Annotated in this window: 37 protein-coding genes, 1 tRNA gene and 1 pseudogene; 11 read left to right on the top strand and 28 right to left on the bottom strand. The window is 65.3% G+C overall.

All coding sequences use genetic code 11. The features are described 5' to 3' along the window. Nucleotides 1–95: 95 nt before the first annotated feature. Nucleotides 96–3,356, bottom strand: a complete 3,261-nt coding sequence (locus BMZ48_RS11530; protein WP_159431168.1) for a penicillin acylase family protein — start codon at nt 3,354–3,356, stop codon at nt 96–98. A gap of 73 nt (nt 3,357–3,429) precedes the next feature. On the opposite strand from BMZ48_RS11530, the gene BMZ48_RS11535 reads away from it, so the two are divergent. The 3 genes from BMZ48_RS11535 to BMZ48_RS11545 all read left to right on the top strand — a co-directional run bounded on the left by BMZ48_RS11535 (nt 3,430) and on the right by BMZ48_RS11545 (nt 6,456). Next, nucleotides 3,430–3,954, top strand: coding sequence for a hypothetical protein (locus BMZ48_RS11535; RefSeq protein WP_091535387.1), 525 nt, complete (start codon nt 3,430–3,432; stop codon nt 3,952–3,954). A gap of 50 nt (nt 3,955–4,004) precedes the next feature. After that, nucleotides 4,005–4,274, top strand: coding sequence for a hypothetical protein (locus BMZ48_RS11540; protein ID WP_234981629.1), 270 nt, complete (start codon nt 4,005–4,007; stop codon nt 4,272–4,274). Nucleotides 4,275–4,341: 67 nt separating this feature from the next. Then, on the top strand, nt 4,342–6,456 hold the full coding sequence (locus BMZ48_RS11545) for a TonB-dependent receptor (RefSeq protein WP_091535402.1): 2,115 nt from the start codon (nt 4,342–4,344) through the stop codon (nt 6,454–6,456). Between the two features lie 56 nt (nt 6,457–6,512). Here the strand turns inward: BMZ48_RS11545 and gpmA are convergent, their stop codons facing one another. The 5 genes from gpmA to BMZ48_RS11570 form a co-directional block, all read right to left on the bottom strand. Then, on the bottom strand, nt 6,513–7,262 hold the full coding sequence (gene gpmA, locus BMZ48_RS11550; protein ID WP_091535503.1) for a 2,3-diphosphoglycerate-dependent phosphoglycerate mutase: 750 nt from the start codon (nt 7,260–7,262) through the stop codon (nt 6,513–6,515). 58 nt (nt 7,263–7,320) lie between these two features. After that, nucleotides 7,321–9,267: an acetoacetate--CoA ligase gene (locus BMZ48_RS11555; RefSeq protein ID WP_091535416.1), complete on the bottom strand. Its 1,947-nt coding sequence runs from the start codon at nt 9,265–9,267 to the stop codon at nt 7,321–7,323. Nucleotides 9,268–9,358: 91 nt separating this feature from the next. Further along, nucleotides 9,359–10,276, bottom strand: a complete 918-nt coding sequence (locus tag BMZ48_RS11560; protein ID WP_200769615.1) for a hydroxymethylglutaryl-CoA lyase — start codon at nt 10,274–10,276, stop codon at nt 9,359–9,361. Then, a complete protein-coding gene (locus tag BMZ48_RS11565; RefSeq protein ID WP_091535418.1) occupies nt 10,273–10,821 on the bottom strand; it encodes a gamma carbonic anhydrase family protein in 549 nt (182 codons plus the stop codon). Before BMZ48_RS11565 ends, BMZ48_RS11560 begins: the two co-directional genes overlap by 4 nt. After that, the gene (locus tag BMZ48_RS11570; protein WP_091535422.1) at nt 10,818–11,828 is read right to left on the bottom strand and encodes an alpha/beta hydrolase; all 1,011 of its coding nucleotides are present in this window, start codon (nt 11,826–11,828) and stop codon (nt 10,818–10,820) included. Before BMZ48_RS11570 ends, BMZ48_RS11565 begins: the two co-directional genes overlap by 4 nt. A gap of 104 nt (nt 11,829–11,932) precedes the next feature. On the opposite strand from BMZ48_RS11570, the gene BMZ48_RS11575 reads away from it, so the two are divergent. From BMZ48_RS11575 to BMZ48_RS11585, 3 genes are all read left to right on the top strand, one after another. Continuing rightward, on the top strand, nt 11,933–12,505 hold the full coding sequence (locus tag BMZ48_RS11575; protein WP_091535426.1) for a LemA family protein: 573 nt from the start codon (nt 11,933–11,935) through the stop codon (nt 12,503–12,505). 6 nt (nt 12,506–12,511) lie between these two features. After that, nucleotides 12,512–13,462, top strand: a complete 951-nt coding sequence (locus BMZ48_RS11580; protein ID WP_091535427.1) for a GIDE domain-containing protein — start codon at nt 12,512–12,514, stop codon at nt 13,460–13,462. Between the two features lie 114 nt (nt 13,463–13,576). Beyond that, nucleotides 13,577–15,673, top strand: coding sequence for a M3 family metallopeptidase (locus tag BMZ48_RS11585; RefSeq protein ID WP_091535429.1), 2,097 nt, complete (start codon nt 13,577–13,579; stop codon nt 15,671–15,673). Between the two features lie 49 nt (nt 15,674–15,722). Here the strand turns inward: BMZ48_RS11585 and BMZ48_RS11590 are convergent, their stop codons facing one another. The 3 genes from BMZ48_RS11590 to BMZ48_RS11600 all read right to left on the bottom strand — a co-directional run bounded on the left by BMZ48_RS11590 (nt 15,723) and on the right by BMZ48_RS11600 (nt 20,565). Continuing rightward, on the bottom strand, nt 15,723–17,261 hold the full coding sequence (locus tag BMZ48_RS11590) for a SpoVR family protein (protein ID WP_091535506.1): 1,539 nt from the start codon (nt 17,259–17,261) through the stop codon (nt 15,723–15,725). A 50-nt stretch (nt 17,262–17,311) separates the two neighbouring features. After that, complete coding sequence (locus BMZ48_RS11595) at nt 17,312–18,541, bottom strand: YeaH/YhbH family protein (RefSeq protein WP_091535433.1); 1,230 nt, start codon at nt 18,539–18,541, stop codon at nt 17,312–17,314. A 101-nt stretch (nt 18,542–18,642) separates the two neighbouring features. After that, on the bottom strand, nt 18,643–20,565 hold the full coding sequence (locus tag BMZ48_RS11600) for a PrkA family serine protein kinase (protein WP_091535435.1): 1,923 nt from the start codon (nt 20,563–20,565) through the stop codon (nt 18,643–18,645). 269 nt (nt 20,566–20,834) lie between these two features. Between BMZ48_RS11600 and xth the strand changes: the two genes are divergently transcribed. Then, on the top strand, nt 20,835–21,614 hold the full coding sequence (xth, locus tag BMZ48_RS11605; protein ID WP_091535507.1) for an exodeoxyribonuclease III: 780 nt from the start codon (nt 20,835–20,837) through the stop codon (nt 21,612–21,614). A gap of 72 nt (nt 21,615–21,686) precedes the next feature. After that, nucleotides 21,687–22,727: a hypothetical protein gene (locus tag BMZ48_RS11610; protein ID WP_091535438.1), complete on the top strand. Its 1,041-nt coding sequence runs from the start codon at nt 21,687–21,689 to the stop codon at nt 22,725–22,727. 33 nt (nt 22,728–22,760) lie between these two features. Here the strand turns inward: BMZ48_RS11610 and BMZ48_RS11615 are convergent, their stop codons facing one another. From BMZ48_RS11615 to BMZ48_RS11675, 13 genes are all read right to left on the bottom strand, one after another. Next, nucleotides 22,761–23,282: an energy transducer TonB family protein gene (locus BMZ48_RS11615; protein WP_091535442.1), complete on the bottom strand. Its 522-nt coding sequence runs from the start codon at nt 23,280–23,282 to the stop codon at nt 22,761–22,763. Beyond that, complete coding sequence (locus BMZ48_RS11620) at nt 23,282–23,665, bottom strand: biopolymer transporter ExbD (RefSeq protein ID WP_091535443.1); 384 nt, start codon at nt 23,663–23,665, stop codon at nt 23,282–23,284. The genes BMZ48_RS11615 and BMZ48_RS11620 overlap by 1 nt, the downstream gene beginning before the upstream one ends. Next, nucleotides 23,662–24,018, bottom strand: coding sequence for an ExbD/TolR family protein (locus BMZ48_RS11625; protein ID WP_091535444.1), 357 nt, complete (start codon nt 24,016–24,018; stop codon nt 23,662–23,664). Before BMZ48_RS11625 ends, BMZ48_RS11620 begins: the two co-directional genes overlap by 4 nt. Further along, nucleotides 24,008–24,631 (bottom strand): MotA/TolQ/ExbB proton channel family protein, encoded by a 624-nt coding sequence (locus BMZ48_RS11630; protein WP_091535460.1) that lies wholly within the window; start codon nt 24,629–24,631, stop codon nt 24,008–24,010. The genes BMZ48_RS11625 and BMZ48_RS11630 overlap by 11 nt, the downstream gene beginning before the upstream one ends. 3 nt (nt 24,632–24,634) lie before the next feature. Then, nucleotides 24,635–26,353 (bottom strand): gamma-glutamyltransferase, encoded by a 1,719-nt coding sequence (gene ggt / locus BMZ48_RS11635; RefSeq protein WP_234981631.1) that lies wholly within the window; start codon nt 26,351–26,353, stop codon nt 24,635–24,637. Nucleotides 26,354–26,394: 41 nt separating this feature from the next. Further along, entirely contained in the window at nt 26,395–26,652 is a 258-nt protein-coding gene (locus BMZ48_RS11640) for a YfhL family 4Fe-4S dicluster ferredoxin (RefSeq protein ID WP_091535466.1), read from the bottom strand. Between the two features lie 42 nt (nt 26,653–26,694). After that, nucleotides 26,695–27,174, bottom strand: a complete 480-nt coding sequence (coaD, locus tag BMZ48_RS11645; protein WP_091535467.1) for a pantetheine-phosphate adenylyltransferase — start codon at nt 27,172–27,174, stop codon at nt 26,695–26,697. 62 nt (nt 27,175–27,236) lie between these two features. Beyond that, a complete protein-coding gene (gene rsmD, locus BMZ48_RS11650) occupies nt 27,237–27,812 on the bottom strand; it encodes a 16S rRNA (guanine(966)-N(2))-methyltransferase RsmD (protein ID WP_091535468.1) in 576 nt (191 codons plus the stop codon). Nucleotides 27,813–27,928: 116 nt separating this feature from the next. Next, on the bottom strand, nt 27,929–29,368 hold the full coding sequence (gene tldD, locus BMZ48_RS11655) for a metalloprotease TldD (RefSeq protein ID WP_091535480.1): 1,440 nt from the start codon (nt 29,366–29,368) through the stop codon (nt 27,929–27,931). 68 nt (nt 29,369–29,436) lie between these two features. Further along, entirely contained in the window at nt 29,437–30,297 is an 861-nt protein-coding gene (locus BMZ48_RS11660; RefSeq protein ID WP_091535482.1) for a carbon-nitrogen hydrolase family protein, read from the bottom strand. Further along, nucleotides 30,294–34,100 carry a YhdP family protein gene (locus BMZ48_RS11665; RefSeq protein WP_091535484.1) on the bottom strand — a complete coding sequence of 1,269 codons (3,807 nt, stop codon included), beginning with the start codon at nt 34,098–34,100 and terminating at the stop codon, nt 30,294–30,296. The genes BMZ48_RS11660 and BMZ48_RS11665 overlap by 4 nt, the downstream gene beginning before the upstream one ends. Before the next feature lie 95 nt (nt 34,101–34,195). After that, nucleotides 34,196–35,653 carry a ribonuclease G gene (gene rng, locus BMZ48_RS11670; RefSeq protein ID WP_091535486.1) on the bottom strand — a complete coding sequence of 486 codons (1,458 nt, stop codon included), beginning with the start codon at nt 35,651–35,653 and terminating at the stop codon, nt 34,196–34,198. After that, complete coding sequence (locus BMZ48_RS11675; protein ID WP_200769613.1) at nt 35,650–36,252, bottom strand: Maf family protein; 603 nt, start codon at nt 36,250–36,252, stop codon at nt 35,650–35,652. Before BMZ48_RS11675 ends, rng begins: the two co-directional genes overlap by 4 nt. Nucleotides 36,253–36,357: 105 nt before the next feature. On the opposite strand from BMZ48_RS11675, the gene BMZ48_RS11680 reads away from it, so the two are divergent. Next, the gene (locus BMZ48_RS11680) at nt 36,358–37,134 is read left to right on the top strand and encodes a class II aldolase/adducin family protein (protein ID WP_091535492.1); all 777 of its coding nucleotides are present in this window, start codon (nt 36,358–36,360) and stop codon (nt 37,132–37,134) included. Nucleotides 37,135–37,142: 8 nt separating this feature from the next. On the opposite strand, the gene BMZ48_RS11685 is transcribed toward BMZ48_RS11680, so the two are convergent. Beyond that, on the bottom strand, nt 37,143–39,218 hold the full coding sequence (locus BMZ48_RS11685) for a site-specific recombinase (protein ID WP_091535494.1): 2,076 nt from the start codon (nt 39,216–39,218) through the stop codon (nt 37,143–37,145). Between the two features lie 480 nt (nt 39,219–39,698). Here BMZ48_RS11685 and BMZ48_RS11690 point away from each other — a divergent pair, with 480 nt between their 5' ends. Together BMZ48_RS11690 and BMZ48_RS11695 are read left to right on the top strand one after the other, a co-directional pair. Next, nucleotides 39,699–42,659, top strand: a complete 2,961-nt coding sequence (locus BMZ48_RS11690; RefSeq protein WP_091535495.1) for a ribonucleoside-diphosphate reductase subunit alpha — start codon at nt 39,699–39,701, stop codon at nt 42,657–42,659. A gap of 356 nt (nt 42,660–43,015) precedes the next feature. Further along, nucleotides 43,016–44,191, top strand: a pseudogene (locus BMZ48_RS11695) (ribonucleotide-diphosphate reductase subunit beta); the annotation flags it as partial. 133 nt (nt 44,192–44,324) lie between these two features. On the opposite strand, the gene BMZ48_RS11700 reads toward BMZ48_RS11695, so the two are convergent. From BMZ48_RS11700 to rlmJ, 5 genes are all read right to left on the bottom strand, one after another. After that, a tRNA-Gln gene (locus tag BMZ48_RS11700) sits at nt 44,325–44,398 on the bottom strand. A gap of 51 nt (nt 44,399–44,449) precedes the next feature. Next, complete coding sequence (gene rpsI / locus BMZ48_RS11705; RefSeq protein ID WP_091535497.1) at nt 44,450–44,848, bottom strand: 30S ribosomal protein S9; 399 nt, start codon at nt 44,846–44,848, stop codon at nt 44,450–44,452. Nucleotides 44,849–44,865: 17 nt separating this feature from the next. Next, the gene (gene rplM / locus BMZ48_RS11710) at nt 44,866–45,294 is read right to left on the bottom strand and encodes a 50S ribosomal protein L13 (RefSeq protein WP_091535500.1); all 429 of its coding nucleotides are present in this window, start codon (nt 45,292–45,294) and stop codon (nt 44,866–44,868) included. 197 nt (nt 45,295–45,491) lie between these two features. Further along, a complete protein-coding gene (locus BMZ48_RS11715) occupies nt 45,492–46,031 on the bottom strand; it encodes an NUDIX hydrolase (protein WP_091535501.1) in 540 nt (179 codons plus the stop codon). Continuing rightward, nucleotides 46,028–46,675 (bottom strand): 23S rRNA (adenine(2030)-N(6))-methyltransferase RlmJ, encoded by a 648-nt coding sequence (rlmJ, locus tag BMZ48_RS11720; RefSeq protein WP_091535502.1) that lies wholly within the window; start codon nt 46,673–46,675, stop codon nt 46,028–46,030. The genes BMZ48_RS11715 and rlmJ overlap by 4 nt, the downstream gene beginning before the upstream one ends. Between the last annotated feature and the right edge of the window lie 66 nt (nt 46,676–46,741).

Below are 46,741 nucleotides of genomic sequence, written 5' to 3' on the forward strand. Positions count from 1 at the left end.
CTGCGCCATCCGTGGCGCAGCGCTCGTCGGCGTCGATTGCCACCGGCAATCGACGAAAAATCCGACTCGCCCTCCCAGATCAATGCCGATGCGCATCACTCGTTCCGCGATTGTTTGACCTGCACGACCTGCTGGAACGTCGGCCGATTGGTCCAGTGGATCGGTGCAACCTTGTAGAAGCTGATCGCCGTGTGCTCGACGGCGTCGTAGTCTTCGACGACTGCGCCGTCCTTGCCCGCTTGGTTGGGTAACTGCGAACCATCCCAGTTCGCCTGGTTGGACAGACCCCCCAGTTTTTGGAGCGCGGCGTCGAGCGCCGCGAGCACGGCCGCGCGGCAGGCCTGCGGATCATCACTGCCCGCACATTTGAGCGCGCGGTACGGTGTATGCCCCGGTCGGCCGAGCGCCATCTGCAACACGCGCTTGTGCATCTGAAACCAACCGAACTGGAAGGCCGAGCCCTGCTGGCGCGGTGCGTCGTACTCGCCCTGTAAAACGGGAATGCCGGCATCGGCGAGCTGCCGCACCTGGGGCAGAATCGTCCGGTGCAGCTCCGGATACCAGGCGTCCATCAGCACGACGGCGGCGCGGTGGTCATAAACACCGTCGTGGTCGCGGTCGCGGCGGTAGCCGCCGAGCCTGACGCCGCCGGGCCCCTCGGCCCCGATCCAGCCGTGGGAGCCGTCGGCGAGCCAGGCCTCCAGCAGATCGGCAACGGCCTGCTGATCGGCGTTGAGCTCACCGAATCGCATGATGGCCAGCAGCTCGGGCACGACTTCCTGGGCGCGCAGATCGGCAAAGGCCGCATCGGCGGCGATTTCGGTCATCGTCGCGATGTCATGCTTGCGGCCGGTTGCGGCAAACGCCTGCAGACGCTTGACCAATAGATCGGCGCGGTGAATCGGGCCGAAAGAACCGTTGCTGTCGGCCGCCCACCAGTCCCGCGCCGGGGAGTTGTTCCAGCTCTGGATCATGCCGCTTGGTGGATTGATCACCTGCGGGTGTGCGGACAGCGGCAGATAATCCCGCCATTCGAAATAGCCCTTCATCGGGTCGCCCTGCGCGATCGGCGTCGCCAGATTCGGATACGGCATATTGCCGCCAAAACTTGCGAAGAAGCCCGGCGGCAGGTTCTGCATCGAACGCCATTCGAAGCGGCCATCGCCCCACACCGGCAGCTCGGGATGCGCCTGCGGATGGCGGATCGGATACAGGCCGCTGTGGATGTAGCCGACATCGCGCTTGTCGACATACAGCCAGTTGAACGTGCCGGTGACGCTGTTGAAGAGCTGCTGAAAGCTCCGGGCATCCTTGACCGTGGGAGTCGTCGCCAACGCGAACGGCGGTGCGGTTTCCAGCTCGCCGAAGAAGGTCGAGCGCTGGATCGACAGGGCCACCGGCGCCCCCGCCACGGTCGCGGTCGCGAACACCGGGCCGTAGTGGGTACGCAGGATGAAGCGCTCGACCTGTTCCGGCAGCGGGCTGCCGCCGGAAGCGCCGCTGGCAACCGTGGGGTACGCGGTCCAGGTATCCGTGCGCCGGTAGAACCGGCGGCACTGCGGCCCGTTCCCGTCGCCAGCGTCGAAGAGGTAGCCGTCGGCGTCGGGGAAACCATCGCCGTCCCCATCCTCGCGCGAGGCCGGTGAACCATCGAGGTTGCACATCCGCGAGACGCGAATGTCGATCAGATCCGAACCCCCGGACGTGGCGGAGAACGCGTAGTCGATCCCGCGGCCGATGTTGATATAGGGCAGATCGCCGAAGACCACGCCGCGGCCGGCAAAATCGAGATCGGTGCCACCATTGGACTTGACCGCAACCTCCCACAGCAGCTGCGGCAGAAAATACGCCGCCTGGGGGCCCATCACCGCGATCGGATGGCCGTCCTGCGTGTGCTCGGCCGTCACTGCGATGAAATTGGACATGCGCCGCGGCAACGGCAGGCCGGCGCGCGCCAAGGCCAGACGTGCGCCCTCGAAGGGATCGAGCGAAGCACGCAGCACGCGCGGCGCCGCAGCGCGCAGCGCAACCCGCGACCCCGCCGTCGGGGCAGCCAGACCGCGCCGTGGAGCAAGCCCCCAGCCGACAATCTGCGGCAGCCCGGTGCGGGCGAGCGCGGGCAAGCCCGGCAAGCCCTGGGGCAGGCCGCCGGGATTACCGGCGCCAGGTAAACCACTGCCGTTGACGCGGAACACCACGCGCGTCTGCAGGCTGCCGGCATCCCAGATCGCAGTACCGGGCGGCAAGGCCTGCGGGCAGTCCTCGCTGACGCGCGCCGGCGACTGGGTCGCAAACGACTGCTCGATCGTGCGCGGCGTATCCGGGTCATCGGCGTGGCGCAGATCGCGCCACAGCCGGCAGGCGGCTTCCGGCAGGCTCGTCGTGCCCGGTCCGATGCTCGGATCCAGATGTTGCAGCAGGCGCAGGTTCTCGTGCTCTCCGCCGCCGCCGACGGCGAAGATCGACTGGATCAGAATCGCCGAGGCGACGATGTCATTGCGTGTCCACGGTGCCGGCGGAAAACGCGGCCCATCGACCGGCGGCACCTGCAGCGCCAGGCTGGAATACTCCGGCGGCACCGCCGAGGTGTTGGCGACATCCTCGATGTAGGCATTGATGCCGGCGACCATCATGTCGAGATCGCGGAGAATGCGCTCGCCGAGCGGACCGAACTTGGCCCGCGCGCTCTCGACCATCGCGGTCAGCTCCTCCTCCGAATAACCGGCGACGACGGCGAGATCGGCATCGAACGCATAGGTATCGGCAAAGCCGCCCAGATACTCCGAGAAGCGGCCGCGGCCAATGTGGCGCAGCAAGTCGTGCAACCAGAGGCGGTCCTGCGCCGAGGCATAGCCGAGACCGAACTGCGCCGCATCCCGATCCTCGCCTTCGACAAACGGCACGCCCCAGCCATCGCGCCGGATCGTCACCCTCTTGCCTTCCGGCGTGGTCAACTCCAGCGTCGAGACCACGACATCTGGCTCAAGACCCTCGTGCTTGTAGTAATTGCAGACGAGATCCGACTGTTCGATGTGTTCGTCGAGGTTGTTGGGCGGCGTGCACGGCGCCGCCTTGAGCGGGGATCGGGCGTAGGCAAGATTGCCGTAAAGCTCGAGTTGGTCGTTGAAGTTTGGCGGCGGGACAGTCGGCTCCTGCTGCGGCGCACCGACGCCGCCCGCGGAATTGCCATTGCTGCCCGGCGGAATGGCATTCAGGAAAATGCTTTCGCCACCGCTGCTGCCGCCCCCGCTGCCGCCAGCGGTGGTCCCGATCGGCCGTTCGCTGCTCCCGCAGGCGTGCAGGAACACCACAAGACCTAACACAGCGATACGCGCTTGCCACCTAAAATGATCCATCGTCTCCCCCGACAAAACGAGGCTGCAGGTCCGGCGGCCCACACCTATTCCGCAGCTCGACATTTCACCGCAGATGGATACCGCTGGCCAAGCCCTGGACGATGCGTCCAACGTCGTGCCGGTCTGCGCCCTGCCCAACGGCGCACTGGAGGCTTTGCTCGCCGGCTATGGCCTGCGCATCGCCCACGTCGCCGAGGGTACACCCATCCCCGGCAGCTACTGGGGTGGACGCGAAGCCGGCCTCATCGGCGATGTCCTTTATCTGCGCGCGGACACGCCGGTGCACTCGGCCCTGCACGAAGCCGGCCACTGGATCTGCGCCGACTCTACCCGCCGCGCCAGACTGCACACCGACGCGCATAGCGACGAGCTCGAAGAACGTGGTGTCTGCTACCTGCAGGCCCTGCTCGCCGAGCGGTTGCCCGGCTATTCACGCGCGCGCCTGTTCGCCGACATGGACGCCTGGGGATACCATTTCGCGCTCGGCCGTGCGGATGCCTGGTTCGCGCACGATGCCGAGGATGCGCGCACATGGCTGCGGCGGCACGGCCTGATCGACGCCGCAGACCGGCCCACCGGCAGGCCGCGCATCGCCTAGCGAATCGAGCACATTCCTTGGCTACAATGCCGTCGATGCGTGGATCGGCCTTGCGACAATCGCTGTTCATCCTGGCGCTGGTCTTGAGCCAGTGGCTGGCGATTGCGCATGCCGCCGCCCATCCGGCTCTCGCCCTCGATCTCGACTGCGCGATCTGCCTGCACGCGCAGGGTCACCACGGCGCACTCCCCGGCGCGGCGCCAACACTGCCGCCGACACCTGCCCTCGGCGCCGTACCCGAGGCCGCGCCACCCGCTCGCACGTGCACCGCAGCGCCGGTGCACCAACCCATCCGGGGTCCTCCAGACCGGTCTGTCTGAACTTTCCGAACCACGACCGACCTGCGCATCGCCCGGGGGCGATGCGCGCATTTGACGAGGATTTCCGATGCATCTGATCATTCGGGGCGCCCACCTGCGGCGCCCGAGCCTGTTTGCCTTTTCCCTGCCCGCGCTGTGCGCGGCACTGACCCTGCCTGCAGCCGCACAGAGTGACGGCGCCACGCCTGCCGGGCCACCGACCCAGCTCGAGACGATCATCGTCACCGCAAACCCGCTGGGACGCACCGCCGATGACCTGGTGCAGCCGGTGAGCGTGCTCACCGGCGACGAACTCGACGCCAAGCGCCGCGCCACGCTGGGCGAAACGCTTGAGCTCGAACCGGGCGTATCCAGCACCGATCTCGGCACCGGCGCCGGTCGGCCGGTGATCCGCGGCCTTGCCGGACCCCGTGTCGAGATCCTCGACAACGGCTTGTCCACGATGGATGTGTCCGACTTGAGCCCCGACCACGCCGTCGCGCTCGACACGGCCCATGCGCGCCAGATCGAGGTGCTCAAGGGTCCTTCGACGCTGCTCTACGGCAATGCGGCTTCCGGCGGCGCGATCAACGTCAAGGACGACCGCCTGCCCGATATGGTGACGCCGGGCTTCCATGCCACGCTCGAAGCCGACTACGGCAGCAACGGCGATGCCCGCCGCACGCACAGCGAGTTCGATTACGGGGTCGGCGAGCACCAGCTCCATGCCGACTTCGGCTGGCGCGAGGCAAGCGACTACGACATCCCCGGCGCCCAGCACGCCGACGGCGATGGCCCCACCGGAACCTTGCCCAACAGCTTCGCGCGCGCACGCTCCGGCGCCCTTTCCTACAGCTTCGTCGGGAACGACGGAGACATCCTGGGGCTGTCGTACAGCCGCTTCGAAACCCGCTACGGTCTGCCGTTCGGTCATCATGCCGAAACCCCGCAGGGATTCATCGAGCTCACCCAGAACCGCTACGACGTACGCGGCGTGCTCGACCAGCCGCTGGCCAGTCTGGAATCGTTGAGCCTGCGTCTGGGCTACGCCGACTACACACACACCGAGTTCGAAGCGCCTGGCGTGATCGGTACCGTGTTCGACAACGAGCAGGTACAAGGGCGCCTGGAAGCGGTCCATACGCCGCTCGCCGGCCTGCGCGGTGTCGTCGGCGTGCAGTTCAAGGACCGCGATTTCCAGGCGCTCGGCGAAGAGGCCTATGTCCCGCCGGTACGCAGCCGTTCGACGGGGCTGTTTGTGGTGGAGGAGCTACCGGTCCGCTTCGGCCGAATCGAGTTCGGAGGGCGCATCGAACGTAACCAGAACGATCCGCAGGACGCACCGGCGCGTGACTTCACGCCGCTTTCACTCGCTGCCGGTGCCGTCATCGATGTCGGCGCGCAGGGTCATGTCAAGCTCTATCTGACGCAATCGGAACGTTCACCGGTGCAGGAGGAGCTGTATGCCTTTGGCCCGCATGCGGCGACGGCGACCTACGAGCGCGGCAACATCGATCTTGGAAAAGAACGCTTCGATAACATCGAACTGGGATTCGACTACCACGACGGTCGCTGGACGCTCGATGCCAGCTTCTTCTACAACCGCGCCCGCGACTACATCTATCTCGCCGAGGTCGACGCCGGCCTCAACGCCGATGGCAGCGGCACCGGGAATGCGGATGGCATGGCCGACTTCGTCGACGAGGAGGGGCTGTTCGATCCCCAAGGCGAGTTCCTGCTCGTCGATTATCGGCAGGCCGACGCGAGGCTGTGGGGCTACGAGCTGGAAGTGGGCTATGCCCTGCTGCGCGACGGCCCGCTCATGCTCACCGTCAATGCCTTCACCGATGCCGTGCGCGGCACGTTCGAAAGCGGCGGCAACCTGCCGCGGATCACGCCGCGCCGTCACGGCCTTGCCCTCGAAGGCCAGAGCGGGCGCATCCGCGCCGGACTGCGCTACGTGCGCGTGGACAAACAGGATCGTGTCGCCGCACTGGAAACGCCCACGGCAGGCTACGATCTGGTCAACGCCGATCTGTCCGTGCGCATCTTCGGCGCTGCCGACCACGGCGACCGCGCCGAGCTCTACCTGCGTGGCACGAATCTGACCGATGCGGAGATTCGCCGGCACACCTCGTTCACGAAAGACGACGTTCCGGCACCAGGCCGTTCGCTGTACGCCGGATTGCGCTACGTCTTCTGAAAACGCCTGCCGTCGAGGCAGCGATGCACCCAATTCTGTATGCAAGCCGGTTCGCGTCAGGTGCGCGCCTTGGCCTGGTTGGCCACCGCCTCGGCGGCCTTGCGCGCGGCCTCGGCATCGCCGAGATAACGGTGGGACTTCACGCTCAAATCCTCGCGCAGCTCGAACAGCAACGGAATGCCGGTCGGGATGTTGAGATCGATGATGTCCTTGTCGGATACGTTATTGAGATATTTGTAGAGCGCGCGCAGCGAATTGCCGTGCGCGGTGATCAGCACGGTCTGGCCCGCCTTGAGCTGCGGCGCGATCACGTCGTGCCAGTACGGCAGGACGCGGTCGAGTGTGGTCTTGAGCGATTCGGTCGCCGGCAGAACGTTCAGATCGAGCTTGGCGTAGCGGCGGTCGTACTTCGGATGGCCGCCGTCGTTGTCGCCCAGTGGCGGCGGCGGGATGTCGTAAGAGCGGCGCCAGATCTTCACCTGCGCCTCGCCGTGCTTGGCCGTGGTCTCGGCCTTGTCCAGCCCCTGCAAGGCACCATAGTGCCGCTCGTTGAGCCGCCAGGTCTTGTGCACCGGCAGCCACATCTGGTCCATCACGTCGAGTGCGGTGTAGAGGGTTCGGATCGCCCGGCGCAGGACGGAAGTGTGGGCGACGTCGAACAGCAAGCCTTCCTCGCGCATCAGCTCGCCGGCCTTGATGGCCTCCTGACGCCCCTGTTCGGTGAGATCCACGTCGACCCAGCCGGTGAAGCGGTTTTCGAGATTCCACTGGCTCTGGCCGTGGCGGAGTAATACGAGCTTGCGCATGGCATCGCTCCCTGTGCGTGTGATGGTCATCGTCTGTCGAGCATCGCGGGACTACCGTCTAGCGTCGCCAATCGGCAGCCAGCGAGCGGAAATAATCGAGCGCCTGCGGATTGGCCAAGGCCTCGGTATTTTTCACCGGTTCGCCATGCAGCAGGCTGCGCACCGCAAGCTCGGTGATTTTACCGCTGATCGTGCGCGGAACCTCGGGGCACGCGAGGATCCGGGCCGGCACGTGGCGGGGAGTCAGGGCGCTGCGGATCGCCTCCTTGATGCGGCGCACGAGCGCATCGTCGAGCACGCACCCCTCGCGCAGCCGCACAAACAGGATCACGTCTTCGTCACCATCGTGGCGGTAACCGACGACCACCGATTCCAACACTTCCGGTTGTGCATCGACGATGCGGTAAATCTCGGCGGTGCCGATGCGCACGCCGCCGGGATTGAGCGTCGCATCCGAGCGCCCGCTGATGATGAAACCGCCATGCGCCGTGATTTCGGCAAAGTCACCGTGATGCCAGACGCCTGGGAAGCGGGCGAAATAGGCGGCGCGGTAGCGACTGCCGTCGGGATCGTTCCAAAAGCCGATCGGCATCGATGGAAACGGCCGTGTGCATACCAGCTCGCCCGGAGCGCCGCGCCGCGGCCGGCCGGCATCGTCGAAGACCTCCACCGCCATGCCCAGGCCAGGCCCCTGGAGCTCGCCGCGGTAAACCGGCGTCCATGGGTTGCCGAGTGCAAAGCAGGAGATGATGTCGGTGCCCCCGGAGATCGACGCGAGCTGCACATCGGCCTTGACCGCGCGGTACGCGTAATCGAACTGCTCGGGCATCAGCGGCGAGCCGGTGGAGAACACTGTGCGCAAGGAACCGAGATCGTGCATCCGCATCGGCTCATAGCCGGATTTCTCGAGCGCGGAGAGGTATTTCGGGCTGGTGCCGAACTGGTTCAGGCGCTCGCGTTCGGCGAGCCGCCACAAAGCCTCGGGACCGGGGTGAAACGGCGAGCCATCGTAGAGCACCACGGTCGCACCGGCAGCGAGCCCGGACACCAGCCAGTTCCACATCATCCAGCCGCAGGTCGTGAAAAAGAACAGGCGGTCGCCCGGCGCGACGTCGGACTGCAAGACCAGTTCCTTGAGGTGCTGCAGCAGCGTGCCGCCGACACCGTGGACGATGCATTTGGGTTTGCCGGTCGTGCCCGAGGAGTAAAGAATGTACAGCGGCGCATCGAAAGGCACTGGCGCAAAACGCAGCGATGCACCGCGCACGCGGTAATCCGGCATCGACACCGCAGCGGGCAGCATCGATGAATCCGGCACCTCGTCGAGAAACGGCACGAGCACCAGGCGCTTGAGGCCCGGTAATCCAGCGGCGATCCGGGCCACGCGCGTGCGCGTATCGACCGGTTTGCCAGCGTAGGTATAGCCGTCGCAGGCGAACAAAACCTTGGGTTCGATCTGGCCAAAGCGTTCGAGTACGCCGGATTCGCCGAAGTCCGGAGAACAGGACGACCACACGGCGCCCAGGCTCGTCGTCGCCAGCATCGCGATGACGGCCTCGAGCGTATTCGGCAAAAAACCGGCGACACGATCGCCGACGCCGACACCGTCCGATGCCAGCGCCGCGGCGACTTCGGCCACACGCCCGCGCAGATCATCGCGGCTGAGTTCGCGACGGCGGCCGCGTTCATCGATGGCGATCACCGCCGGCGCCGACCCGGCGTGTCGCAGCAGATGCTCGGCAAAATTCAGGGTCGATCCGGGAAACCAGCGGGCGCCGGGCATGCACTGGGCGTCTTCGAGAATCGCCCGCGGCGGACTTGCCGCACGCAGCGCGCAGAATTCCCAAACCGCACGCCAGAAGCGCTCGGGCTGGTCGATCGACCAGCGCCACAGGGCTTCGTAGTCCGGCGGCGAGAATCCGAGCGGGCGCGCAAACCGCGTCAGCGCGGACGATGCGATACGCTCGGCCGGGGGCGTCCAAAGAGGTCGGGAATCCGTTTTCATCGAGGCACCGGTTTTGCTTCAGCACACAGTGCACGCAAGAATCGGCCTGCCCGAGCGGCAGTGGCAAGAGGCTTTGGCGCACCGGGCGGGCTTACACACAGGTCACGCGCCGCTCGATCCGGCCGAGCCGGCTCGCCGGCGCACGGCCGAGCACGGCACTGATCCAGCGTCCGGTCTCGACGAGACGGTCGAGATCGACACCGGTATCGATCCCCAGTCCATGCAGCATGTAAACGAGATCTTCGGTCGCGAGATTCCCCGATGCCCCCTGGGCATAGGGACAACCGCCGAGACCGGCGACACTGGCATCGACCACGCGCGCGCCTTCTTCCAGACAGGCGTAAACGTTGGCGAGCGCCTGTCCATAGGTGTCGTGAAAATGCAGTGCCAGACGGGCTGTCCCGACCGCATCGGCGCAGGCGCGGAACAGCGCGCGTGCACGGCCTGGCGTGCCGACGCCGATGGTGTCGCCCAGTGAAATTTCATAACAACCGAGATCGGCCAGCGCGCGCACCAGGCGCACGACCTCGGCGGGCGCAACCGCGCCCTGGTAGGGACAACCCAGCACGGTTGAGACATAGGCGCGGACCTTGAGCCCGGCACGGATTGCCTCGGCGACGACCGGAGTGAGCCGCTGTAGCGCTTCGTCGGTCGTTGCATTGATGTTCCGGCGGTTGAAGGCATCGCTCGCGGCGATGAACACGGCGATCACCTCGGCGCCGGCGGCGCGGGCGCGTTCCAGACCCTGCAGATTGGGGACCAGCACCGGATACGCCACGCCGGCCCGACGGCGCAGGCCGGCGAGCACCTCGGCGGCATCGGCCATCTGCGGCACCCACTTCGGCGACACGAAGCTGGTTGCCTCGACGACGGGCAGACCGCATGCCGCCAGCCGCTCGATCAGCTCGATCTTGGTGGCCGCGGGCACGGGCTGTTTCTCGTTTTGCAGCCCATCGCGCGGCCCGACCTCGACGATGCGCACGGCCGCCGTCGTTGTCGCGCCGGTCACGACACCGCCCCGTCGCGTGCGTCTTCGAGATACTGATTTTTCAGACGCACATAGTGCCGTGCCGAGTACAGCAACTGCTCGCGCTCGGCGGCAGTCAACGCGCGCGCGGGCTGTGCTGGCGCGCCGCGGTAGAGCCATCCCGAGTGCAGATGCTTGCCTGGCGGCACGACGCTACCGGCGGCGACGAGCACGTCATCCTCGATCACCACCCGATCCATGACAATCGCACCCATGCCGACCAGCACACGGCTGCCGATCGTACAGGCATGCAGCACGACATGATGGCCGATGGTGACGTCATCGCCGATCACCAGCGGCACGCCGCCAGGCGAATAAGGACCATCATGCGTCACATGCAGCACGCTCAGATCCTGCACGTTCGTACGTGCCCCGATGCGCACGGCGTTGACGTCGCCGCGGATTGCAACGAGCGGCCATACCGAAGCATCCGCACCGAGTTCGACATCGCCGACGACTTGCGCCGAGGGGTCGATCCAGACACCGGTGCTCAGACGCGGGCGCCGTCCGCGATATGGCCGGATCATGGCGCAACCGGGACCGGCCGCGCTGGATCGGCACCAGAATCCTCGATCGGTCCGGCCGGTGACGGCGGCAGTTCCTGCGTGCGCAGATCGCGGGTGTCTTCGATGATCAGCGGCGTCGCCTGAATCTCGACCGGGCGCCGGACGGCCTGCGGCGTCTTGACCGTGCGCTGGATGAAATCCTCGATGTTGTCGAGGACATCGGCGCGGCCACGCAGATAAGACGCCAGCGAACCGATGACCATCGCGTGCGACAGCGACTCGTAGATCACTGTCTCCACCGGACCGCCGGCCTTGGCCACCGCACGCGCGAGATTCTCGGTGTTCTTCACCGGCACCACCTTGTCGTCACGGCCATGGATCAGCAGCAGCGGAGGATTCTGGCCATCGACATAGTAGATCGGCTGGGACAGTGCGAACTTCTCCACCGGGCCGAAGATGTCGCGCAGATCCGGCGCGGTGATCGGCATGAAGTCATAGGCGCCGGCGAGGCCGATCATGCCGCGCAGCCAGGTGCGGCTACCGCCAACGGCCTTGAGATAGTCTTCGTTGAGCGCGAGCAGCGCAGCGATGTGCGCGCCGGAGGAATGGCCCATGACGAACAACTGCGCGGGATCGCCACCGTAGGCACGTGCGGCATTACGCGCCCAACGCACCGCCCGTGCGGCATCCTCGACGAACGCCGGAAACCGCACCGCGGGGTATTGGCGGAAATCCGGAATCACTGCGACAAAGCCGCGCGAAGCCAGCGCCTGACCGACGAACTTGTACTGGTTCTTGTCGCCCTCACTCCAACGCCCGCCGTGGAAAAACACGACGACCGGCGCGCCACTGGCCTGCTCGGGCTGATAGACGTCCAGGGCCAGATTGAGGGTGCGGTCGTACAACAAACCGGGCGTCAGCCGGTACCCGGTGTCGGCCGAGAAACGGTTGAGCATCTGCGGCGTAGCGCAGCCTCCCAGGACCGCTGCGGCGAACACTGCAAATACGGCAAGTCGGCGTGAAATCATCGTGTTGGATCATCCCATGGACGGCATAATGGTAGCGCGCGCAACCGAATTGCCGCATGCTTCTTTCGTCTTCTCTAAAAGATGACCGGTGGGGGCTGGTCACCATGATCACGACATTCATCTGGCTGGCAATCGCCGCAGCGCTGGGCGTCTACGTCATCCTGCTCTACAACGGGCTGGTCGCGCTCAAGCACGGCGTCGCCAAAGCCTGGAGCAATATCGACGTGCTGCTCAAGCAGCGCCACGACGAGTTGCCCAAATTGGTGGAAACCTGCAAGCAGTACATGCAGTTCGAGCGCAAGGCGCTGGAGAAAATCATGGCGGCGCGCGCCGCGGCCAATGCCGCGCGCGAGAAAGGAGACGTCAAGGGCGTCGGCCAGGCCGAGAGCGCGATGCGCCTGGGCCTGGGCAACATCATCGCCACGGTCGAGGCTTATCCGGATCTCAAGGCGAACGCGTCGATCCAGCAGCTACTCGGCCGCATCACCGGATTGGAAAACGCGATCGCCGACCGTCGCGAGTTCTATAACGAGGCAGTCAATCTCAACAACATGCGCATCGAACAGTTTCCGGACGTGATCGTCGCCCGGCTGTTCGGTTTCGGCCCGGCGGAGCTGCTCGTGTTCAGCGAAGAAGAAAAAAAAGACGTGGATGTGCGCGAGCTGTTCCGCAACTGATCCCGCGTGAGCGCGAACACCGACGTCCTGGCGCTGCTCGCGCAGGATCTCGCCGCGACCAGCCCTGGAACGTTCTGGCTGTGGACCACCCTCGGGCTCATCGCCGCGATCGCGAGCTTTATCACCGCCTTTGCCGCCTTGCACAGGGCGCGCCTGATCGAAAACACGCCGACTTCCCGCATCCGCTCGGCCGCGCAAGGCTATGTCGAACTCGAGGGCGATGCCCGCTGGCTGCCCGGACCGCAGATCCGCTCGCCGCTTTCTGGCGAGCCTTGCTGCTGGTGGCGCTACCGCATCGAACAACGACAGACACACACGTGGTACGGACGGCGTACGACGCGCTGGCGGACCATTGCATCCGGCGTCTCCGATGAGTTGTTCCTGCTGACCGACGCCACCGGCGAATGCATCGTCGATCCGCACGGCGCCCGCGTGCATCCCAGCGTCAGGCGAACCTGGCGCGGCCCGACACCGCGGCCCGGACGCAGGCCGGACGGACCGTCGTGGCTGCAATTCGGCGACTATCGCTATCACGAGGAGTTGCTGCAGGTCGGCGACCCGGTGTACGCGCTGGGCTGGTTCCACACCCCATCCACTTATGAATCGCTCGACGAAACCTCCGCACTCATCGAACGGCTCCAGCAGTACAAGCGCGATCGCAACACGCTGCTCGCCCGCTTCGACGCCGATGGCAATGGGTACATCGATGCGCAGGAGTGGGAACAGGCGCGGCGCGCCGCGCTTGAGGAAGTGCGCGCCGAACGACTGCAGCGCGCGCTGGATCCCGATCTGCACGTCCTCTGCCGCCCACCGGACCGCCGCCCCTACCTGCTCTCCACCCTGACCCAGGCAGCGCTCGCCCGGCGGTACCGCGCCGGCTTTGCGATTCTGTTTGTTTTTTCAATTATTTCTTGGACTTGCAGTATTTTTGCCGTGCTTGCGCGGGGGTGGCCATAGCGAGCCGGGTGAAACGCCCAAAGCGTCCGTCAATCAGGTGCTTAGAAAATACTCACTGGAAATCGGCCGGCCCGATCCCCAGGATATGCCCCCCGTTTGCCTCCGTAGCCGGCCATGGACAACCCCCTGCTCGCGGACCCCATCAGCACCCCCCTGCCCCCCTTCGACCGCATCCGCCCGGAGCACGCGGAGCCTGCGCTGGATCAGGTGCTCGCGCAAAACCGCGATGCCCTGGATCAGCTCCTGCAGCCCGGGCGCACACCGAGCTGGGAAAACCTGATCGAACCACTCGAGGAACTCAACGACCGGTTGCAGCGAGTCTGGGGGCCGGTGGCCCACTTGTTCAGCGTGTGCAGCACTGCACAATGGCGCAAGGCCTACAACGCCTGTCTGCCCAAGCTCACCGCCTACAGCATCGAGCTGTCGCAATCCGAGCCGCTGTACCAAGCCTATAAGGCGATCGCCGAAAGCCCGGACTTTGGCACCTTCAGCGCGGCGCGGCGCAAAGTCGTCAGCGATGCGTTGCGCGATTTCCGCCTCTCCGGCATCGGCCTGCCGGAAGCGGAAAAAGCGCGTTACAAGGCATTGTCGCTGCGGCTGTCCGAGCTGCAGACCAAATTCGAAGAGAACCTGATGGATGCGATCCAGGCGTGGAGCAAGCACGTCGAGGACGAGGCGCTGCTCGCCGGTATGAGCGACTCCGCCAAGCAGGCCGCGCGCGAGAAAGCCGCCGCCAAGAACCTGGGCGGCTGGCTGCTGACGCTGGATTTCCCCAGCTACGATGCGGTCATCACCTATGCCGACGACCGCGAGCTGCGCCGGGAGATCTACACCGCCTATGCCACGCGCGCTTCCGATCAGGGCCCCCATGCCGGGCAGTACGACAACGGTCCGCTGATCGAAGAGATTCTGGCCCTGCGCCACGAACTCGCACGGCTGCTCGGCTTTGCCAACTATGCCGAGCTGTCGCTGGCCACGAAGATGGCCGAATCGACCGCGCAAGTCGAAGAATTTCTCTGCGAACTGGCGCAGCGCGCCAAACCGCGCGCCGTCGCCGAACTCGAGGAGCTGCGACGCTTCGCCGCACAGACCGACGGTCTGGCCGACCTGCAGCCCTGGGACATCGCCTATTACTCCGAAAAGCTCAAGGAACGGCAGCTCGGTCTCAACGAGGAAACCCTGCGGCCGTACTTCCCGCTGCCGGCGGTGCTGCGCGGCATGTTCGGCCTTGTCGAACGGCTCTACGGCATTCGCATTGAACCGGCACCCGGAATCGCGGTATGGCATCCCGACGTCAGCACCTGGGCACTCAAGGACAGCCAGGGCGCCGAATTCGGCCTGTTTTATCTCGACCCGTATGCGCGTCCCGAAAAGCGCAGCGGCGCCTGGATGGACGAATGCATCGGCCGCCGCCGGATCGGCGAGCGCGTGCAAAACCCGTCTGCCTATCTCGTCTGTAATTTCACGCCTCCGCTGCCCGGCCAGCCGGCGCTGCTGACACACGAGGAAGTGCTGACGCTATTCCACGAGTTCGGGCACGGCCTGCACCACCTGATGACACGGGTCGATGAGGCCTCGGTCTCCGGCATCCGCGGAGTGGCCTGGGATGCCGTCGAGCTGCCGAGTCAGTTCATGGAAAACTGGGCCTATGACCCGACGACGCTGCGCAGTTTCGCGCGCCATTGGCAGACCGGTGAACCGCTGCCGGACGAGCTGATCGAAAAATTGCGCGCCTCCCGCACGTTCCAGTCGGGCCTGGCGACGGTGCGCCAGCTCGAATTCGGCCTGTTCGATCTGCGTCTGCATCGCGACTATGACCCGGCCCGGGGAGCGCGCCTGCTGGAGACGATCGATGCGGTACGCAACGAAGTGGCGGTGATCAAACCGCCGGCATTCAACCGCATGCCGTGGAGCTTCTCGCACATCTTCGCCGGCGGCTACGCGGCGGGTTATTACAGCTACAAATGGGCGGAAGTGCTCTCCGCCGATGCCTTCGCGGCCTTCGAGGAAGCGGGCTTTGCGCCGGAAACCGGCATCCGCTTCCGCGACACCGTGCTCGCCCAAGGCGGTTCCAAGGAAGCGATGGAATTGTTCATCGAATTCCGCGGCCGCAAACCGAGCGTCGAGCCGCTACTGCGCCACAGCGGGCTGCTCGACGACCCGCCACCGCCAATCCGCGTGCCGGCCAGCGGCCACGACGCGCGCCTGTGACGTCACGCGCTTATACCGGCACAGTGCCAAGAAGGGGGATTCTGCGAATCTATTTCACCTCGAGCATGCCGACTTGCTTGTCGTTTTCGTCGACGGTGACAAGACGCACCGTAAAACCCCAGAGGCGGTGCACGTGCTTGAGCACCTGCTCGGCGGCCTCGTCGAGCGGCCGGCCGCGATGACGACGGTGGCGCAGCGTCAGTGAACGATCCCCGCGGCGCTCGTAGCGCACGATCTGCACGTCGGGAATCTGGTAGTCGCGGTTGTACTGCGCCGCCAGCAGCCGGCGCAGGCGCCGGTAACCCTGATCATTGTGGATCACGTCGACGAAGAGGCTGTCTTCGCCTTCGTGATCCGCGATCGCGAACAACCGGAATTCGCGCATCAGCCGCGGACTCAGGTACTGGGCGATGAAAGACTCGTCCTTGTAGTTGCGCATCGCAAAATCCAGCACCTTGCGCCAGTTACGGCATCCGGCGATGTCCGGGAACCAGTGACGGTCTTCCTCGCTCGGCGTCTCGCAGATGCGGCGCAACTCGGTGAACATCGCATAACCGAGCGCATATGGATTGATGCCTGCATAACCGCGCTGATCGTAGCCACGCTGGGCGATGACGTTGGTGTGCGCGGCAAGCACCTCGAGCATGAAGCCGCTGTCGACGAGACCTTTGTCGAACAGGCGATTGAGGATGGTGTAATGCCAGAACGTGGCCCAGCCTTCGTTCATCACCTTGGTCTGGCCCTGCGGATAGAAGTACTGCGCCATCTTGCGCACGATGCGCACGATCTCGGCTTGCCAGGGCTCGAGGCACGGCGAATGTTTCTCGATGAAATACAGCAGGTTTTCCTGCGGCTCGGCCGGAAATGAGGGCTCGGCACGCATCCCCTTGCGCTCGCGTCCGCGCGATTTTGCCGGCAGCGTGCGCCAGATCTCATCGAACTGTTTCCATGCGTGCCTTTCGCGTTCGATCTGCCGTCTGCGTTCCTCCTCGACCGACAGCGGGGCCGGATGGTGATAGCGATCGACGCCATGACTCATCAGCGCATGACAGGAATCGAGTACTTCCTCCACTGCCTCGAGGCCATACCGCTCCTCGCACTGCGCGACGTATTTTTTGGCGAACACCATGTAATCGATGATCGCCTCGGCGTCGGTCCACTGACGGAACAGATAATTGCCCTTGAAAAAAGAGTTGTGGCCGTAGCAGGCATGTGCGATCACCAGGGCCTGCATCGCCATCGTGTTCTCCTCCATCAGATAGGCGATGCAGGGGTTGGAGTTGATGACGATCTCATAGGCCAGGCCCTGGTGCCCCTTGCGGTAGAGATGCTCGTTGCGGATGAATTCCTTGCCAAAGCTCCAGTGGGAGTAACCGATCGGCAGACCCAGCGAGGCATAGGCGTCGAGCATCTGCTCGGAGGCGATGATCTCGATCTGGTTCGGATAGCAGTCGAGGCCGAATTCGCCGACGGCAATCTCGCGGATCGCGCGGTCATAGGCATCGATCAGATCGAAAGTCCACTCGGCGCCGGTGGACAGCGGCCGCGCCGCAGCCACGGCACCGGCTGCACCGGCCGTCTGGGCCACATCGGTCGCCTGGCCCGCAGCGGTTTTCCGCTCATCCACCGTTGCAGAAATCACGCTGCCTCCCGCGCGAACAGTTCGCGCAGCACCGGATATATGCCGTTGCGCGCACTCACGCTTCTCATCGCGAAACGTTCATCCTCGATACGGCCGTAGGTATGCGCCAGCGAACCGGTACGTCCGGGCTCGTCGGGAACTTCGACGTAGGCGAAATAGCGCAGTCGCGGCAACAGCTTCTCCTCGAGAAAAGCCCGGCTCTTCTCGGGATCGGCACCAAAGGCATCACCATCGGAAACCTGTGCGCCGTAGAGATTCCAGGTCGAGGCGTCGTAACGTGACGCGATAATCTCGTCCATCAGCTTGAGCGCGGACAGCACGACCGTACCGCCGCTTTGCGTGCCATAGAAGAAAGTCTGCTCGTCCACCTCCTGCGCGTTGTCCGTATGGCGGATGAAAATCAGATCGACACGCTCGTACTTGCGGCTCAGGAACAGATAGAGCAGTGCAAAAAAGCGTTTGGCCAGATCTTTTTTTTCCTCGGTCATCGACGCCGAGACGTCCATCAGACAGAACATCGCCGCGCGCGCGACCGGTTGCGGCTCGCGCACGCGGTGGCGGAACCGCAGATCGACCTCATCGAGAAACGGTAGATGGCGAATCCGGGCGCGCAGACGCTCCGCCCGTCGCAGCAGCTCGGGCGTCGGCGCCCTCTGCAATGCCGCCTCGACCTCGCAAAGCTCGCGCTGGAGTGCGCCGCGCAGCGCGATCCGCCTAGCAGTCGCATTGCGCAGCGAGCGCAAAATGGACAAATTCGCCGGCACGCCGCTCGGCGTATAACCGGCACGCCGCCATTTGTACTCGCGCACGTCGCCCAGGACATTGCGCACGAGCCGCGGCAACTCCAGGTCGTCGAAAAACAGATTCATGAATTCTTCGCGCGACAGGCTGAAGACGAAATCGTCCTGCGCATCGCCCTCGCCCTGCCCGCCTGCTGTACCGCGCTCTGGCGGTGGCCTCGGAATGCGATCGCCGGGCGAGAAGCTGTGGTTGCCGGCGTGCACGATCTCGCGATCACCACCCTTGCCGTGACGGAAACTCGGCTCGGAAATGTCCTTGATCGGGATATTGACGGTGCCGCCACGCTCCATGTCGGTGATCGAACGCTTCGACACCATCTGATCGACCGCGCGCTGGATCTGCGCCTTGTATCGACGCAGAAAGCGCTGACGGTTGACCGCGTTCTTGTTCCGGTCGTTGAGCCTGCGGTCGATGATGATGCTCATGGGTTTGGTCGGCCGTCATCAGGATTGATGGGCGAGCGCGCTTGCAAAGCCGGTGCATTGGGACGGTGCCATGCCTGCGGCCGTGCAGTACGCATGGGTCGTCACGAACTCTTGCGGACGCGCAGGTACCACTCGGAGAGCAGACGCACCTGCTTTTCCGTATAACCCTTGGCGACCATGCGGCTGACGAAGTTCTCGTGCTTTTTCTGATCCTCGGCCGAGGCCTTGGCGTTGAACGAGATCACCGGCAGCAGCTCCTCCGTGGACGAGAACATCTTCTTTTCGATGACTTCGCGCAGCTTTTCGTAGCTGGTCCAGTGCGGGTTCTTGCCGCCGGACTGGGCACGGGCGCGCAGCACGAAATTGACGATCTCGTTGCGGAAGTCCTTGGGGTTGGCGATGCCGGCCGGTTTTTCGATCTTCTCCAGCTCGGCGTTGAGGGCGTTGCGGTCGAAGCACTCTCCCGTCTCTGGATCGCGGTAGTCTTCGTCCTGGATCCAGTAGTCGGCGAAGGTCACGTAGCGGTCGAAGATGTTCTGGCCATACTCGCTGTAGGACTCGAGATAAGCGGTCTGGATTTCCTTGCCGATGAATTCGGCGTAGCGTGGCGCGAGCCAGGCCTTGATGAATTCGAGATAGCGACGCTTCTTGTCCTCCGGCAGATGCTCGCGCAGGATGCGTTGCTCGAGCACGTACATCAGGTGCACGGGATTGGCCGCCACCTCGGTCTGGTCGTAGTTGAAGGTCGCCGACAACACCTTGTAGGCAAAACGCGTGGACATGCCGTCCATGCCCTCGTCGACACCGGCGTAGTCGCGGTATTCCTGTATGGATTTGGCGGCGGGGTCGGTGTCTTTGAGGTTCTCGCCGTCGTACACCCGCATTTTCGAATAGATGCTCGAATTCTCCGGCTCCTTGAGCCGGGTGAGCACCGACCACTGCGCCATCATTTCGAGCGTGCCCGGGGCGCACGGTGCGTTCGCCAGCGAGCTGTTGCGCAGAAGCTTTTGGTAGATCTTCACCTCCTCGGAGACCTGCAGGCAGTACGGCACCTTGACGATATAGACACGGTCGAGGAAGGCTTCGTTGTGCTTGTTGTTGCGGAAGCTCTGCCACTCGCTCTCGTTGGAGTGCGCCAGGATGATGCCGTTGAAAGGAATCGCCGAGAATCCTTCCGTGCCTTTGTAATTGCCCTCCTGCGTCGCCGTGAGCAGCGGATGCAGCATCTTGATCGGCGCCTTGAACATCTCGACGAACTCGAGCAGACCCTGATTCGCCAGGCACAGACCGCCGGAGTAGCTGTAGGCATCCGGATCGTCCTGGGCATAGGTTTCGAGTTTGCGGATGTCCACCTTGCCGACCAGCGACGAGATGTCCTGATTGTTCTCGTCGCCGGGTTCGGTCTTGGTGATGGCGATCTGCTTGAGCACCGACGGCTGGATGCGCACGACCTTGAAGCGCGTGATGTCGCCGTCGAATTCGGCGAGACGCTTGATTGCCCACGGCGAGGCGATCCCGGTCAGATACCGGCGCGGAATGCCGTATTCTTTCTCGAGAATGGGCCCATCGCGCTCGGGTGAGAACAGACCCAGCGGGGATTCATTGATCGGCGAGCCCTTGAGCGCGTAGATCGGATACACCTCCATCAGGCTTTTCAGCCGCTCGGCGATCGACGATTTACCACCACCGACCGGCCCGAGCAGATAGAGAATCTGCTTGCGCTCCTCCAGCCCCTGGGCGGCATGCTTGAAGTACGCGACGATCTGCGCGATCACGTCCTCCATGCCGTAGAACTCGCGGAACGCCGGATACCGCCGGATGATACGGTTGGAGAAGATGCGCGATAGCCGCGGATCGTTGCGCGTATCGATGATCTCGGGTTCACCGATGGCGGCGAGCATGCGCTCGGCAGGCGTCGCATAGGCCATCGGATCGCGCTGGCATAGCTGGAGATAGTCGATCAGCGACATCTCCTCCTCGCGCGCCTTCAGGTAGTGGCTACGGAAACTCTCCACGATACTCATCAGCGACCTCCGCTCGATGACGATTCCGGATCTCGCGCGTAGCCATCAGGTTACGCCGCATCCGCGGGCTCTGCATCTGCCTGCGCAGCGCGCATCCGATACAGGCGCCACGCAGCACCCTGCATCCTCCATGCCAGAAGACCATGCCGCACGCCCGTGGTTCGCGTCGGCAGGACGACTTTGCGCAATCACCTGACCAACGGCGCCGCGCCGTCCTCGCGGACACGGCGGTGTATGCTGCGAATTCCTGCCTGCACCGCCGCCTTGTGATGAAAATCGCCACCTGGAACGTCAACTCCTTGCGCGTACGCCTGCCGCAGCTGCTGGACTGGCTGAAAACCCAACCCGTCGATATCCTGGGCTTGCAGGAAACCAAGCTCGTCGATGCCGACTTTCCGTACGCTGAATTGCGGGACGCCGGTTACCATGCGGTGCACAATGGGCAAAAGACCTACAACGGCGTGGCCTTGCTGGCACGGCAGCCGCCGGAAGACGTCGTGCGGGACATACCCGGTTTCGCATGCGAGCAGAAACGCGTCATCGCCGCGACCATCGCCGGCATTCGCATCATCAATGTCTATGTCGTCAACGGTCAGGCCGTCGGCAGTGACAAATACGCCCACAAACTGCGCTTCCTCGACGCCCTGCGGGCCTATCTCGCCGAAGAATTGCAGCGCCACCCGCTGCTTGCGGTGACCGGCGACTTCAACATCGCCCCGGCGCCAGAGGACACACACGACCCCCAGCTCTGGGAAGGCCAGATCCTTTGCTCGGAACCCGAACGATCCGGGCTGCGCGCCTTGTTTGACTTAGGGCTCAAGGACAGCTTCCGCCTGTTCGAGCAGCCACCCAAGAGTTTTACCTGGTGGGATTACCGGCAGGGCGCTTTCCGCCGCAACATGGGCCTGCGGATCGACCACATCCTGCTGTCGCCGGCGCTCGCGGCGCGCTGCCGGTCCTGCCGTATCGATGTTGCACTGCGCAAACACGAGCGCCCCTCCGACCACGCACCGCTGATCGTGGAACTCGATTCGCCGGCAACCGCCTGAGCAGCCGTTCACTGTTCAACCCATCCTGCGCCGATTTAACATTGGCCTATCCCGTCTTCGCGCAGGCTGATCATGAGCGCACGCAGACGCAACCACTACGACGTCACCAACACGGTCTGCATCTGTGACCCGCGCACTGTCTGCAATGCGGTCTGCGATCTGCTCGGCGCACTATATCCGGATGCCGACTTGCAGCCGGTCAGGTGCGCTTTTGAGACCTTCGGCCGTCTGTACACCGGCACCTTGCCGGGCTATCTCGGGTGCGACACCTGGTATCACGATGCCCAGCACAGTCTGGACTGCACGCTGGCGATGGTCCGGCTGCTCGACGGCTATGAGCGCAGCGTGCCCGCGCGCGAACGCCTGGGCGCACGCCGTGCCGTGCTCGGCGTGATCGTCGCGCTGTTCCACGATGCCGGTTACATCCGCCGCAGCGACGACAAGGCCCGCAACGGCGCCGAATACACGCTCACCCACGTGCGCCGCAGCGGCGATTTCCTGGCCCATTTCCTGCCGACGGTCGGGCTTGCGGCCGATGCCGAGCTTGCACGGCGAATCGTGCATTTCACCGGGTACGAGATCGCGCTCGACCAGATCCAGGTGCGCCATCCCAAAGACCGGCGGCTTGGCTTCATGCTCGGCACTGCCGACGTCCTGGCACAGACCGCCGATCGCTGTTACCTGGAAAAATGCCGCGACTTCCTGTTCCGCGAGTTCGCGCTGTGCGGACTCGCCGGCGACGGCCACGATGCGGTGTACCGCTCACCCGAGGACTTGCTGGCGAAAACGGTCGACTTCAACCGCAAGCTGTGGCAGGAGCGGCTCGACGGCTATTTCCAGAGCGTACACCGCTACCTCGATGCCCATTTCGGCGGACGCAACCCATATGTCGAACAAATCCACGCCCATCTCGTGCGCATCGATTGCCTCGTCCGTGAGAACCGGCTCGATGCACTGCGCCTGCGGCCGGTCGCCATCGGCGCCCAGGCCCTACGCAAGATCCTGAGCGTGCGACAGCCCGAGCGTGCGCGCCGGCCGCAAAGACTCATGCATCGGGCGCGTCGGCGCGGCGCATCCCGGGCGATGCGGCGCAGATCACGCGCAACACGTTGACCCGCACCCGGGCGCCGACGCCCGTTCGGCGCTCTATTCGAACGCGATCGGCACCGCAAGCCGGCGCGCGCGGCCGTCTGGCGGTGGCGGCAACGGCGAGGCCCGGTGCACCAGATCCAGCGCCTCGGCATCGAGCATCGCTGCACCGGCGCTGCGCTGCAGCACCAGTGCCGACACCCTGCCGTCGGCTGCCACATGGAAGGCGACCACCGCCGTGCCGCGCACATCGCTGCCGATGAGCGGCTGGCGATGGCGCTGCAGATGCGCGCGCACGCGCGCGTAATACCCATCGCGTCCGCCGCCGCCGACCTCGCCCGGCTCTGTGGCGGCGGCAGCCACCGACGCTGGTCCGGGCGATGACGAAGCGGACGGATGCAAGCGCAGTTCGAGCACCGATTCAGCAGCCTGCCCGGCGCCGTGCCGGGGCCCGCTGCTGTTCTGATCGTGCGGCTCGGCACCGGTGCTCATTCCACCCAGCAGCAGCGCATGCAACAGCAGGGCAAGGACGGCTGCACAAGGCCAGCGCCACGGGGATGCGGTCGTCGGTCCTGCCATCAGCGTCGCACCACCAGCAGTTGCACACGGTCGGCACCACCGGCCTGCAGATCGGCGAGCACGGCAAGAACACGCGCCGCCGGTGCACGCGCATCCGCGCGCAGCCGCAGCCGGGTCGCCCCACTGCGTAGCCGCCAATCGGCGAGCCGCGCATCCTCGATCGCGACCCCGTCTGCGTACACCGCACCCCGCGCGTCCATCTCGAGCAGCATCGCGCTGGAATCGGCCACCGTCGCTGCGCTGCTGCGCGCAAGCACACCGGCACGGTCCGGCGCGCCGACCTGCGCGAGCATCACAAAGAAAGCCAGCAGCAGCAAGATCACATTGAGCACCGGCAGCATCGACATGCCGGTGGTCAAGCGGCGTGGGTAGGACAGCTTCATGGCCGCACGTGGATCCGCACACCGGCGTCGCGCAAACGGTCGAGCACATCGACCAGATCCTGGAGCCGTGCGTCAGCACCGGCGCGCAGCTGCAGCGCGCGCCCGCGCGATTCGTGCACGAGCGCATCGATTGCAAGTCTGCGGCCATCCAGCTCGACGTAGCCGCCCGCGCGCACGATGACCTCGGCAACCGTTTCCATCCCGGTCATACCGGATGCCACGTGCAGCTCGATCGCGCGCGGCGGCGCGGCCCGCCCGGCGAGCATGAAGAAGAACAGCAGGATGAAAACGACATCGACCAGCGCGGTCAGTGCCAAACGGCTGTGCCGGCGCCTTGCCCACTCAAGCCGCATCGGCGCGCGGTCGGGTGAAAAGTTGCGTCAGCGCCGCCTCCATCGCCAAGCGATGACGTTCGACGACGCGTTCGAGCGCGTTCTGCACGGCGAGCACCGGCATCGCGATCGCAAGCCCCGCCGCGGTGGTCAGCAGCGCCTGCCAGATACCGCCGGCGAGCAGCTCCGGTCGGACCTCGCCGCCGCTGGCTTCGAGCGCGCGGAATGCTTCGATCATGCCGAGCACGGTACCGAACAACCCGAGCAGCGGCGCGATCTGGCCGATCAGCTCCAGGGCACCCAGCCCGCTGCGCATGCGCTCGAGCCGGGCCACGGCATCCTGTGCGGCGCGCTCGCGTGCCTGTTCTTCGCGCACACCTGGTTCGGCCAGTGCGGCGATCGCGGTGGCGAGAACTCCGGCCAGCGGCGTGCGCTCACCGGCGAGCTGGGCCAGAGCCTGTTCGGGACAGCGCCGACGCCAGGCATCCAGCGCCCGCGCGACGCGATCGCCGCGCGGCAAACGCCATTCCCAGAATTCCCAGAGCTTGACCAGGATCAACGTGGATGCGACCAGCGACAGCGCGACGAGCAGCAGCATCGCCACCCCACCCAGTTGCAGCCACTGCGCGAGCATGGCCTACGGTGCTGGCATCGTGATAGCCACGGCGCCGTGACCGACCCCGCGTGGATCGCTCGCCGCCTGCAGCACGTCCCGGGCGGGCTCCCAGCTGACGATCTGCAGATTGCCCCAACGGCCATCGCTCGGCTGCAGACGGTGGCCAAGCGCCGCCAGCGCCATCCGCTGCGCGGGATCGAGCGCATCCGCCTCGAGCTGCACGACATCGGGCAGGTACTGGTGATGCAGGCGTGGCAGCGCAACGATGCTGTCGGCATCCAAGCCCGCGATCCAGGCGAGGATGCCCTGGATCACCATCGTGATGATGCGGCTGCCGCCGGGCGTGCCGATCACGAGCAGGCCGCGCGGCCCTTCGACGAAGCTCGGCGTCATCGACGACAGCGGCCGCTTGTACGGCGCGATCGCATTGGCCTGCGCGCCGACGAGGCCGTAGGCGTTGGGCGCGCCGGGCGATGCGGCGAAATCGTCCATTTCATCGTTGAGCAGCACGCCGGTGCCAGGCGCCATGAAGCCCGATCCGAACGGCAGGTTGATCGACAGCGTCGCAGCAACGCGATTGCCCTGCGCATCGAGCACCGACAAATGGGTGGTGTGGGTGCCTTCCGTGAACAGTGGCGCTGGCGGCAGCGCCGCGCTCGGGGTGGCGCGTGCGCGGTCGATACTGCTGGCCAGCGCGACGGCATGGCTGCGCCCGGACAACCGCATGAGGGGCACAGGCACGAAATCCGGGTCGCCCAGATACGCGGCGCGATCGCGATAAGCGCGGCGCAGCGCTTCGATCAACAGGTGATGGGCCTCGACGCTGCCGTCGTCGCGCCAGCCCAGCACTTCGAGCTGCTGGAACACCTGGGCCAGAGCGACACCACCCGCGGACGGCGGCGGCGCGGTGACGATGCGGTGAGCGCGGAACCAGGTCACCAGCGGCGTGCGCTCGACCACGCGATAACGGCGAAGGTCCTCGGCAGTCCACAGGCCGCCGGTGCGTTCAACCGCCTGCACCAGGCGCTGTGCGACCGCGCCTTCGTAGAAACCGGCATGTCCGCGCTCGGCGATCTGCGTGAGCGTCCACGCCAGATCCGGCTGGCGCAGCAGCGCACCGGCTGGTAGGGGTTCACCCTCCGGCATGAACACCTTGCGCGCCGCCCACGACAGGCGGTCGCGCTGGGCTGCGATCGCAGCCGCAAGTTTGCCGTCGACGGTAAAGCCATCGCGCGCGTAGCCGATCGCGGGGGCGAGCAACTCGGCGAGCGGCTTGCTGCCATAGCGCTGCGCGATCCACGCGAGCGCCGCCGGCTCGCCCGGAATCGCCGCGGCCAGCACGCCATCGCGCGAGCGGCGCTCATCCGGCTTGCCCTCGGCATCGAGATACATATCGCGGTGAGCGCGGCCGGGTGCGGTCTCACGACCGTCCACGAAGACTTCGAAGCCGTCGCTCGCCCGGTGTAACAGCCAGAAGCCACCGCCGCCAAGACCGGATCCCGTCGGCTCGACGACGGCGAGCGCCGCACTGGCCGCCACCGCCGCGTCGAAGGCATTGCCACCCTCGGCCATGACCTGCATGCACGCCTGGGTCGCCAGGGGATGGGCGGTGGCACAGGCATAACCGGGTGGACGCGCGGGCAATGCCGCGGCAGCGGACGCCGCCCATCCCAGCCAGACCACACACCAACACCCTGCCCATGAACGTGCAGGCATGCGCGCGCCAACCGTTCTACCCATCGCAAGGCCGGTCGTGGGCGGTTGCGGTTGTCGGCGCTTATTCATTTTTTCAGACCGCTGGTCAGCCGTTGGTATTTCGCCATCAGCTGTTCGTGGGTTTCGACGTGATCGGGATCGAGTGGAATGCAGTCCACCGGGCACACGGCGCGGCATTGCGGCCTGTCGAAGTGACCGACACACTCCGTACACAGCTGCGGATCGATCTCGTAGATCTCCACACCCTGGTAGATCGCGTGATTCGGGCAGACCGGCTCGCAAACGTCGCAGTTGATGCACTCGTGGGTGATCTTCAGCGCCATGCCGTCATTGTAGGACGATGCACCGCCACTGACCGGATCCGATCATTGACCGATGCGTGCGCGCAGCGCCGGAATCACCGCCGGCGGCACCAGCTTTTCCAGGGGTGCACCGAGCGCGGCCAGCTCGCGCACGAGCGAGGACGACAGATGGGCGTACTGCGGCGAGGGCGCCAGCATCACCGTGTCGAGCTCGGCATACAGATCGCGATTCATCACCGCCATCTGCTTTTCATAGTCGAAATCACCGACGGTGCGCACACCACGCACGAGCACGGTGACGCCGTTCTCCCGGGCGAAATCGACCACCAGACCGGAAAAGCCTTTCACATCGACATTGTGCAAATCGCGGACGACCTCGCGGATCAGCGCGCAGCGTTCGTCGAGATTGAACCGTGGATTCTTCGCCGGATTGAGTCCGACGGCGACGATCAGGCGCGGGAACATGCGCGCAGCGCGCTGGATGATGTCATAGTGCCCGTAGGTGATCGGGTCGAAAGTGCCGCTGTACGCAGCCGTGATCATGACAACCCCCGTGGTTCAGCACGCATGGTAGCAGCAGCGTACCGCCGCATGCGCCGGTCGTTTCACTTCTTTTGCTCGACCGGATGGCGATAGGTGACGAGCCCGAAACCGACCTGCCCGGCCTGCTTTTCGCGCAGCCACTCGAAGCGCTCGGGCAACTCCGGCCGCTTGCGCGCTGGCCATTCGAGGAAAATCCGATTGCTCGGATGCAGCACCTTGGGCAGTTCATCGAGCGCCTTGCCGAGCAGATCCGACTCGAACGGCGGGTCGAGGAAAACGACGTGATAGCGATGCCAGGTCTGCTGCAGGAAATAGATCGCATCCATCATCACGACATCGGTGTGCTGCGCTTTGAGCGCGAGCAGCGCGGCCTTGATGCGTGTGCACTGGCGCGACCCTTGTTCGACGAACGTACAGTGTGCGGCACCGCGCGACAGCGCCTCGATGCCCATCGCGCCGCTGCCGGCGAACAAGTCGAGACAGCGCGCCCCCTCGATGACCGGTGCCAGCCAGTCGAACACGGTCTGGCGCACGCGATCCGGTGTTGCGCGCACGCCGTCGCGGGCGTCGAAATCAATGATACGCGAGCGCCATTGCCCGCCGATGACGCGCAGCTTGCCTTCCGTCCGGGTTGCCATGGCGCCGACTTTATCCGCACGGCATGCGCCGTCAACCCCGGAGGCGCAATGGCAGACGCGGCATACGCATCACAGATGCGCTCGTGCACGCGGCCTGCGGCAACCGCCGCCAGCGATCAGCCCGTGCCGCCGACCGTGATGCCGTCGATGCGCAAGCTCGGCTGGCCGACACCCACCGGCACGCTCTGACCATCCTTGCCGCAGATGCCGATCCCGGCGTCGAGCTTGAGATCGTTGCCGACCATCGACACGCGCGCGAGTACCTCGGGACCGTTGCCGATCAGTGTCGCCCCCTTGACCGGGCGCGTGATGCGGCCGTGCTCGATGAGATAGGCCTCGGAGGTCGAGAACACGAAATTGCCGCTGGTGATGTCCACCTGGCCGCCGCCGAAGTTGACCGCGTACAGCCCGTTGTCGACCGAGGCGATGATCTCCTGCGGATCGTGTGCGCCCGGCAGCATGTAGGTGTTGGTCATGCGCGGCATCGGCAAGGCGGCGTAAGACTCGCGGCGACCGTTGCCGGTGGATTCAACGCCCATCAGGCGTGCGTTGAGTTTGTCCTGCAGGTAGCCGCGCAGGATGCCGTTCTCGATCAGCACCGTGCACCGGGTCGGCGTTCCCTCGTCGTCGAGAGTCAGAGAGCCGCGGCGGCCCGGCAGGGTACCGTCATCGACGATCGTGCACAGCGTCGAGGCCACACGCTCACCGATACGGCCGGAGAACGCCGAGGTGCCGCGACGGTTGAAATCGCCCTCAAGACCGTGCCCGACGGCCTCGTGCAGCAGCACGCCCGGCCAGCCCGGGCCGAGCACGACGGTCAAGGTGCCGGCCGGTGCCGGCACCGCCTCGAGCTGGACCAGCGCCATGCGGACGGCCTCGCGGGCCAGGCGTTCGGGCGTATCACCGCCGAAAAAATCCATGTACGACCCGCGGCCGCCGGCACCGGCATGCCCTTGTTCGCGGCGCCCGTGGTGCTCGACGATCACACTGACATCCATGCGCACGAGCGGGCGGATATCGGCCGCGAACGTGCCATCGCTGGATACGATCAGCACCGTCTCGGCATGGGCGGCGAGCGCGACATTGACCTGGATCACGCGCGTGTCGGCATCGCGCGCCGCGCGATCGGCGCGGTGCAGGAGCTCGAGCTTGGCCGGCACTTCGAGCGTATGCAGCGGATCGATCGCCGGATACAAAGACCGCACCGCGACCGCGTGGCGCGCCTGCACCCGCCCCTGGCTGCCGTGACGCACGATCGCACCAGCCGCCTGCGCAGCGTCGATCAGCGCCGGCAACTCGAGCGCGTCCGAATACGCAAGCCCCTGCTTCTCCCCGGCACAGGCACGCACCCCCACACCCTGTTCGACGTGATGCGAACCGGACTTGACCAATCCGTCCTCGAACGCCCAGGTCTCGGTCAGCGCTTGCTGGAAATACAGATCGGCCGCGTCCACGCCCGGCTTCATCAGCCGCCCGAGCACGCGATCGAGAGCGTGTTCATCCAGGCCAGCGGGTTCGAGCAAGGTGCGGCGTGCGAGCGCGAGCGTATCGGTCATCGGGCAAAGTGAATGTGGGGTGAAATGGCCCAGGGGCAGCTTAATCGAATGCGCAGCCTCAAAACGCGCTACAGGCGACGGTGGTCGAGGACCGGAAAGCTGCGGCGGTATTGCCGGCGCGCCTGCGCATCGAGCACCGCCACCGCCAATCCCGGCGTGTCCGCACAGCTTGCGATCACGTGCCCCCAGGGTTCGACGATGCAGCTATGCCCCCAGGTGCGCCGGCCGCCGGCATGCGTCCCGCACTGGTTGGACGCCAGCACGTGGCACAGGTTCTCGACCGCACGCGCGCGCAGCAACACCTCCCAGTGCGCCTGCCCGGTACGCGCCGTGAATGCCGAGGGCACGCACAGCACCTCGGCACCTTGTGCGACCAGGCGGCGATACAGCTCGGGAAAGCGCAGATCGTAACAAACGGACAATCCCAACCGTCCGATGGGCGTATCGACGACCACCGGATTCGGTGCGCCCGGGGCGATCGTTGCCGATTCGCGGTAACTTTCGGGTGCGGGAGTATCGCCATCACCCGCCTCGGCCGTGGCGCCCGGCAGCTCGACATCGAACAGGTGGATCTTGTCGTAGCGCGCGATACGCTCGCCCCGCGCGTTCCAGACTCCGCAGCTGGCATAGACGTGTCCGGGATCGCCCGGCACTCTGAGCGGAATCGTGCCGCCGACGATCCACAGACCGAGCGCACGTGCGCTCTGCGCGAGAAAATCCTGGATCGGCCCGTCTCCCTCGGCCTCGGCGATGGCCAGCTTGTCGGTCTCCCGCGCCCCCATCAGCGCGAAGTTTTCCGGCAGCACGGCCAGGCACGCCCCGGCCTCGGCTGCCGCGCGCAGCAGGCGTGCAGCCGCTTCGAGGTTGGCATCGCGCTCGGCGCCGGAGGTCATCTGGATCACGGCGGCCCGCATGGTGCTGTCGTTCATCGGATCTCGCTCAGAATCTGTGTCTCGAGGCGCTCGACCTTGGGATTGTCCCACGGTCCGCTGATGTGATAGCTGAACTGGCTGACCTGATCGAGCGGCTTGTCGAGCAGCTCCTGCGCCAGCAGCACCAGCGCCCCCACCGCCGGACCACCGACCAATGCCGCACCCAAGGTCACGCCGGAAGAAAGATCGGGATAAACGGTGACCCGCTGATCGTAATCGCGCGCGAGCAGCCCTACCCGGCCGCGGATGTCCATCCGCAGCGAAGGTCCATCGATAGTCAGATCGTCGGTTGTCGCATCACCGCCGGCGAGCGTGAACCGACCCTTGATGCCGTCGAAAGCCAGGCCGCGGCCGACAACGTCGTCGAAATCGAGCGTCAGCCGCCGCGGCAAGGCGTAGAAGTTGATCAGGCCGAGGACGCGGCTCGCACCGGGGCGCACCGCGCGCAACTGACCGTTGGCGGCCTCGACGTCGATCGTGCCGGCGGCCATTTCCCAGCGTATGCCCTCGGATGCCGGCAGCCAGCGCAGCTCGCCGTTGAAACGGGCGCGCTCGGCCGCGAGATTGGGCGCATACCCCAGGGCGGCGAGCAGGGCATCGATCCGGCGAATCTCGGACGTAAAACGCAGCTCACCCGACGAGCGCCCGCCAATCCGCCGCCAGGCACCACTGGCCGCCAGGTCCACCGCCCCGCCGCCGATCTGCAGGCGTTGCAAAACCTGGCCTCCCGGCACCTGCGCGGTGACGAGCTCGGCGCGACCGAGTGCGACCTCTCCGATGATCAGCCGTTCGCAAACCGCATCCACCGTCGGCCAAGACGCCGGTTCAAGCGGTGACGCTGTCGTGGCTTGTGCGGTCTGCTCCGGCGGGGAGTCGTCATCTGTCGATGCAGGCAGGGCATCGGCCTGCAGGTGATCGAGCTCGACGCGCAGATGGTTGGCATCGCCGGCCTGCCAGTGCACCCGGCCGAGCGCACCCTCACCGGCGAGATCGATCAACCAGCCATCGGCCGTCGGCCGGTAGCGCAAGCGCGAGGGGCGCAGCGCATACCCTTTCCACACCAGACTGTCGACGTCGAGGTCGATCGCATCCAGGTGCAGGGATTCCCCAGCCGCGCCGTCGCCGCGCGCACCCACGAGCAGCGGCAGCCACGCGGCCGGCTCAAAACGCCCGATCCGCCCATCGAGCACGAAGCCGCCGACACGCGCGGGCGGCGCCTCGTCGCGACCCAGCCGGGCCGACAACCCTGCGATGCGTGCGGGCGACTCGGCATCCGGCGCGATTGCGACGCTGACGCCGAGCCGTCCGGCGTAGCCGACATCGACCCGCATCGGCGTCCCGCCGGTGATGCGCACCCGAACCGGCGCGGCGGCGTCCATCGTTTTCCCCAGCGGCGCCGGCAGCTCGATGGCGGTGCCGACCAGATCCGAGCTGAGCGTGAGCGCGGCATCGCCGTCACGTAGCGGCAGCGCCAGTTCCCAGACGCTTTGTCCCTGCAGCGCCGGCCGCAGAAAACCGGGCAGGAACTGCGCCGCACCACTGCCATCGGCGCGCGGCGCAAACGGGAAACGGCCACGCACGACCCCGTAGGTCCCCTCCTGGGCATCGATGCGCAGGGTAAGCGGCAGATCCTCGAACTGACCGTGCAGTGCCTCGGCGGTGACCCCATGCTCGGTGAAAGCCAGAGTGCCGCGCAAACCGGTGACCGGGGAAAGATTCGCATAGCGCAGCTCGCCGTCGGCGATCGCAACGCTACCTTGCACGGACACCGGCTGGGCATGATCGAGCGGGATGCGCAGCGTCAGATCAACGCGCGCAGCCCCGCGCGCCTGGGTGTAGTCGAGCAGGCCGCGGAGCGGCTTGCGCAACGGCGAGTCGCGCAGAAAATCGTAATGGCGCGCCAGATCGCCCTCGACCGTGCCCGCCACCGTGAGCAGATGTTCGTGAAAATCGTCGAAGCGCACCTCGGCACCGACGATGCGGCTACTGCCGATGCGCCCCGCATCCGCGGTGATCACGAGGCTATTACCCCGGAACAGCAGGTGGGCGCGCAAGCCCGTGATGCGCGGCCAGTCCGGCGCGTAGTTAAGCACGGTATCGGCTGTGTCGATGTCCAGCCGCCACTCCCCGGTCGGCCGGGTATCGAAGGGAAAGTCGGCGAGTGGACCGCGGATGCGCAGCTCCGCGCGCGGGATGCGGGCACCGACGATGCCCCGCGCCAGCCAGGTCTTGAGGCCATCGGACCAATGCCGCGGCATGTACCGCCGGGCATCGAGCGCGTTCTCGCCTGCAAAGTCCATGGCCAGATCGAGCACGGGCGATGCACCCTCGGCCTGCGGCAGCCGCAGCTCGAAACGCCCGCTGCCGGCCAGGCTCGCAAGCCGCCATCCAAACGCCTCGCTGCCGATACGCCAGCCGTCGCCAGCGCGCGCCCAGCGCAGTTCGGCATCGACCGCATCGAAAGCAAGCGGTTCCTCCAGCGTCGCCGGCAGCTCGACCACCAGCGGGGCCTGGACCAGATGCAGCCGCCCGCCGCTTTCGTCGGCACTGAACTCGCCTTGGACACCGGCCAGGCCAACCCTGGAGTCGGCGCGCAGTGCAAGGCCGGACAGCCGGGCACGCGCCGACCAGCGCGCACCCTGCGCACCATCGCGCCAGCGCAGCACCAACCCCTCGACCACACCGCCGGTGCGCGCCAGCTTCTGCACCCAGTCGGGCGCATGGCGCCAGATCCCGCTCCACGGCGAAAGCCGGGTCAGATCGATACGGTCGGCGTCAACGTCGTAGGCGGATACGCCATCGGCATTCGCGTACCGCACACTGCCCCGCAGCAGGGATTCACCGTCGAAATCGAGCTCGGTGACATCGATGTGCCAACCCTGTGGGGTACGCGTGTAATCAAAGACCGCGGCGCTGCGCAGCGCGCTCGACAGCACGCCGGCGCGGGCCAACACGAGAGCACCCGTGTTGAGCTCGACATGCGCGTGGGCGATGTGTCCGCGCTCGATCTCCCCGCTGATGTGCGCTTCCAGTTCCTGGGCGAGGATCTGCGTGCCGGGCAGCAGATATGGCCGCAACCAGCCCTGCGGCCGCAATCCCTGGATGTTCGCCTCGAAACGCCCTCTCCAGCTGCTGAACTGCGCCACCGCGCCGTCGATCCGGGCTTCGATGGTGAACACGCCCCCGCGGTCGGCGGGCAGTCGCAGCTCACCGGCGAGCTCAAAGCCGCTGGCGGTCTTGTCCAGATCGAGCGCTTCGATGCGCACGTTCAGCGGAGTTGGGCCGAACGCGTGATGGGCAATGCGCAGTTCGCTGCCTTCGATGGCCACGTGCTCGAAGCGCTCGAGACCGTCCAGCCACTGCTCGTGGGCGGCGGCTTGCTGGGTCTCGCCCGGTTCGAAGCCGGCGATCCGCAGACGGCCCTGTGCGTCGACCTCGGCGGTCACGCGTATACCGGAGATTTCCAGATGCGACGGCAGAAACTCGCCGGCGAGCAGGCGGCGCAGACCGATCCCGAGGCTCAGCCGTTCAAGGCGCAATTCCTCGCTGCCATCGGTGCTGTAGAGCGTGATGTCATTGAGCTCGAGGCGGGGGGCAAGCCCGCGCCAGGCAAGACTGATCCCCCCGATCTGCACCGGCCGACCGGCGACGCCGCTGACCCAATCCGCGAGCTGCTCGCGATAACTCGGCACGGTGAGCACGGCGAGCTGGAATGCACCGCTTAGGACCGCACCGGCGATGACCACAAGGGCGATCAGCGAAACCCCCCAGGTCCACCAACGACGTTTGACGCGCTCCATCGACGGCTGTCCGGGTGATTCGAGAAAAGCAGCAGAAAGGGAATGACGGGTGCGCTATTGTCACGCCAGGGCGATCTGGACGGTAGGTGCTGCGTTCAAAGCGGCACCACGTCGAAGGTCTCCTGGCCGTATGCCGACTCGGCCTGCAGGCGAATCGGACGGTTGAGCGCGGCCTCAAGATCGGCGAGCCCGAGCGACTGCTCCTCGACCAGGCGCTGGATCACGTTGGCTGCGGCCAGTACCAGAAACCCTTTGGCCTCGAACTGGCGCGATGCGCGCTGGATCTCGCGCATGATTTCGTGACAGACGGTCTCGACGGTCTTGATCATGCCGCTACCGGCGCAGGTCGGGCACGGCTCGCACAGAATGTGGCCGAGCGACTCGCGCGTGCGCTTGCGTGTCATCTCGACCAGGCCAAGCGGCGAAAAGGGGTACACCTGTGTCCGCGCATGATCCGCGGCCAGGGCGCGTTCCAAGGTTCGCAGCACCTGGGCACGATGATCCTCGGACTTCATGTCGATGAAATCGATGATGATGATGCCGCCGAGATTGCGTAGCCGCAGTTGGCGCGCGATCGCCTGTGCCGCCTCGAGGTTGGTCTTGAGCACCGTCTCCTCGAGCGTGCGGTGCCCGGTATAGGCGCCGGTGTTGACGTCGATGGTCGTCATCGCCTCGGTCTGGTCGATGACCAGATGCCCGCCGGATTTGAGCTCGACCCGGCGCTTGAGTGCGCGGTCGATGTCGTCTTCGACGCCGTACAAATCGAAGATCGGGGCCGGACCCTCGTACAACTCGATCAGAGGTGCCGCCTGCGGCACGAACAGTTGCGCGAATTGTTTCACGCGCCGGCATTCCTCGGCATTGTCGATGCGCACGCGCTCGACGTCGGTCCCGAGCAGATCGCGCAGGATGCGCATCGACAGCGGCAGATCGCCGTGCACGAGCGTGCCGGGCTTGGCAACTGCCGCCTTGTCGCTGATCGCCTTCCACAGGCGCAGCAGGAAAGCGACGTCGTCCTCCAGCGCCTTGGCATCGGCGCCCTCGGCGGCAGTGCGCGCGATGAGGCCGTATTGTGGAACCATGCGCTGCCGAAGCTCATCGAGGATGGACTTGAGCCGCTCACGCTCGGTTTCATCCTCGATGCGCGCCGATACGCCGACGTGTTTCTCGTGCGGCAGCAACACCAGATAGCGCGACGGGATCGACAGCAAGGTGGTCAGGCGCGCGCCCTTGGTCCCGAGAGGATCCTTGAGCACCTGCACGAGCACCTGCTGACCCTCGTGGAGCAACTGGGTGATGCTCGGTTGGATCTCGCCGTTGGGCGTCAGCGGCACCATGTCGGCGACGTGCAGGAACGCAGTGCGCGCCAGGCCGATCTCGACGAAGGCCGCCTGCATGCCCGGCAGCACGCGCTGTACCGTGCCCTTGTAGATATTGCCGGTCAGGCCGTGGCGCGAGGCGCGCTGCACGTGGATCTCCTGCGCAGCGCCGCCCTCGACCAGCGCGACACGGGTTTCCTGTGGACCGATGTTGACCAGGATTTCCGTGCTCATCGGGCAGATCCGGCCCTCGAAACGTTCGGCGCCAGCACATCGATCCCGAACTCGCGCAGCAGCGCGCAGGTCTCGTACAGCGGCAAACCGACGACACCGCTATAGCTGCCGCGGATCTCGCGGACGAAAACCGCGCCCAGACCCTGGATGCCGTAGGCACCCGCCTTGTCGGCCGGCTCGCCGCTGGCCCAGTAGGCCTCGGCCTGCTCCGGCGCGATCGGCCCCATCCATACCTGGGTGACCGACACGCGCACTGCCTCACGGTTTTGGTGCACCAGCGCCACGGCCGAATACACCTCGTGTGGGCGATCGGACAGCTGCTGCAGCAGCTCGAGCGCATGCGCCCGCGAAACCGGCTTGCCGAGAATCCGGCCGTCAAGAACGACGTCGGTATCGGCGCCGAGTACCGGCAGATCGGCCCCACTGCGCGCGGCTCCGGCCCGGGCTTTTGCGAGCGCGATACGCCCGGCATAGTCGGCCGGCGGCTCGCCGGGACGCGCGATCTCCACGACGTCGGCCGGACACACCCGGAACCTGAGGCCAAGCTGGGCCAGCAAGGCCTGCCGGCGCGGCGACTGCGACGCGAGCACTAATTGCACGTCTTGTACGTCCACCCAGACTCCCGATCGGGGAAATTTTTACTGATGGTGATCGGCCGACCACACTCTGGGCTAGAGTGGAATCCCTGCCAGCGGAGCCCGATCATGACGACCCCTGCCGAGCATCCTAGCCTGAACGTCCGCAACCGCGTCTCCCCCGAGGAATGGGCAATGCGCGTCAACCTCGCAGCAGCCTACCGGCTCGTCGCCCATTTCGGGTGGGATGATCTCGTGTTCACCCACATTTCCGCCCGCGTACCGGGCTCGGAGCACCATTTCCTGATCAATCCCTATGGCTGGCTGTTCGACGAGATCACGGCATCGAGCCTGGTCAAAGTCGATCTCGACGGGCGCAAGGTCATGGATTCGCCTTACGACATCAACCCGGCCGGCTTCACCATCCACAGCGCCATCCACGCCGCCCGCGCCGACGCGCACTGCGTCATGCACACGCACTCGCTCAACGGTGTCGCGGTATCGGCACAAAAACACGGTCTGCTGCCGATCTCCCAGCAGGCGACACTGGTCCTCGCCTCCCTCGCCTACCACGACTATGAAGGCATCGCCCTGCGCGACGACGAAAAACCGCGGCTGGTCGCCGATCTCGGCGACAAGACCTTTCTGATGCTGCGTAACCACGGCCTGCTGACCGTGGGCGCAACACCGGCGGATGCGTTCCTGGCGATGTACGTCTTCGAGGCCGCCTGCATGATCCAGATCCGCGCCCTGTCTGGCGGTGGCGAGCTGATCGCCGTAGACCCGCAAATCGTCGCCGGAGTCCGGCAAGCCGCCGCGATGGTCACGCGCGGCCTTGGTGGTCAGCTCGCCTGGCCGGGTCTGCTGCGCCGGCTCGACCGCATCGATCCTTCATACAAAACCTGATCCCCCGATCACGACTCCCCGCGCGCCACACCTGCATCGGGCGCTGGTGCGGGCTCGCGCGGCGGCAGGAAGAACGCGCGCGGCTCGCGCCAGAACCGGTTTACGACTTCGCGCACCAGCGCCCGGCGGTCGCCCAGCGACACCTTCTGTGCACGCAGCGCAACGAAGAAAGCCAGACTGAAACTGACGAACAAGTTGATCAATCCAATCCCCACGACACCCACGATGGCCATGGCCACCGTCCCCGGCGCCACCGCCCCTTCGAGTGCGACGATCGAATAACCAAGGAAGGCCGACGAGAAGGTGACGTGACGGATGTCAATCGGCAAACCGAGGATGAAACCCAAAGTGCCGGCCGAACCAAGCATGCAACCGAAGAAGAAGTTGCCGGCCAAGCCACCGAGATTATTCTCGACATAGCGTGCCAGGCGCTCGCTGCGCGCACGTCCCAGCAGACGCGTCAGCCAGCGCAGCTGCAGGATGCGTTGGGGAATGCGGTTGTAAACCGCCTTGTTATCGAAGTATCCGGAAATCAAACCCGCCAGGAACAAAAACACGCCGGCAATCGCGGCATGCAGCCAGGCCAGGCTCTGCACGGGATGCTGATCCAAAAGCAGCTTCTCGGCAGTCTGGCGATCGAGATAATGGGCGCCGGTATTGAGATAAATCGCAGTGGCAATCAAGACCGGTAACACGAAGGCCGGCACGACATTGCCGACGATGGCCACGAACTGGCTGCGCAGCGTGCGCACGATCAGATCGGCGCCGATCTGGATGCGCGCACTACGGTTCTCGGCCGCGGCCAGACAGGATGCAAGATACGAAGCCGTCATCGCCGGCTGCTTGGTCGCGATCGTAAAGTGCAGCAGATAGATCAGCACGAAACCGAGCCCATAGTTCAGGCTGTAAAGCAGTGCCGCGACAATGGGGGCGTGGGGTTCACTTCCCAGCGCGATCTTGATCATCGCCATCAATGGCACGATCATGCCGGCCCCCAGCGCCGAGCGCAGCATCTCGAAATACTCCTTGCGCGTCGTCGTTACGTAGTGTTCGCCGGCCTTGCCGGCGTTTTGCGTGATACGCGTGGCCAGGAGCTCCACCGTGCGCCGCCACAACTCGCCGATGCTGTGGCGCGTGTTCTCGGCGCGTACCACCTGCTTGAAGAAGCGCACGCGCAACACGTTGAGCTCATGCACGGGACGTTCCTCGAGCAATTCGAGCAGGAGCTTTAAGCGCTCGATGTTCTGCGTCAGCCGCACGAGCAGAACCGTAAGGCTCACGCTGGCGCCGGTCTGCGCCGCCTGCTTGCGCACCTTGGCGACGATTTCCTCGCACTGATCGAGCAGCACCAATAAGTGCCGATCGTCGATCTGGGGCGCGCGCTTCTCGGCGAACGCGCGCTGGCGTTCATCGATAAACGAACGCATTTCGACGTTCTGCGTCAGAAATGGGGATTCATAGCGCTCGATGTCCGGATAGTTGCGGACCAGCTCTGGTTCCAGACCGAGCGCAGCGATGCGATACGAGACGATCAGCAGCGCTTCGAGGATTTGCAGCGGCATGCGCGCACCCTGCACCGTGCCGGCAGCGCTCCAGTCCAGCGCGTCGAGAAAGGCGACCCAGTCGGCGTCGCTGATGCCTTCGACCCAGCAATAATCATCGTCGCGCGTAAACAGCAGGCTGACGACATCCTTGAGCTGGGCCGGATCGAGCGCCTCCGGCAACAAGCGGCCCTGCCAGAAACGCCGCCACAGGCCACCGAAAAAACTCTCGCCGGTGAGGATGCCGGAATCGCTGAGCAAACGCAGTGGCTGTTTTTCGAAAATCAACCACAACAGGGCGTTACGCACCGCTGCGCGCGCTGCCGCATCCTCGCGCATACGCTCGGTCAGCATGCGCAGCCGATCACAGGCCTCATCGAGACGGCGCAAGCGGCGTGGCCGCAACCATGTAACGAGCGCAGCGATCGCGGCGAGACGCTCGGCATCATCCGGCGCGTTAGCCTGCAAACGGACCAGTGCAGCGTCGAGCGCGCGCCGCGTGCGCTCGGAGGACGACAGGGACCATAACCGGTTCAGCGGCATTTCAACTCCTAAATCTGTACAACGGGTCTGGACAATACCTAGGGACATCCGTATCGATCGGCGCCCGGCGACCCATGCCCGGATCCTGGACCCGCCTGCGCCCCCATATCCGCGCCACCGCAACAAAACCGACGGTGGGAACAGACGACCTGCCGGCACGGCGCGATCAGTGTCGCATTGGCCATGGGCGTTCAAACAGTGTTGGGCAAAAGCCTATCTGGGGTCGGCTTACGCGACCGCCGCACCGTGCGAAAAGAGCCATCGTGGCCAAGTGCTTGGATTTGCGCCAAGCTTTGCCTTTCATCCCCGGCTTATGCACAAGCCATCATAGCCCTGATTCACCGGATGGACACAAGGGGTTGGGGTTGACGGTGATGCCGACCACAAGATATGGTCCGCAGACTGCCACCGCTGCCTTGAGCGCAGCACCCGTGGCAGGGTTGTTTCCAGAAAATTCCGCTTAAACGGGGAGCCCGAAAAATGCAGACCGAATCCATGGTTGCTCCGCCCGAATCCCGCCGCCCAGCCCCGGCACCGACCCCCGCAAGCACTGCCGAGCTTGCCGCCACCGCGCCCGGCGCGGTGAGGGTCATCCGCCGCAACGGCAAGGTCACGGCTTTCGATGCGTCCAAAATCCAGATCGCGATGACCAAGGCCTTCCTCGCCGTCGAGGGGGCCGGCGCGGCCGCATCGACGGCCATCCGCCAGAAAGTCGAAGCCCTGACCCAACAGGTGGTGCAGGCGCTCACCCGCCACATGAGCGGCGGCGGCACCTTGCACATCGAGGACATCCAGGATCAGGTGGAGCTCGCCTTGATGCGCGCCGGCGAACACAAGGTCGCGCGCGCCTACGTGCTGTACCGCGAAGAACGGGCCAAGCAGCGCGCCGCCGCGGCCGCCGCCCAGCCGGCCAGCGAGAAACCGCGCCTGTCGATTACCCGCGACGACGGCGCCATTGTCCCGCTCGACGAGGCCCGCATGCGCCGGCTCGTCACCGAAGCCTGCGCGGGCTTGAGTGGCGTGAACGTCGATGAGATCGTCACGGCGGCCTTGCGCGACCTCTACGACGGCATGCCGGAAGCCGAGCTGTCGCAGGCCCTGATGCTGTCGGCGCGCGCGCGCATCGAGAAGGAGCCCAACTACACCTACGTCTCGGCGCGCCTGCTCCTCGATGCCCTGCGCCACGAGGCGCTCAAGTTCCTGGGCATGAGCGAGACTCGCCCGACCTTCGAGGAGATGAAGGCGCTGTATCCCGAATATTTCCGAGCCTACATCCACAAAGCGGTCGAGCTCGAACTTCTCGACCCTCGGCTTGCGCTCTACGACCTCGACAGGCTCGGTCGCGCGCTGATCGCCGAGCGCGACGGCAAGTTCGACTACCTCGGCCTGCAGACGCTCTACGACCGCTACTTCATTCACAGCAACAAGACGCGCTTCGAGCTGCCGCAGGCGTTCTTCATGCGCGTCGCGATGGGGCTTGCCATCAACGAGGTCGAGCGCGAAACCAAGGCGATCGAATTCTACGAGCTGCTCTCCTCGTTCGATTTCATGAGCAGCACGCCGACACTGTTCAACTCCGGCACGCTGCGTCCGCAGTTGTCGAGCTGCTATCTCACCCAGGTGCCGGACGATCTGCACGGTATCTTCGGCGCCATCCACGACAACGCCATGCTCTCCAAGTATGCCGGGGGCCTGGGCAACGACTGGACGCCGGTGCGCGGCATGGGCTCCCACATCAAGGGGACCAACGGCAAATCCAATGGCGTCGTGCCGTTTCTCAAAGTGGCCAACGACACCGCCGTGGCCGTCAACCAGGGCGGCAAGCGCAAGGGCGCGGTCTGCGCGTATCTCGAAACCTGGCACCGCGACATCGAGGAATTCTTGGAGCTGCGCAAGAACACCGGCGACGATCGCCGCCGCACGCACGACATGAACACCGCCAACTGGGTGCCGGACCTGTTCATGAAGCGCGTGATGGAAGACGGCCAGTGGACGCTGTTCTCGCCCGACGAGACGCCGGATCTGCACGACCTGGTCGGGACCGCCTTCGAGAGGCGTTACGTCGAGTATGAGCGGCTCGCCGACGAGGGGCGGATCAAGAACTTCAAGCGCCTGCCCGCCGTCCAGCTCTGGCGCAAGATGCTCTCCATGCTGTTCGAAACCGGGCACCCCTGGATCACGTTCAAGGACCCGTGCAACCTACGCTCACCCCAGCAGCACGCCGGTGTGGTGCACAGCTCCAATCTCTGCACCGAGATCACACTCAACACCAAGGCCGGCTCCGAGATCGCGGTCTGCAACCTGGGGTCCATCAATCTGCCGGCGCACATCACCGCGGACGGCCAGCTCGACCTCGCCAAGCTGGAAAAAACGGTGACGACGGCGATGCGCATGCTCGACAACGTCATCGACTACAACTATTACGCGGTCGCCGCGGCGCGCAACTCCAACCTGCGCCACCGCCCGGTGGGCCTGGGCGTGATGGGCTTTGCCGATGCGCTGTACAAACTGCGCCTGCCGTACGAATCGGACGCCGCGATCCAGTTCGCCGACGAGTCGATGGAAGCGATCAGCTATTTCGCGATCAAGGCATCGACGGATCTCGCCGCCGAACGTGGCCGTTACTCGAGCTTCGAGGGCTCGCTGTGGAGCAAAGGGATTTTGCCGATCGACTCGATCAAAATCCTCGCCGAGCAGCGGGGCGGCTATCTCAAGCAGGACACGAGCACCTCCGGCAAATTCGACTGGGACGCCCTGCGCCAGCGCGTGATGACCGTGGGCATGCGCAACTCCAACACGATGGCGATCGCACCGACCGCCACCATCGCCAACATCACCGGCGTCTCCCAATCGATCGAACCCACCTACCAGAACCTCTACGTGAAATCGAACCTCTCGGGCGAATTCACCGTGGTCAACGAGTATCTGGTCAACGATCTCAAAAAGCTCGGACTGTGGGACGAGGTCATGGTCCACGATCTCAAGTACTTCGATGGCTCCGTGCAGCACATCGACCGCATCCCGGATGAGCTCAAGGCGCTCTACAAGTGCGCCTTCGAGATCGACCCCAAACGCCTGGTCGATGCGGCCAGCCGCCGTCAGAAGTGGATCGACCAGGCCCAGAGCCTCAACCTCTACATGCGCGAGCCCTCGGGCAAGAAGCTCGACGAGCTCTACAAGCACGCCTGGATCTCGGGGCTCAAGACCACGTATTACCTGCGCACCCTGGGCGCCACCCACGCCGAGAAAACCACGATCAGCGATCACCGCCTCAATGCCGTCAGCAACGCGGCCGGTCACGGTGCCGCGACCAAAGCCGCCGCCAAGCCGAAAACACCGGAACCGATCATCGCTCCGCCGGTGGCGGTCGCATCGGCAACCGACGTCGGCGCCGCCAAGGTCTGCTCGATCCTCGACCCGGACTGCGAAGCCTGCCAGTAAGCCCCGCAGCGACTGGCGCGGAAGGCCTTGAACACCTTCCGCGCTGGCAGCTGGGCGCTGTGCACAAAGCCTTGGACAAGGCCGTGCGCAGGCTGTGCGCCGCACCCCCGCAAAGCCTGTGCATAACCGCCGGACAAGCGGTGTGAATCACTATATGTTGCGGTGTCCCACCTGGACAATCACAAGCTATCGTGTTTCCTCTTGACGTTCTGCGCGCACAGGCGCACGCTTGGGGGCACGCTCGGCCCGGTGTGACGCCCGTGGCGTCCACCCCGTCCGAACCGCACTGAACAACAACCCGACACCGCGCGCGGACATTGCATCCGCGTGTTCGAACTCGAAATCAAGGAGCCAGACTCATGCTGACCTGGGACGACACCCCGAGCACCACGGTCGAACCGACCTCGACGGCGGGCGCGCGCAAACCGCATCCCGCTGTCGTCGAACGTGCGGTGCATGGCTCGGGACCCGCCATCGCCGGCGCCACCGGCCTCGAGGATCTGGAAATGGGCGCCCGCCGCATCCACGTGGACGACAAGAGAATCATCAACTGCCGGGCGGACTTAAACCAGCTCGTCCCGTTCAAGTACAAGTGGGCCTGGGAGAAATACCTCGCCGCCTGCAACAACCACTGGATGCCGCAGGAAATCGCGATGACCACGGACATCGCCCAGTGGCAAGACCCCAAGGGGTTCACCGAGGACGAGCGCATCATCATCAAGCGCGCGCTGGGCTTTTTCTCCACCGCCGATAGCCTGGTCGCCAACAACCTGGTGCTGGCCGTGTATCGCCACCTCACCAACCCGGAATGCCGCCAGTACCTGCTGCGCCAGGCCTTCGAGGAAGCGATCCACACCCACGCCTACCAGTACATCATCGAGAGCCTCGGCATGGACGAAGCCGAGGTCTTCAACATGTACCGGGAAATTCCGTCCATCCACGACAAGGCGGCATGGAGCCTGCCCTATACCCAGAGCCTCGCCGACCCCAACTTCCACACCGGCACGCCGGAAGCGGACCGGCGCCTGCTGCGCGATCTCGTCGCGTTCTACGTCGTGTTCGAGGGCATTTTCTTCTACGTCGGCTTCGTGCAGCTTTTGAGCTTCGGCCGCCGTAACCGCCTGCCGGGAGCCACCGAGCAGATCCAGTACATCATGCGCGATGAGGCCATGCACATGAACTTTGGCATCGACGTGATCAACCAGATCAAGCTCGAAAATCCGCACCTGTGGACCGCCGACTTCCAGGAAGAAGCGCGCACCATGATCCATGAGGCGACCCAACTGGAGATCCGCTACGCCCACGACACCATGCCGCGTGGCGTGCTGGGCCTAAATGCCGCCATGTTCAACGAATACATGGCTTTCATCGCCAACCGCCGCTGCGCCCAGATCGGCGTCAAAGAGATCTATCCCGGAGCCAGCAATCCGTTCCCGTGGATGAGCGAGGTTCTGGATCTGAAGAAAGAAAAGAACTTCTTCGAAGCACGCGTGACCGAATATCAGACCGGCGGTGCCCTGAGCTGGGACTGATCGCACTGATCACTGCCGGCACGGTCGAGCCGAGACGGCCGGCAGCAACCACTGCGGACTTATGGCCGCATCGCCCGGCCCGGCCCCATGAAAAACCCCTTGAATCCTCTCGGATTCAAGGGGTTTTGCGTATTGGCTGGGGGACTAGGATTCGAACCTAGACTAGCGGAGTCAGAGTCCGCGGTCCTACCGTTAGACGATCCCCCAAGCGAAAGCCGCGTCGGGAGGCGGTGAGTATACCCCGCCGCCTCCGATAGATCAGCGCTTGGAGTACTGAGTTCCGCGGCGCGCCTTGTGGAAACCGACTTTCTTGCGCTCGACCTCGCGCGCGTCCCGGGTGACGAGACCGGCGGCGCGCAGGGGCTTGCGCAGGTTCTCGTCATAATCGATCAGCGCGCGGGTGATGCCGTGACGGATCGCGCCGGCCTGGCCGGAGGGCCCGCCGCCGGCCACCGTGACCATGATATCAAAGCGGCCGACCGACTCGGTGACTTCGAGCGGCTGGCGCACCAGCATGCGCGAAGTCTCGCGGCCAAAATACGCCTCGACGCTCTTGCCGTTGATCGTGATCGTGCCCTTGCCGGGCTTGAGGAACACACGCGCCGTCGCGGTCTTGCGGCGACCCGTGCCGTACTTGTAATCGATGGTCTTGGCCATGGGACGGGATCCGGGAATTAGAGAGTGAGGGCTTTCGGCTGCTGTGCGGCATGCGGGTGCGTGGGCCCCGCGTAGACTTTCAGCTTGCGGAACTGGGCATAGCCCAGCGGCCCCTTGGGCAGCATGCCCTTGACCGCCTTCTCGATCACGCGCTCGGGATGCCGGGCGAGCACCTCATCCAGATTCTGCACGCGAAGCCCACCCGGATACTCGGTGTGCCGGTAGTAGAGCTTGTCCTGACGTTTGTTGCCCGTGACCCGCACCTTCTCGGCGTTGATGACGACGATGTAGTCGCCCGTATCGGCATTCGGGGTGTACTCGGGCTTGTGCTTGCCGCGCAGGCGGAAGGCGATTTCGCTCGCCAGCCGGCCCAGCGTCTTGTCCGTTGCGTCAATGACGTACCAATCACGCTTGACGGTCTCGGACTTCGCGAAGACGGTCTTCATCGGTCCTGTCCTATGTCGGCCCCTTGGGGGCTGGTTATCGTTCGGTTGGCCGGCCATGGCCGGCCAACTTCGAAAGGCCGCGGATTCTAGCCGCGCCTGCCCGCTGGTGCAAGCACAGGGGTCGGGGCATGCGGCCGACCTGCCGCCACGCGAAACCGCAAGCACCAGCCCCATTCCCGGTGTGCGAGCCGCCCGCGTTATCCCGAACCAGGCCGATGTGCGCGCAGCACGAAATAAAGGCCAGCATAGATGCGCGGCTCGATCAGCCGGCCGGCATCGCGCTGACGCTCCAGCCAAGCATCGATCTCGGTGAGCGGCACGACATGCACCTGGATATCCTCGTGCCCGACGCCGCCGCCGGCATGGACGCGCTCGAGGTCGTGCACCCGTACCAGATGCAGGATTTCTGAAGTAAGGCCAGCCGCCACCGGGCCGGACATGAGCAGTTCGGCGCGACGGCCGCGATAGCCGGTCTCCTCCTCGAGCTCGCGTAGCGCCGAGTCGAACAGGGTCTCGTCCCGCAGATGTGCCTCGTCGCCGATCATGCCGGCCGGCAGCTCGATCGTACGCGCGCGCAAAGGCACGCGGTATTGCTCGACCAACACCAGCTCCTGGTGCGGCGTGATCGCGACGATGAACACGGCGCCCGTGCTATTGGTGCGGGCGACGTACTCCCAGTGCCCATCGCGCAGCAGGCGCAGGAAATCACCGGTATGCAATTCCTGAATCGCGCTCATCGGATTGCGCTCCTCGTCATACGGCGTGGCCAGGGGGTCGATGCGACGCGGGCACCACTGCCCTGCGCCAGCAGCGGGCACAGAGCGTCGAGCAGACCCGGAGCCGCCGCAGCAAATGCAAACGGCGGGTTGAGCACGAGCAAGCCGCAGGCATGCATCTGCCCGATGCTGGGCGCGCCGGTGTCGAGCTGCAAATCGAGCGCTTCGACGTCCACCATGGCGCGCATGCGCCGCAACCAGCGTTCGGTCTGCCAGCGATTCTTGTACGGGTACCACAGCGCATAAACACCGTGGCCGAAGCGGCGCAGCGCCGTCATGGTGAAGTCGGTGATGGCGTCGAACTCATCGGCACGCTCAAACGGCGGATCGACCAATACAAGGCCGCGCCTCTGCCGTGGCGGCAACAGCGCCACCGCCTCATAGCCATCGCGCAGGTGCACGCTCGCCCGCGCATCGCCGGCCAGAGCCGTGCGCAACAGATTGGCCGTAGCGGGGACTTGTTCGCAGACGAGGATACGGTCTTGCGCGCGCGCAAGCTGCAGCGCCAGCAGCGGGGAGCCGGGATACCGCCGCAGTGGGCCATCGCCGTTGACGGCCCGCACCAGATCGAGATACTGTGTCGTGTCCCGGCTGATTGGTAACACGTCTGTTGAACAGTTCGGGGTGTGATCGCTGCCATTGTTTCATGGCCTGGATGGGGCTGACATGCC

It is taken from the genome of Fontimonas thermophila (assembly GCF_900113085.1).
Lineage (GTDB): Bacteria > Pseudomonadota > Gammaproteobacteria > Nevskiales > Nevskiaceae > Solimonas > Solimonas thermophila.

Excerpts from the sequence above, each read along its gene's own strand:
- gpmA (WP_091535503.1), bottom strand. The coding sequence starts at position 7,262 with ATGCGCAAGCTCGTATTACTCCGCCACGGCCAGAGCCAGTGGAATCTC.
- BMZ48_RS11575 (WP_091535426.1), top strand. The coding sequence starts at position 11,933 with ATGATCACGACATTCATCTGGCTGGCAATCGCCGCAGCGCTGGGCGTC.
- BMZ48_RS11530 (WP_159431168.1), bottom strand. The coding sequence starts at position 3,356 with ATGGATCATTTTAGGTGGCAAGCGCGTATCGCTGTGTTAGGTCTTGTG.
- rpsI (WP_091535497.1), bottom strand. The coding sequence starts at position 44,848 with ATGGCCAAGACCATCGATTACAAGTACGGCACGGGTCGCCGCAAGACC.
- BMZ48_RS11565 (WP_091535418.1), bottom strand. The coding sequence starts at position 10,821 with ATGATCCGGCCATATCGCGGACGGCGCCCGCGTCTGAGCACCGGTGTC.
- BMZ48_RS11630 (WP_091535460.1), bottom strand. The coding sequence starts at position 24,631 with ATGCTCGCGCAGTGGCTGCAACTGGGTGGGGTGGCGATGCTGCTGCTC.
- BMZ48_RS11660 (WP_091535482.1), bottom strand. The coding sequence starts at position 30,297 with ATGAACGACAGCACCATGCGGGCCGCCGTGATCCAGATGACCTCCGGC.
- BMZ48_RS11615 (WP_091535442.1), bottom strand. The coding sequence starts at position 23,282 with ATGGCAGGACCGACGACCGCATCCCCGTGGCGCTGGCCTTGTGCAGCC.
- BMZ48_RS11535 (WP_091535387.1), top strand. The coding sequence starts at position 3,430 with ATGGATACCGCTGGCCAAGCCCTGGACGATGCGTCCAACGTCGTGCCG.
- BMZ48_RS11640 (WP_091535466.1), bottom strand. The coding sequence starts at position 26,652 with ATGGCGCTGAAGATCACCCACGAGTGCATCAACTGCGACGTTTGCGAG.
- BMZ48_RS11600 (WP_091535435.1), bottom strand. The coding sequence starts at position 20,565 with ATGAGTATCGTGGAGAGTTTCCGTAGCCACTACCTGAAGGCGCGCGAG.
- BMZ48_RS11620 (WP_091535443.1), bottom strand. The coding sequence starts at position 23,665 with ATGAAGCTGTCCTACCCACGCCGCTTGACCACCGGCATGTCGATGCTG.
- rplM (WP_091535500.1), bottom strand. The coding sequence starts at position 45,294 with ATGAAGACCGTCTTCGCGAAGTCCGAGACCGTCAAGCGTGATTGGTAC.
- BMZ48_RS11665 (WP_091535484.1), bottom strand. The coding sequence starts at position 34,100 with ATGGAGCGCGTCAAACGTCGTTGGTGGACCTGGGGGGTTTCGCTGATC.
- xth (WP_091535507.1), top strand. The coding sequence starts at position 20,835 with ATGAAAATCGCCACCTGGAACGTCAACTCCTTGCGCGTACGCCTGCCG.
- BMZ48_RS11585 (WP_091535429.1), top strand. The coding sequence starts at position 13,577 with ATGGACAACCCCCTGCTCGCGGACCCCATCAGCACCCCCCTGCCCCCC.
- BMZ48_RS11595 (WP_091535433.1), bottom strand. The coding sequence starts at position 18,541 with ATGAGCATCATCATCGACCGCAGGCTCAACGACCGGAACAAGAACGCG.
- BMZ48_RS11715 (WP_091535501.1), bottom strand. The coding sequence starts at position 46,031 with ATGAGCGCGATTCAGGAATTGCATACCGGTGATTTCCTGCGCCTGCTG.
- ggt (WP_234981631.1), bottom strand. The coding sequence starts at position 26,353 with ATGGGTAGAACGGTTGGCGCGCGCATGCCTGCACGTTCATGGGCAGGG.
- BMZ48_RS11625 (WP_091535444.1), bottom strand. The coding sequence starts at position 24,018 with ATGCGGCTTGAGTGGGCAAGGCGCCGGCACAGCCGTTTGGCACTGACC.
- BMZ48_RS11545 (WP_091535402.1), top strand. The coding sequence starts at position 4,342 with ATGCATCTGATCATTCGGGGCGCCCACCTGCGGCGCCCGAGCCTGTTT.
- tldD (WP_091535480.1), bottom strand. The coding sequence starts at position 29,368 with ATGACCGATACGCTCGCGCTCGCACGCCGCACCTTGCTCGAACCCGCT.
- BMZ48_RS11690 (WP_091535495.1), top strand. The coding sequence starts at position 39,699 with ATGCAGACCGAATCCATGGTTGCTCCGCCCGAATCCCGCCGCCCAGCC.
- BMZ48_RS11680 (WP_091535492.1), top strand. The coding sequence starts at position 36,358 with ATGACGACCCCTGCCGAGCATCCTAGCCTGAACGTCCGCAACCGCGTC.
- rsmD (WP_091535468.1), bottom strand. The coding sequence starts at position 27,812 with ATGGCAACCCGGACGGAAGGCAAGCTGCGCGTCATCGGCGGGCAATGG.
- BMZ48_RS11555 (WP_091535416.1), bottom strand. The coding sequence starts at position 9,267 with ATGAAAACGGATTCCCGACCTCTTTGGACGCCCCCGGCCGAGCGTATC.
- coaD (WP_091535467.1), bottom strand. The coding sequence starts at position 27,174 with ATGATCACGGCTGCGTACAGCGGCACTTTCGACCCGATCACCTACGGG.
- BMZ48_RS11570 (WP_091535422.1), bottom strand. The coding sequence starts at position 11,828 with ATGATTTCACGCCGACTTGCCGTATTTGCAGTGTTCGCCGCAGCGGTC.
- BMZ48_RS11685 (WP_091535494.1), bottom strand. The coding sequence starts at position 39,218 with ATGCCGCTGAACCGGTTATGGTCCCTGTCGTCCTCCGAGCGCACGCGG.
- BMZ48_RS11610 (WP_091535438.1), top strand. The coding sequence starts at position 21,687 with ATGAGCGCACGCAGACGCAACCACTACGACGTCACCAACACGGTCTGC.
- rng (WP_091535486.1), bottom strand. The coding sequence starts at position 35,653 with ATGAGCACGGAAATCCTGGTCAACATCGGTCCACAGGAAACCCGTGTC.